The sequence below is a fragment of the Brevibacillus sp. M2.1A genome (assembly GCF_013284355.2).
In the GTDB taxonomy this organism is placed as follows: domain Bacteria; phylum Bacillota; class Bacilli; order Brevibacillales; family Brevibacillaceae; genus Brevibacillus.
Genome location: NZ_JABSUY020000001.1, coordinates 1,460,001 through 1,517,671, shown reverse-complemented (window position 1 = coordinate 1,517,671; position 57,671 = coordinate 1,460,001). Strand labels below are relative to the sequence as shown.

Below are 57,671 nucleotides of genomic sequence, written 5' to 3'. Positions count from 1 at the left end.
TCACTCTCGCCTCGCTGGGACTGGGTTGGGTCGGGGAACCGGCCATTGCCCATATGATTGTGGAGCCTTTGCTTGGATCCTCAGGATTGCCTGGATATGCGATCTCCGCGATTTCTTTTGGTGTAGCCTTTGCGATTATTACGTTCCTCCACATTGTCTTGGGTGAGTTGGCTCCGAAATCATTGGCCATTCAAAAAGCAGAAATCACCTCGTTGTGGGTTGCCGCGCCATTGATGTTTTTCTATAAATTGCTTTACCCTGCCATCTGGTTCTTGAACGGAACCGCCAACGCTCTCATGAGACGACTCGGACTCGAAGCCATCTCAGAACATGAAGCGGCACATACGGAAGAAGAAATTCGAATTTTGGTCAACCAAAGTCACCAAAGTGGCCATATCGACCAAACCGAATTGGCTCTTGTGGAACAAGTTTTTGACTTCTCCGAAACCGTCGCTCGGGAAACGATGATCCCGCGCATTGATATGGTTTGCTTATATACGACGAATACCTTTGAAGAAAACCTGGAGATTATCCGCTCGCAGCGCCACACGCGTTTTCCGGTTGCAGCTGAGGACAAGGACAACATCATTGGTTTTGTCCATGCGACAGACTTCTACCTTTCTGCCTTGCAAGACGGAAGCGTAGAGCTGGATACGTTGGTCCGCCCTGTCCTGACCGTACCGGAAACCATGGAAATCAGCACGGTATTGCGCCTGATGCAGAAAAACCGTTCACAGCTCGCGATTGTCATCGACGAGTACGGCGGAACAGCCGGTCTCGTAACGATGGAGGATATTTTGGAAGAAATCGTTGGGGATATCCAAGACGAGTTTGATGAGGAAAGACCAGAGATTGAAAAGCTGGACAATGGCCTCTCTGTATCCGGTATGCTCGTATTGGCTGACCTGAATGACCATCTTCCGTTCGAACTCGAATCCGAAGATGTAGACACGATTGGCGGTTGGTTGTACAGCCAGTTGGAAGAAGACATCGCTGTTGGTGCGACAGTAGAATGGGAAAACCACCTGTTCACCGTCAAGCAGATGGATCATCACCGTGTCACACGCGTTCTGATTACGCGTTTGGAAAAAGATGAATCGGAGCAACAAGAACTGTTGACCGTCTCCTAATCATCACACCCTTAACACAAACCCAAGCCCCACACCTGCTTACTTGCCTGGTGTGGGGCTTTTTCTATTTGTCTACGTGATTCCCTGGTCCGTTAGTTGCTTCCAGTTGTCCACGCCGTTGTCCTCCAAAATCCCCATTGTCACATCGCTAATATCCGGGTCAGTCAGCAAGCTGTCGCGAATGCGATATTTAATATCGTCCGCCACAGCAAGGCTCAGTCCCGTCCGCAGCTCGACGTAGCTCTCCACATGGTAAAAACGCCCTTCCTGTACAATCCGCAGCTTGTTGATGTCCGTCACATCCGGATCAGCAAAAATGACTTTGGCTACCCGATCCTCGATTTCTTTGGGGGCTGCAATACCAATTAAACCGACCATGTTGTCGTACCCTACCCTGAATGCCACGCCCACCATGAGAATCCCGATCAGAATGGTGGCAATCCCGTCCAGCAAGGCAAAAGAAGTAAACGTAGTGATGATAACGGCAATCAGCGCCAATAACGCACCGAGTGTAGCTACGATGTCTTCGTAAAAGACAAGTCGTGTCGGGGGAGCCGCACGTCCTACATTCCGAAAGGCTGCAGGGATGACAGCAAAGCCTTTCGCTTCCACCCGAGCTTCATGAACGATTTCGAACATCACTTTCACCAGCACGTATCCATCCACAATGACCGCCAGAGACAAAATGATGAAATTCAACCAAAAATGGCTGGATTCTGCTGGCTCGGAAATGAGATGCAAGCCTTTGATAATGGTTTCGTAGGCCATGATGGTTACGACGATCACAGCGACCATACAGAAAATATTAATGATACGACCAAAGCCTGTAGGGAACCTCGGTGTCGGTTTTTTCTCTGCGAGTACGCTGCCAAAGAAAACGAAGAACTGGTTGACCGCATCGGCTACAGAATGCATCGCCGACGCAAACATGGCTCCACTCCCGCTATAGACAGCCGCAAAGCCTTTTGCGATAGCAAGCCCTGTGTTCCCCAAAGCCGCTGTCGCCGAGGACGTATTTCCCTTTTTTAGCATTGCCCAGATAGAGCTCATGGTTTTGCCATTCCCTCCTTGAACGAGACGATTTCCTTTACTATTCCCTATTCGTAAGGAGTGTTCCTTATGAGAAATGGAACATATACACAAAGAAAAGGCAGACATCCGAAGGGGAATATCTGCCTTTTGCCTTTCCTTAATACCGCTACCTTATGCTACTAATTTCAATCCTGCTACTGCTATAATCACCACGGCGATACATAAGATCCGCAGCTTGTCTTTTGCTTCTCCATAGAACAACATCCCAACAAGAGCGCTACCTACCGTACCAATCCCTGTCCAAACCGCATAGGCCGTTCCCATAGGGATTTCTCTCATGGCAAAGGACAAGAGGAAGAAGCTGAGGGAAAAGCCACCGATCAGTACCGCAAAGGAGCGGAGCGAAGGCTTCTGGTTGACCTGTGTAATCCCCATCACGCCTACGACCTCAAACAACCCCGCAAAAATCAAGGATACCCATGTCATGCTACTTCACCCTCCCTCTTCGGCTTCTCTTCATGATCCGGTGTGACCAGCTTCAATCCAAGGATTCCCCCCAGAAGAAGCGCGATCAAGCCCACTTTTGCCCAGCTAAACGGTTCTCCAAACAGGACCATTTCGCTAATAACGGTACCGGCCGTACCCAAACCGACGAAGATCGCATAAACCGTACTCGTCGGCAGCTTTTTCCCTGAATAGACCAAAACACCAAAGCTGATAATAATCGCAATAATGGTTAACACCCATGACCAAAAGCTGTCGGCGTGCTTCAAGCCCGCTACCCACATGACTTCAAATACTGCTGCTACGACAACCATCAACCAATATTTCCCCATGTTCTGGCTCCCTCCTCTTTCTTTTACGCGCATAGCAACGGACGTATCCGTTTTTATCGTTCCCCAAAATACATACTCATCCAAGATGGCTCAGGCTTTCCGAATGCAAAAAAAGCCTCGGGTGAATACCATCACAGATATTCCTCCCGGGCTTTTATCCCTCCGTGTACACGACCGTGGTCGTGGGTTTTCTCTCGGTCCTGACCGGCCAGATGACTGACCGCGGAACCCTAGAAAACTCCGTACATATGCAGTTATTTTCTTGGGGTAACTCCCATCATCATATCAAAAAACGCCGCGATTGGCAATGAACGTAAGCGCTTCGCTAAAAAAGCAAAAATCCCAAGCTGATAATGGCGCCTGTCACAATCAGCATCATCAAGCAGTAACCCATGATATCCCTCGCACCCAATCCAGCAAGAGCTAGCACAGGTAATGCCCAGAATGGCTGAATCAAGTTCGTCCACGCATCCCCCCAAGCAATGGCCATCGCGACTTTTGCATGGGAAACGCCCAGCTCAGTGGCAACAGGCAGCATGATTGGTCCCTGTACTGCCCATTGCCCTCCACCAGAAGGAATGAATATGTTCAATAAGCCCGCACTCCAAAACGTGAACAGCGGGAAGGTAGTAGGCGTCGAGATGCTGATAAACCATTGAGAGATACTCGCCGCCAATCCTGAAGCCGTCATCATCCCAATGATCCCAGCATAAAACGGAAACTGCACGACGATCCCTGTCGTCGTTTTCACCGCTTCATTCATGGCATCCAAGAACTTGCGCGGTGTCCCATGAAGGAGTATACCCAGAAACAAGAAGCCCATGATGACGACATCCAGATTCAGCTTAAAGCCTTTATCAGCAAAATAGTAAATCAAATAAATAATTCCGAGTACTGAAACAAGAACCGAGATCAAACGGCTGTTTTCCATTTGAGAAGCAGGAGTATTGTCAATTGTAGTTTCAGTAGCAGCAGCCATTTCTTGTTGCGCTATCCCTTCTCCCTTGAATACAATCGTATCTTTTTCGGCAGGCATCATGAATCTGTTCACAATCGGGAGGACAATCATGATTGCGGCTACAATGGTCAGATTCATCGGTGAAAACATCGTTTCCGAAGTAGGAATGACACCGATGATGTTTTCCAGGCTATGCTTTTCCGTAGCGATCGTCAAAGGAACAGAGCCGGCAAGCCCTCCGTGCCAGACGACAAACCCGCCATATGCGCTGGCGACGAGCAATCGATAGTCTACCTTTTCCACTTGATTGGCAAGAACGCGTGCCAACAGTGCACTGATGACAAGGCCAAATCCCCAATTGATCCAGTTCGCCACACAGGAAACGACTGTGACGAGTACAATCGCTTGACCTGGCGTCTTTGCCAGCGATCCCAAGGCATTCAAGCCACGCTTACAAATATTCGTACTGGCTAGCGTATGACCCGTAATCAAGATCAAGACCATCTGCATCGTAAAGCTGAGCAGGCTCCAAAAGCCGCCCCCCCAGTAGTTGACCATTTCCATCGGCGTTTTGCCATTGACGACGATCCCGGCAACAAACACGAGGAAGGTCAAAATGATTGCAAATAAAAAGGCGTCTGGCAAATAGCGTTGCACCATGCGGACCGAAGCATTCGTTAACGCTTGAAACACATTTTCATCCCCTTTTCTAAAAGCATTCGTGTTCTTGTGCTTTTCGATATAGCAAGAGGGATGCCAATCTGTTTTTCAAGGAGAATGAATGCGCTTTCAAAACATTTGCTCTGCTATGCTGACTACTTTTTGCACAGTATGACACTTGTTTGCGCACATCGGGTGACTAGTCTCTTTCGTCCATTGCCGAATCCAATCCGTACATTTGGAGCTTGTAGAGCAGTGCCCTCCGTGATATGCCCAGCCTTTTCGCTGTCTGTAGCTTGTTGCCGCGTTCTTTGCGCAAGGCATGGGCAATTGCTTCCTGCTCAACCTGGGCAATGATTTCCCGCATGGTTCGTCCTTCATAGCTGATTTTGCCAAGGCATGGGGTTGGTTCGCTCATCTTGTTTTCCTGAAGAGGGGATAAAACATGCTCGTGACCGATAACTGCTCCTCTACTCAAAACAACAGCCCGTTCGATCGTATTCTCTAGCTGACGAACATTGCCTGGCCAGTGATAGGCGATTAGCGCTTCCGTGGCAGCAGCGGACAAGCAGAGGTCATGCTTCCCTGCCTCTTTTCCATATTTAGCGAGGAAGTGACGGATTAGCAAAGGAATGTCCTCTTTTCGCTCACGAAGCGGCGGCATGCGAATCGGAACGACATTGAGCCGGTAGTATAGATCTTCGCGGAAAAGCTCCTGGCGAATTCTTTCCTGCAAATCACGGTTGGTAGCAGCAATCACACGGACGTCAACCGATACGGTCTCGATGCCTCCTACCCGGATAAATACGCGATCCTGCAAAACCCGCAGCAGTTTTACCTGCAAAGAAAGGCTCAGTTCTCCTACTTCGTCCAGGAACAACGTACCTCCATTCGCAAGCTCCAATAGTCCTTGCTTGCGATGAACGGCACCTGTAAATGCCCCCCGTTCATATCCAAACAACTCGCTCTCCAGCAAATTTTCAGGAATCGCACCGCAATTGACAGGAATGAGTGGCTTGTCCGCCCGCGGGCTATTGGAATGGATCGCTCTTGCAATGAGCTCTTTGCCTGTTCCGCTCTCCCCTTCAATCAAAACAGTGGCTTTAGACATCGCTACTTTTCCCACCAGCTTGTACACGTTTTGCATAGCCAGACTCAGGCCAATCAAGCTGGTTCCGTTTGGATTCGCTTGCTCTTCCTGTAGGACTCTTCCGACTTCGCCTTGCTCAAGCAGCTCTCCCTGTGTAAGTGCGTGAGCAACGACTTGTTTGACCTGCCCCAAGTCGAATGGCTTTTGCACATAATCAAATGCTCCCAGCTTCATGGCCTCCATGACGTCACTAGCGGAACCATAGGCAGTCATCATCACGACTCTCGGAATTCTTCCCTTTCTCTCGTTCAGGCGGCGCAATGTATCCATACCGTCTACATGAGGCATACGCAGATCCAAAAGCATGACCTGCGGGCAAAAGCGTTCGACCTGTTCCAAAGCCTCTACTCCACTGCCAGCCTCCATGAGCTCGTATCCCATTTTGCGCAGCGTAGTTGACAATGCCTTTCTTACATTGGCCTCGTCGTCTACGATCAGCACTTTGCTCGTCATCACAATCCTCCTTTTGCCCGAATCGGCAGTACGACGGTGAAACAAACGCCTTCGGGGGTATTTTGAGCAACAATATGTCCGCCATACGCTTGCACAATCCGTTGGGAGATCGCCAGTCCCAGTCCCGTACCTGTTTGCTTTGTCGTGAAAAACGGTTCGAATATAGCCAGCAGATTTTCTTCCGCAATAGGCGGACCGTCATTCGTTACATGAACATGCACATCATTATTTATGTTGTTGATTTCAATCTGGATACGACCTTCCGTAGGCTTTGCTTGCAGTGCATTGTGCAATATATTCAAAAACACCTGCTTTAACAACTCTGGCGAAGACATCACGGCAGGAATATCCTCGTTACACACAAGCTCCACAATCACTCCGCTAAAGCCCTCGACATGTTCCATCAGCTTGAGCGTGTGCTGGATTACCTCTTGCACGCGCACAGGTACATTCGACTCTTCATTGGGACGAGAAAATAACAAGAGCTCGTCAGCAAAACGGTTCAAACGCTCGACTTCCTCCACAATAATCCCTGTATATTCCCGAGACTCATGATCTTTTGGCCATTCCTCCTCGATGATCTGGGCGAAGGCTTTGATGGCCGTTAACGGATTGCGTACCTCATGGGCAATGCTAGTCGCCCACTCACCTATGACTGCAAGCCGCTCAGCTTGAGCCAGCCTTGACTCCATCCTCCGCCATTGTGTGCGATCCTCCAGCACGACGATAGCCCCCAGTACTTCATCTATCTTATTTTTCCAAATGGAAGAGCTGACCTTTAGCCAGATCACGCCCCTGTCCCGATGCTGATGGCGCCACATAGCATCCCGGATAGCTTGACCGTTTTGCAGCGTATCCAACAGGATATGAAGGAGAGCCTCACTCTCTGTAAAAACTTCCGTGAAATGCATCCCCTTTGCTCGACTGGACGAGAAGCCAATCATATGTATCGCTGTCTCATTCCATGCAATCAGGTGCCCGCTCTGATCTAACGCGAGGACCCCACTGTCCATACTATTCATGATAGTCTCCGTACGGCTACGGCTAGTCTGCAAGTCACTCGCCAGATTGTTGATCGCACCTGTAATTTCTCCAGGCTCTCCGTCCATTCTCCTTAATCGAAAGGAAAGGTCTTGGCTAAGCCGCTTTAGCCCTGACTTGATCTCTGACAGAATCACTTCAAAGCGATGGACGAGCAAACCGCTGGCCGCTGCTGCGATCATACAGCCAATGCCCAAAATCGCATAAATGCTTTGTCGCATTCCCGCGAGTTGTATATCAATCGTAGACATGAGCTCATTCGCCCAAGCATAGCCGATCACTTGATCATTGCGAATGAGTGGAACCATGGCGTTCATGATGTTGCCACGTACTTGTTCGCCGATTACTACATCAATCTGCCGCGTCTGCATGACACTGCGACCCGGATGGGTTTCGCTAATTGATTGTCCTATGTACAAGCTCATTTCACTGCTGGGTCCATACGTCACGATGGAATCGAGAGCTGCGGAATAATAGCCGACGCCAATTCCCGGGTGGGCTAGAGCGATCCGATCTGTAAGCGCTTGCATTTCCTCGTTTAATGCTTGGAGCTTGTGCTCTTTTTCCGCCTTTTCTAAACCAGCTTCCACGACGATTGTGTCAAAATCTTTCGACAGCGCAAAATCCAGCTGCTGTGTGATGGCGATTAGCTTTTGTTTCTTTTCCTCCAGTAAAGCCTGCTCTGCCGATTTTACCAATACGATTCCGGTAACGATAATCGGTAAAATGGTGACAACAATGACAGCCACGACAAAACGTATGCGGTACAGATATGTTTTCATTGTAAATGGCCTCCTTATGGTATTCTAACATACAGAAGCATCACACACAGGAAGGGAGGAACGTACATATGACAACCGTTTTGTTCGTTTGTCTGGGCAATATTTGCCGCTCGCCCATGGCCGAAGCTGTATTTCGCCATCTCGTAGAGGCGGAGGGATTGGCAGGGGAAGTATCTATCGATTCAGCGGGAATTGGTGGCTGGCACGCAGGTGAACCCCCTCACAAAGGTACACAAAAGGTGTTGACCGAAAATGGGATTGCGCATGATACACTGCGTGCTCGCCAAATTGTCACACAGGACTTCTCGGAGTACGACTATATCGTCTGCATGGATGAGGAAAATTTGTCCGCACTCAAGCAGATGGCGCCGTCAGGGAAAAAGGTGTACCGCCTGCTTGACTTTGCCGATTCTGCCCAGGAACAAAACGTGGAGGACCCTTATTATACGGGGCGATTCACGTATGTGTATGACCTGGTGAATGCGGGTTGCCGCGGGCTCTTGAACGAAATCAAAGCCAATATCGCCAAAAAGGGATAGCCCGTCATCAGGGCCATCCCTTTTTCTTATACCGCGACCGTCTCCTTCTCAAGCAGTCGATTCAACCAGCTCTTCGTACTCCCAATCAAGCGTTTGTAGCTGTCCGCCGAGGAAAAGGTATGATCTCCCCCTACAACTACTTCTGTTTCGCAGCTCCCCCGTCTCCGCAAATGCAGCTCTCGCTCATAATGGAACATGGCATCCACTGCAATGACATCATCCCGATTGCCATGCAGGATTAACACATCTCCCTCAAACTGCTTGGCTTGACGCAGCGGAAGAGCGGTACCCAGCGACTGAAAAAAGCGCTTCTCCAATCCGTAGCCCAAATGATCCGTTTTACCGTAGGAAAGTGCTTCCTTGTATTCCTTTTCCCCCACGATCCGAACGATATCATCGAAGGGACGTGCAACCGGTGCCCATAGGATGAGCGAGTGTATTCGTCTATCCTGGCTCGCTGTCAATACACTGACTGCACCACCCAAACTATGCCCTAACAGGCACACACGCTCCTGATCTACCTGTTCCAGCGTAAAAACATGGTCGAGAACATCTCGTGTTTGCGCAAGCAGGACGTCCAAACCACCTGCCCCATAATCGCCGTCGCTTTCTCCGCAGCCTCCGTAATCGAAGCGCAGTACGCCAAAACCGTGTGAAGCTAATTCTCTGGCAGCTTTTACAAACAAGCGGTTCACACCAATCCGACTGCCGATAAAGCCATGGCAAATGACAACCAACGGGTACTTCACTCTGGTCTTGCCTGTTGTGCATGTAGGTTCATGCAAGGTAGCTGTCAACGAAATCGTGTCGCTAGGTATTTGTAAAATCCGTTCCAAAGAACTCACCTCTTTTATTTTTACTATTCCGAGTTGTTTACTTAGTTATTATGATTATTATCTTCATTTTCATGAACGCTGTCAAGATGAACCGGAAAACTCAATGAAAAATCATCGTGCACGGTTTATGATGGAAGGAAACGAGGCGCAACATAAGAAGGCTTGCTTTGCTAGAGCTGTTGCATCGAAGATAGAATTGTGAGGAGAAAACTATGTCCGATTTGCGGAAAGAAACCTTAGAAAAAATAAAAAACGGTGATTTTACCTGTTCCAAGGAGCTGACCTTGTCTATGTTCAGCGGAAAATGGAAAGTCGTGATCCTGTGGCATTTAGGGGTAGAAGGCCCGCATCGCTTTAGTGAGCTGCAACGGCTATTCCCAAAAATCACACATAAAATGCTGACGAATCAGTTAAAAGAGCTAATCGAAGACGGGATTGTTCACCGGGAAGTATACCCGGAGGTCCCTCCTCGCGTGGAGTATTCCATGACGGAGCTGGGGATGACTTTGTTGCCCATTGTGGAAATGATGTATGAGTGGGGCGAAATGCGGATGGGGCAGTTGAAGCTGGAATTGGGGGAGAACTCTGTTTAGCTGTTGTGGTGGGGAGGAAACAGGAGAAAACGCTCAGATTCTTGGAACACCTGCGCGGGAGCATGGGGTGCCCGGCTCCGTGAAAAATAGCGAAACCGCGTCCAAAGTCGACTGTTCAGGATGTGTCTCAGAGGTGGACGCTAAAGGCAGTTTCTCTTTTTTTCACTGCGCCTCGGTAGGTGTGTCCAAAGATCTTCGCTTATTTCTCCTGTTTCCTCTGCGAACTTTTGTGATTCCACCTTCTTTTTTAATAAAGGAATAAACCTCTTGAATGCTACTCTCAAGTTGTAAACACTAGCTACTTGGGAAGAAGCACATTTCCAGTCCTAGCGCCTCTGGAGCCCTACCAAGCGGGGAAATAAATGGCGGGGGTTTTCAGCTTCAACCTCTGCGAATACATCCTCGAAACTCTACTTTTGAAGCGCTCCCGCTATTTATTTCGGAGCGGACAGTCTAACCCCTTGCGGGGCGTAGGCCGAAGCGTAGACTGGAAATGGGCTTCTTCCCCTCCACTACAGCTACTATATAAACAAAAACAAAAAAGGATAGCCTCCAGAGGAAGCTATCCTTTTTATTACGGATTCACAGTATTTTTCGGTGGAGAGGCCAGATCACGCAGGATTGCTACCTCTACCCGTCTGTTTTTCGCTCTGCCTTCTGCCGTCGTATTCGGCGCTACCGGATGGTATTCTCCCAAGCCTGTTGCGCTGAACTTCGTCGGGTCGAGGTTTTTGTTTTCCAGAAGCACCTTCAAGAAGTTAACGGAACGTTTGGCACTGAGATCCCAGTTGGACGGGAACTCAGCACGGCGAATCGGCACATTGTCCGTATGACCAGTTACCGTCACTTTTTTCGGGTGGGGTACCAGCATCGCAGCCATTTCACTCGCAAGCTTTCTCGCTTCCGGTTTCAGATCGGCCTTACCGGAGTCAAACAACGCATTGTCCAAAATGGTGATCAGCAGTCCTTCTTCGGTCAGCTTGGTCTGGAGCTTGTCCTGCAGCTTGTTTTGCTGAATGTATCCGTCCAGCTTTGTCTGTAGCTTTTTCAAGTCCTCTGTCTCTTTGCGGACCGCTTCTTCCAGACGCTTTTCTTCTTCTGTCTTCTGTTTTTCTGCTTCCTGTGCGCCTTTGTGCAAGGTTTGCTGCTGAAGCTGCGGGTCTAGCGGTACCGGGCTTGGGTAGTTCATGACTCCCGTACCGCCGTTGATTGCAACGCTGAAGGACCGAACCATTTGGTCGAACTTCTTCGCATCCATCTCGCTAGAGGCGAACAACACGATAAACAAAGCGAGCAGAAGGGTGAGCAAGTCCGCGTATGGAATTAGCCAAGACTCGTCCATATGCTCTTCATGATGAGCATGTCTCTTTGGTCGCTTAGCCATTTACCGCAGCTCCTTCCTCCCTCTTCTCTTCCTTCATTTCTTCTTTCATTTCCGCACGCTCTTGGTATGGAATGTAAACCAGCAGCTTTTGCTCAATCGCAGTCGGGGATACACCTGCTTGAATGGAAAGCAATCCTTCGACCATGATTTTTTTGATTTCAATTTCTGCCTTTGATTTCCGTTTGAGCTTGGTTGCGAACGGGTGCCATAATACGTAACCCGTGAAAATACCGAGCAAGGTAGCTACGAACGCAGCCGCAATCGATATACCCAATGCATCGATGTCACTCAAGTTACCCAAGGCGGCAATCAGACCCACAACCGCACCCAATACCCCGAGTGTCGGAGCGTAGCTTCCCGCTTGGCTAAAGACGAGTGCCCCTGCCTGATGGCGTTCTTCAATGGCGTGAATTTCTTCATTCAGAACATCGCGAACAAAATCCGGTTCCCCACCATCAATAATCATCTTCATGCCGTTACGCAGAAATGGATCTTCAATCTCATCAGAAGTGTTTTCCAGTGCAAGCAATCCTTCGCGACGAGCGATGGAAGCCCAGTTCATAAACTGACCGATCAATTCTCTTTTTTCAGGGAGCTTTTCTTCTTTAAAAATTATCTTGAAAAGGGCAGGAATACGCTTGATTTCCGACATGGGAAATGCGTTGAAAAGGGCAGCAATCGTACCTACGATGATGATCATAAATGCTGCTGGATTCAGTAATGCCATCGGACTTGCATGCTTCAAGATCATCCCGACTACTACTGCGACAATACCTAAAACTATACCTATCAAGGTAGACTTTTCCATCGTGACACTCCCTACTTCCATAATCGAAATCTATCTATATATGGTTTCGGAATTTTTGCTCTCACTTGTGAGGCTTTTTGAAAAAAACCGCTCATCCAAACGACTGAACTAGTCCAATCATGACCAAAAGTCCCAGGATAAACGAAAAAGTCGCAGATCGAGCATGACCATCTCCATGGCTTTCGGGGATGAGCTCCTTGTAAACGATGAACAACATCGCGCCTGCGGCAAAGGAAAGCCCGTATGGCACCAGCCCGTGAACAACAGAGGTTAAATAATAGCCACAGATCCCAGAGACGATTTCAACTGCTCCGGTCATCGTTGCCAAAAGAAACGCCTTGAAGCGACTGACCTTTTGATTGATCAGAAAAAGTGCCACCAGAAAGCCTTCTGGTGCATTTTGCAGACCGATTGCAAAAGAAATCAGGCCACCCAAGCCAGACTGTTCACTCGAATAGCTCACGCCAACGGACAAGCCCTCTGGAATATTGTGCAAGGTAATCGCAGACAAGATCAGCAGCGATTGCGAATCCATCGAAATGTTGATTCTCGTATGCTCCAAATCGATATGCGGGACGATGCTTTCCAACACCGTAAGCAACAATGTTCCGGTAAGCACTCCCAAACAAACGATAATAAATGGCGCGCTCTGAAGTGCCTGTGGGATCAGACTGAATGTCGAGGCAGCCACCATAATTCCTGCCGTGAACGCCAGCAATATATCCCGCCATCGATGTGATACCGATTTGAAAAAAAGGATAGGCAAGGCGCCCACACCAGTAGCCATGGCAGAAAGAAAGCTACCTATCAGTAGTTGTTCCATGTATGTTCCTCCACGTAAAAATGCCGCTCTCTTCAGATATCCGGAACAAACGGCCTTCTACTATCATATTTCCCGTATGGAGACGGTACGCCTTTTTGTTAGGTCTTTTTTGTTAAGCGGATCACATCCAGCAAATCGACTTTTTGCCTTGTTTTTTCATGATACAGCCATTTTTCCTGAACATGATCCACAAATAAAATTCCGTCTAAATGATCGATTTCATGCTGCATACAAACGGCAAGGAATCCGTCTGCTGCAAGAATTATTTCCTCGCCTTGTCTGTTCAACGTCTTTACCTTTACATGCTCGGCTCTCTTAACATTGCCAAAGTAACCAGGAAAAGATAAGCAAGCTTCCATTCCGATTTGTTCGCCACTCTTTTCTATGATTTCTGGATTAATGAGCTCAATTAATCCATCTCCGCAATCCATGACAACCACCCTGCGAAGAATGCCTACTTGAGGTGCGGCAAGGCCAGCACGGCCGTCCGTGGCATATAAGGTTTCAGCCATTTCGTCCAGTAGCTTGAACGTTTTCGCATTCAGTTCATCCACTGGCTTGGCTACTTTACGCAAGATTGGGTCTCCAAAAGGCAAAATCTGTTTCACTGCCATATTTTTATGCTCCCTTCACTCTATTAGGCGGTGTATACGCCCACAAGTCATTTGGTGTACATTCCAGAGCAGTACAGAGTGCATCAAGTGTCTCGGCTTTCATTTGTTTGGGTTGACTGGTTAGTAAAGCACTGATGGAGGCTGGAGACAAACTGTAATTTGCTCTCTCTTTTAACAGCCTTGCTAAAGCGGCCCCCGTCCAAACTCCTCTTTCTGCCATTACTTTTCGCAACATCCAGACAAGCATCTTTTCACCCCGTATTTTTTGGTATTAACTAATTTTATTAGGCAACACCTAATATACCATATTTTTCATACTGAATACAAAAACGCCAAAAACTTGGCGTTTTTGACGTTCTACGTTTCCGATCGATATGTTTTTCCCAACTGATCACCTAGACCAAAATAATGACGGAAGTTGTAGATCAATGGATTCCATGCTTGAGGATTCACGTGATGAGCACTTTGTACAATTTGTTTGTCTGCATGAACCTGACGCACTTCTGTCTCCACGATCGCAAACATGTCGGCATATTCCGGAAAACGGATGGTGCGGACCACTGCTTCGAGTTGAAGCGGGCATTCTCCTACTCGCTTTGGACGAACGATATTAGAATCAACAGGAGTCAAATTGGCTGCCTGAAACTTATCCGCTTCATAGCGGAAGCCCAGCTCCTCTTTGTAGGCGGGTACGGGATTGCGGCCTGTTAGCGGAGCCAACGCTTCCACTTGCTGCCACATCGAGGCATCCGGCAAATTGATAACACACTCCGGCCGCTGACGCAAATTTTCCAATCCATGCGAGCCAAGTCCGAGTCCCAGAATGACAAAATTTCCTAACGCCCATGACGATGAGATGGGACTGATGTTTGTTGTTCCATCTTCATTTTCAGTCGTCAACAGGACAACGGGGGTTCCGTAATACAAAATCTTCGGTTGGATGGTCGTATGGCTTGGCATGAACATAGCCTCCTTTGACTAGAATCAATCTTGCTACGACTTATTCTAGTCGAGGATTATTTCCATCGCGCTCGAAGTATGAATGTATGCTTACCTCTGCAAATTAGCGTGCTCCAGCTTTTTGCAGGATTTGTACGATCTCGTGATAACCTCGTTCATTTGCACGATATAGGGGTGTTTTTCCTTCGCGATCCGGGATGTTCACATCAGCACCGTGGTCGATTAACAGTTGGACCATCTCTTGTTGTTTTTTTCCACCATCGTTCAATACGATTGCTTCCATCAGTGCTGTCCAGCCCGGATTGTTCACATGGTTGACGTCTACATCCGTCCGTGTAAGAATTTCCTTCGCTACTTCTACATATCCATGTTCTGCCGCTGGAATCAAAGGTGTTCCTCCGAAGCGGTTGTAGATCTTCGTATCTGGACCTGCATCGATAACCAGCTTCAATATCTCCAGGTATCCTTCTGCTCCCGCATACAAGAACGGATTATCTTGCCGGTCGTCCTGAATATTGATGTCAGCCCCTGCTTCAATGAGGACCTTCACTGTTTCCACATGGTTGCCGTGTGTAGCGGCCATCACTGCTGTTCTTCCACGATCATCCTGTGCGTTTATCTCAGCCCCTGCTGCCAAGCTAGCCTTGACTTCATCGGTTTTGCCCTCGGCTGCTGCAGAGAGCAGTTTTTTGTTCCGTTCTTTCACTTCTTCTTGAGATAGAGTTGGTTTTTTCCCTGGTTGAGACCGTTGTTGTGACGGCTGTGGTGTTGCTGGTTGTTGTTGCTGTACGGTCGTTACAGCCGGAGCTGTTACGGACGGTTCATCCACACAGCCAGTCAACAGCATTCCGAATGGGATTGCAGTGAAAATGAGTTTGTACATTTGGCACCTTCCTCCATGGTAAGTCATTGCGATATAGACCTAAGCCCGGTTGCGTACCGAGCTTAGATTGCCGTTAAACCTCAGAATCCATCGTAGTCTGTAGAGATAAACTCCTACTAAACCTGTCCTTAATGAACTATTTCCTAAAGATTAACTTTTTCTAAAAAAATGAGAATGAAAAGAAAAAAACGCCAATCATGTTGGCGTTTTGCGTTCGTTTGCACATTATAAGCCTACACCTTAAATCGACGAATCATGTGCTGCAATTCTTCTGCCATATTGGAAAGAGCTGTCGCTGACGAAGCGATTTCCTCCATAGAAGCGAGCTGCTCCTGTGTAGCAGCGGAAACGTTTTGCGTGCCATCAGCAGTCAAGTCGGAAACTTCTCTGACCAGCTCCATCGCTTGTACGACTTGTTCGGAATGGGCAGACACTTCCTGGGCAGATGCGGACACGTCGTGTATCTGGTCAGCTACTGTACCAATCGAGCTCTGAATTTGACCGAAAGTTTCCCCCGCACGATGAACGACGCGAATTCCTTCTTGTACTTCCCGCGTGCCTGACTCCATCGATTCAACCGCGACTTTTGTATCTGTCTGAATCGTACTGATCAACTGCGCAATTTTTTGGGCGGACTGAGCCGATTGCTCCGCCAGCTTTCGCACCTCATCTGCTACGACCGCGAATCCACGGCCATGCTCTCCTGCGCGTGCTGCTTCAATCGCTGCATTGAGGGCCAGCAGATTGGTCTGATCCGCAATGCCTGTTATGACCTCAATAATCTCTCCGATTGCTTGAGAATGATTGCCCAGACCATCTACCACGGATGCGAGCTCACGCATGGAGGTGTGGATCGCATTCATTTGTTGAACCGCTGCCTGAATCGACTGGTTCCCTTCTCCTGCCATGTTGGCGACTTCGCTCACCATATTGGATGTTTGTTGTGCGTTATTTGCGATTTGACGAATTCCTCGTGACATATCATCAATGGATTTCGCCCCATTCTCCACACTCGCTACCTGGCGATCGACACCTGCTGCCACTTCTTGAACAGTAACAGCAATTTGTTCAGTGGCCCTACTCGTCTGATCTGCACTTGCCGTCAATTGCTCAGCCGATGAGGCTACCTGCTCGGAAGTTCCGCCTACCTGACGAATGACTGTAGTTAAACTTCTAGTCATATTATTGAACGAATTCGCCAGATCCAAAATCTCGTCACGACTCTTGACAACCAATGGCTCCACACGCAAATCACCATCAGCCACTTTCTTCATCTCTTCCATCAAACGCAAGATCGGTCGACGGATGCTTGACGTCAGTACGACAGCTAGCGCTACACACGCAATGATAGAGATAACCAAGAGAATATTTAGGTCCCGCCTGACTGACTCATAAAGTTCCGCACTTTCTGCGCCAGCGCGTTGTGCTCCCTCACTGTTACTCGTCATCATGGCATCCAAATATTTCTTGCGTTCTACAAACAATTCACTGCCTTTTTTCTTGATGCGCTCCAGCTCGGCCATGTCTGCATCCGTAGCTGGTCTTCTGATGTCGACCTTTTTGGCGATTGCCACGTATTGCGGACTGAAATCCTCGTATTTTTGCAGCGCCTGCTTCAATCCTTCAAAATTGTTACGGTCCTCTTCACTAAAGATCGTTTTTTCATAGCTTGCCAATAAGCCGTCCATATAGGCAAATTGTTCATCAACTTGCTTTGCGTACTTGTTCTTGTCATCCATGTTCTCTGTCGTAAGCATGGTTTGCGTAACTCCATAAACGGTTTCCAGCGTCATGTTGATCTTCAAAATATCTTCCAGACCTGGGCGCCAGTTCGTATTCATTTCGACCATCTTCTGATTCATTTGTTCCATCTTGATAATGGTCGTGATCCCCATAAACAGCATAATGACCAGGATCAGCGCGTACGCACTACCCAATTTTTTTCCGATCGTCCATTTCATTTCGTAAACACCACTTTTCTTGACATATGATGATAGCGTAATCTCCTTTTCCCTCCCAACTGATGGAATAAACCTTATTGCGCACAAAAAAATGGATTTTTACACAAAAATTAAAATCCACAATTCAGAAAACTCCTGTAAGATAGATGAAACTAAAGCGGAATGGAGGACTGTTCATGCAAAACTACGACGTCATTATTGTGGGAGCAGGATCGATGGGAATGGCGGCTGGCTACTATCTGGCGAAACAGGGCGTGCGTACACTCATGATCGATGCCTTTGATCCCCCACACACAATGGGCAGCCATCATGGGGATACCCGTATCATTCGCCATGCGTACGGAGAAGGAAAACAGTACGTCCCGCTCGCATTGCGGGCACAACAGTTGTGGTCAGAACTCGAACAAGCATCTGGTATACCGATCTTCGCCAAAACGGGTGTTTTGAACGCTGGACCCTTGAATTGTACTTTCCTGAATGAAATTCGGGAGAGCGCCGAGCAGTACTCCCTTCCCCTGGAAGTACTCAGTGCCACTGAGGTCATGCAACGCTGGCCAGGAATCAATCTGCCTGCTGATTACTACGGTTGCTTGGAGCCTGCTTCAGGTGTGCTTTATTGTGAAAACGGCATTCGTGCCTATCGAGATCTCGCCCTCGCTTCAGGAGCTACACTGTTGACGAACACGCCAGTCACGCAGTTGGAACCAGCAGAAAATGGGTTCATCGTGCATACGGAATCTGCCAGCTACCACGGCGATAAAGTCCTGCTATCCGCCGGTGCTTGGAATGGTTCGCTCCTGGACTCATTGGGCTTGTCCATCCCGCTTAAGCCTACACGCAAAACGGTCGCCTGGTTTGGTGCAGATGAGGGCCAGTACAGTGCGGATGGCTTTCCCGCTTTCATCTTTCGCCTTGATGACTCCATGTTCTACGGATTTCCCAGTTTTGATGGCGCTGGTGTAAAAATCGGACGCCATGACGGAGGACACGCCATCGATCCCGATAAACTGGAACGTACCTTTGGCACCTATTTGTCGGACGAAGGCTGTGTTCGCTCTTTTTTGGAAACGTATATGCCTGGAGCAGCCGGACCATTGCGCCAAGGCAAGGTATGCATCTACACGATGACACCGGATGAGCATTTCGTCATTGACCGTCATCCTCAACATCCACAGCTTGTATTTGCAGCGGGCTTTTCCGGGCACGGTTTTAAATTCGCCAGTGCGATCGGGGAAGCGACCAGCCAACTGCTGGTAGAGGGAGCCTCTTCCCTTGACCTGTCTATGTTTTCTTGGAAGCGATTCTCCTGCCCCTAATAGAGATTGTTCAAAAAGCCTCTCGCCGCATTTCTGGCAGGAGGCTTTTGTTCGTTTTACCACTCCCAAGACAAAGAACCGATCTGCGCTGTAATTCGACTGCTTGCTTGTATGGGATGGCCGAAAGCTCGCATGGTAGAACGACCGTTGTCGTAGGGAAACAAGTAGGCGAAACCAGGCCGAGTCGCCTGATTGACCAGATAGGCTGACCTCATTGCGCCTTCTCTTCGTTGTTCATTCAAAAACGCTACCATCTCATTCGCTCGTTTGATCCCCGCACCATGCCCGTAATACAAGCCATTGCCGAGCACAACTGCATTTTCCCCTTGCCACTGCGGTGTCGCGCGATCGTAATCAGGATTCGCAAAATAAATTACATCACCAGGCAAGAAGGTATTTGTCCTGATTGTTTGCAAGTCCAGATCCTGATCGTACCGCCAGTCATACAGCAAGATGTCCGAAAACATTCTCTCAAAATCCGGTAAACGAATGGACTGTAGGACTGCATGATAAATAATAATGACCATCGCTGTAGCGCATTCCGTGGCGTATTTTTGGCCCTCAAGAAAAATATTGATAATCCCGTTGGATGGCAGTACTCCGGGTCGCAAGCGGAATCCGCCCTGGTCTGTTCGTATCCAGTAAACTGGATTGGCACGAGATTCTTCAAAAGTAGAAAAGGCCAGGCCGCTTTCGTGCAGTGCCAAGGCAGACCTCACCAGATGATCGCGCATGTTCAGTTCAAATTGCAGGAGCTCAGGAGTTGGATATTCAAATGTTTCATCACTACGTGCCATAATCGCTACTGTTTCACGCTGTACCGGATTTAATCCCCATTCCGCTGCCAACGAGGCGGGATTAGCTGGTCTCCCCGCTATGACGATCATATACAACCTCCCCTTCACACACTGTCCTTCTTATTTGTATGCGAAAGCCTATGTCCACGTGATCGACTAAGAATAGCCATCAGAGAAGCATGGAAGCTTCTTTTGGATTGAGTCAACATAGTGGTGAAGAAGAAAAAGCACAGTTCTCTTCGACTCTGACACGCCAGCAGGGGGGATTCACTGGACGTCTCCACTACAAAAAGGGGACCGTCGAGCCAAAGCCACCCTACGGGCGGAAGTTTCTCAAGGGAGCAGTGTTCGACAAGCGTGGTCTCCTTTTTGTAGTTCCGACTGGGCAGGCGTTGTCAAGGTCTGCGAGTCCTGTGCTTTTTCTTCTTACTAGCCTTGTGCGTTGATCGGTACCTTCTAAAACTTGCACGTTGTGCTCATTGAAAATAGAGTAATAGACTGGAATCCTTGATATGGCGGGAGTTCTTTCACGAAAAATCTTCAGTCTCACAGAATAAGATTTAGACTTGTACCCAAATTTAAAAAGCCGCTGACTAAGACTTGGAAAATAAAGTCTTAGACTGCGGCTGCTTATTTTGCGCTAACGTTCTCCGATAGTTGAAAAGTGCTGTTGATCATGACGATCTATATGTATTCCTAACCTTGGGGAATGTCTTAAAGAAGCTGCCATTATTTCGGCTTCTTAAGACATATGTTGAGGATCAATCACTTATTAATCAAGCATGAGATACCAATAAATTGCTATCTCATCACTATCTTTATCTAGACCTGTGTAGACGTAGGAATCGAAACCTCCGATGACAAAACCACAACTTTCGTTGAATTTACATGCGCGGACATTATTATTTTGTTTCTCCAGCATGATTCCCGTCATACCGCCATCCTTCATCCAGCGTTTAGCCTGATCGATTAGTTTTTTACCGACATGGTATCCTCTATATTGCTTATCAACTTTAATATCTTGACATAGGCATATTTGTTCCAATTTCTTTTCAAAACAATCCGACCCACAACTTGATTAATTTACGAGCGCTACATAAATGATTTGATGGGGATTGCCGATATAGTTGGAATCATCCTCAACAGTATCTTCTTCAAGCTGTTCATCATCTTAGCTTTTATTCCTAAGAGGTCTCTCCTTCACCAATTATCCGATTCGCTGTCCCACTAGTTGCAAGACAAGGGTAAAGTCCACGATAAAGCTGTACAATCATTGCTTAGCAGGTGCGACAGCTATTTCATCGTTAAACCCGTTAGCTTAGTGATGCCCACGACAGTCTAATACTTTATTTTCCGGTCTAACACTTAATTTTTCAGTCCACAGTGCTTCTTCCCTACCACAACTTATAACTCAACTTTTGCACCTGATTAGACGATGTGAAAGCAACGCAAGCACGGTGTAACCTCAATAGAAATAGTTCTCTTGACAGAATACCAAAAAATCAAAAAAACCTACGGGATGCGTTGGGGTATTGAAGTATTCTTTAAAACGGTAAAGTCTTTAATGCGTCTTCAGAAGGAATTTCAAGGTCGGTCCTTCGATCTATTAATTAGCCATACAACCATTGTATTTGTACGCTATATTGTACTCTCTTAGGAACACCGCTCTAGCAATGATACGAGGACGTTAGACGGACTATTTTCGAATTAGTGATGAAGTTAGCCAATTGGAATTGGTGATTGCTTTGCAGACACTGCTCGACTTCATAGAATATACAGTCAAGAAAGCCAACAAAAAAAATCACAAATTTAATCAAAGTACAACTACAACAATGGATGTCAGGATTTCCTAATTAAATCAAGGCCTACCTGTCTATTTCGTGCTGCGAAAGTTGAGTTATAAATCACTTTTTCGTAGAATTCACCTGTAAAATCTCTTTAGCGTAGGTTTTATGACATTTGGCTTAAAAAACCATTTTACATTAAAACTTTAATATTATATTATTAACATATATTTACATATTTTGGATAAAAAGGAGGCAAGCATACATTTTTAAATGTATGCAAATAATTATGAAACGTAAAAGTATCATTAGTTCTTTTCTAGTTATGGTATTACTTTTCTTAACCCCAGCTTATTCGCTCGCTTCTGGAATCGACAATTCTAACGTTGATACGGATCAGGTAATTACTAAAGACACCGTTAGGGAGTTCATTGATACCTTAACAGAATCAGATTACGAGCAAGATCCGTATTTAGAAAGGACTGTTAGTGAATTAGAGGAATTACTATCTAAAGACGATGAATTCCCTCTCCAAGAAGTAAATGAGATACTTGATAAGTATACCAACCAATCAAAAAGCGAAATGGATTTAGATGATTTTGAAACACTTCAAAATGAATTAGCGAGAATAGATGAATCAGCACAAGAATTTTATTCGGAAAACTATGATTTTTATGAACAAAATGGTTACTTCCCTGAGGAAGATGAATCTATGTCATTCACAGTAAGAAGTACTAACGCTATGGCCCTTAATCTTTTAAAGCAATATGGGGTTAGATGGACTGAAAGCCAGTTAGTTGCAAGATTAGCAACATTAGGAGCTATTGCTGCTATTGATGGTCCAGTGCCGGTAGGGGACTTTATTGCGCTAATTGGCGGTGCTCTTATTCTTAGTCCACACTTCGACAATTATGTTGACAATTTAAATGATATTAAAAATTTTCTTGAAAGTGTTTCGTTGAGAGATGCCGTTTCTAGAGTTACTGGAGCAGTTGAACTTACTTCTGAGGCGAAATATGAAATCAGAAGAAATAGAGTTAAACATTTTACAGCTAGATTAGCTTTTGATGGTTATGGTGGAGTTGAAGTACAAAATCCCATTTCGTTAGGTACTGCGCAATTACGCGCTCGCAATGGAAAAGACACATTTAGTGTTAGAAAAAGTCGTGCAGAACAAGTAGTTGATCAAGATGGGTATTCGTTTTATGATGAAGGTCCGCATTACGGTCTAGGACAACTTGCCAATCTCCCCCATTACCATTTGACAGAAGAGGGAAATTTAAATAATAAATTAAGGGGTCATCACTTTTTTCCATACGACCCATTTGATTAGGATGTCTACTTACTCTCCCGAGTGAATATTCTCATTTCGTAAAAACTGAAACCTCTCCGCTCACATAATTGTGAGGGTTGAGGTTTGTTTTTACTCTATTACTATCAATTTTTTCTGATACAATGACTTCATCCTATAAGAAAGGTTGGTATGGGTAGTAATGAAGAATGAAAGTCAACCTTACACGGATTTTGGAGAAATGTACCGAGATATCGATTTCGCAGCAGAAGCTTACTACAACGAGTTTTTTCATGCCTACAAGACGGATGGGCGATTCCCCGAAGTATATACGCTCGAGCAAACGAAAAGAGCTTCTAGTGCCATCCAACTTCTTCAACTCTTGGAATGGGAATGGAACCCGGTTCGTTTACTGGCATTACTATCGACAGTAGGTGCTGCCCTAGGAATCGGACGCCCTATACCTGTTTTGGATTTTTGTACAATGATTGAAGGTATGAATCTAATAACTTCTCCATATGCAGACTACTATATTGAAAAGAAAGACATTCTTATAGCTACGTTGGAGATGTTTGCAAATGAGGAACCATAGAAGTTAAAAAGCACGTTATACCGTTAAACCCCGCCTCGACTCTGATAGAGCTTTTGGCGGGGTTTGGCAATTTGCAGAGTGCCTAATTTGCACTCTGGTAAATTTATTTTTTATAAATGCCTATTTACCAAAAAATCCCCCGCCTGTTTGAGCAGACGAGGGATTTCCGTTTTAGCCTTGTGCTTGTTTGACTGAATGTGCTGTCGGAGTCGTGACATGCTTTAAGCGTGAGAACATATAGCAGCCGACAATGACGATTACACTGCCGAGCACTTGGATGATGGTCATACGCTCCCCGAGCAAAAGAAATGCGAGGATGGCCGTAAAAACAGGATTGAAATTGAGGAACATACCTGCTGAGGTTGCGCCAACCTTTTGTACACCGATATTCCACAATACCATGCTGACGACAGTCGCCATTACACCAACGTAGAACAGCGACAGCCAGAACGTCCAGTCTGTGTTGCTTATCGTAAATGTAGTGACATTAAAGGGCAGCATCAGCGCAACACCGAAAATCCCCGAGTACAGCGTGGACATCATCGGCGAGACGGTCTTCATCGCCCACCGCGCGCATACGGAGTAAATCCCCCACATGGCGACAGCGGCGAGCATCCACAAATCGCCCGTGTTGAAATGCAACTGGGACAAGTGTGCGAAGTCTCCTTTGGTCATCACCACAAGCACGCCTGTAAACGAAATCAGCATCGCGACAATCTGCAACGGTCGAATTTTATCGCCCATCAGCAAAAAGGAAAAAATCGCAATTGAAACTGGATTCAGCGTGGACAATAGCCCGACATTGGTCGCGTCTGTCCGCTCAAGGGCCCAGAACATGAATAAATTAAAAAGTGCTACGCCGGTTACACCCATCACGATCAAAGGAAGGAGTGCTTCTCGCGTTGGAAAAATCCGCTTTTCGCGTATCCAAACAACGGGCAACAAACAAACAACAGCAATGAGCCAGCGCAAATTGGTCAACGTCAAGGAAGACGCGTGCCCGACAAGAAATTTACCGACAACAAAATTTCCTCCCCAAAGGAAGCTGGTACAGAGTAATAGGACGATAAATAGCGGTCTCATGTTGCCTCCTGCCAAGATGAAAGAGTTATGAAGCTTTTATTTGTCCTCTATCATACACCTTTCGCCAGCATTTGGGCGGTCATGATACACTTCCATTTTTATCCTTTACCAGAAGCAATCCACTTCTCCATGAAAATTAGTTCGTCACGCTCATACCCAAGCTGATTGTAAAAAGCTTGTACACCATGATTGGTCGGCTCGATCAACAGGTTAATCTTTTCACACCCGATATTCGCCAGCCGCTTTTCCAGCTCATCCATCAGCCTGCTCCCTATGTCTTGTCCTTGGAAATCCGGATCGACTGCCAGATGATTCACCCATCCTCGCCGTCCGTCATAGCTGCCCATTACAGCTGCTATCATCCTTTCCTCCTCATTCATTGCCACCAAGAAAAGCTCTGCGTCTCGCTCCAGCTTTTTACGCAATCCCTCACGTGTATCCGAGCAAGAAAGCTGTAATCCGGCTCGTTGCCATAGCTGAATGACGTCCTCGTATTGTTGCAAAGAGAATGATTCAATTCTCATGTTTGATCACCACTATCTTGTGTATTTTTATTCACTTGATTCTATTTTTATACGATTATTGTAATACAAAAAGGGGCTATCTAACAGCCCCTTCCTTCACACAGCCAGCCACGACATAATCACGGGCAGCAAGGCAAACGCCCACACTACTGTAATCATCGCTCCGGCGATCACAGCCAAAGTCGCACTGCTTCCTTCTGTTTCCCCACGCTCAAACGCTTTTACCATCCCCAACGCATGTGCACCCATTCCGTACATCAAGCCAATGGAAACAGGATGACGGAGCCTCATTCTCTTGATGATCTTGGGAGCAAGAAAAACGCCTGCGAAGCTGGTCAGCATGCCAAATACCGCTGTCATCGTAGGCATTCCGCCAATCGCCTCGGTTACGCTCACCGCAATAGGCAGAGTAATCGAGCGAGGAATGACGCTAATCGCCGCTTCTTTTCCCAATCCGACGAGCATCGTCGTAGATACTCCTGCAATGATGGCAATCAGGGAACCCGTAGCGAGACTCGTCAAAATCATCCGGCGATGCGCCATTAACACCGACCAATTTCGGTACAGCGGAATCGCAAACGCCACTGTGACTACGCTCATCATCTCACTAATGAGCGAGGTTGCTTCACTATACACCTGATAAGGAATGCCTGCGAAAAGCAAAAACAGAATCAATCCAATCGGCGCCAAAACAGCCGGAGAAAACAGCAAAGACGGTCTTTTCTTATTGAAACGTTTGGCCCCATAGAAGAAAAAGAGTGTCAGAATCACGCTAGATGTTTTCCACAGGATCATGCTGTTTCACCTCTCCACGATTGAACATGCGCTCAGCAACAACACCTGTCGAAATCATCACAAGCGCACAACCGCTCACGACGACCACAAGCACCAGCAATCCTTTTATACCTAATAACCATGGATACTGCATCATCCCGACCAGCGATGGTACGAAAAACAGGATCATCTGCGAGAATAACAGAGTCGCTCCTGCTTCCACCCATTGTAGACGAATCAAGCCGGTATATAAACAAATGAACAAAAGCGCGAGTCCGATCAGACTGCCGGGAACTGGAAGGTGAAAAAACAAGCTCACCCATTTCCCAAGCCAGGTGAAGCCGAACAAAAGCAAAACTTGTGCGATGATGGAGAACCATCTTTTCATCGAGACCACCCCAGTTGCTCTACAAAGGTTGTTCAAAAAGTTACTGTTTGAACGAGTTACCTTCATTCTAAGCCGTCCCGATTCCATTCGTACAATACATAAAAATCATCATTTCTATTCCATTTGGTTATGACTGTACATTTTCTCTACAAACGATATAAAAGCCTTAGTCGCATGCGATAAATACCCTTCTTTTCGATAAATCAAGGCATACTGCCAGTCAATCACCGGGTACGAAATGTTGACAGTGTGCAATTGTCCGTTATTCAAGCGTCTCACGATGGATCGTGGAATGAGTGAGATCCCCAGCTGGGTAGCCACCATCTCTCCGACAAAATCCCATAAAGAGCTCATGTAAGCGACTTTCGGTTCAAAGCCGGACAGCTTGCACGCTTGGCGCACCACATCATGCATCGCGTACTCTTCAGTAAACAAAATGAAAGCCTCGTCCTTGAGCTGTTCCAAGCTCACCTCATCGACTCCCGCGAGCCAATGCTCCCGATGCACGATCGCGACGAGGTCCTCTGCGAGCAAGGGAACATCCACAAATTTTTCCTGATCCGTTGGAAGAACGGTTAATGCTACATCGATGCTGCCTTGCTCCATTTGGATTTCAAGCAGCTTGGCGCTGTATTCCTTCATCTCGATATCGATGCCTGGATACTGCTTTTTAAACAAGGCGATCACATTCGGCAAGAGAAAAGAACCCACTGTCGGCATCATACCCAGTTTGACCCGACCACGCTCGACATTTCGCAATTCTGCAATCGCCGACGACATGCCTTCCATAAGCTGCAACACTTTGGTTGCATAGCTGTAGACCATTTCCCCAGCGTCTGTCAGATCCATTTTCCGCTCCGTCCGATCCAGCAGAACTACCTCTAGCTCTTCTTCCAATGCCTTGATCATTTTGCTGATAGAAGGCTGGGAGACGTGGAGGGATTGCGCGGCCTTCGTAAAGTTTTTATGTTTAACTACTTCCACAAAGTATTGCAGCTGTCGAATATCCATGATGCCCTCCGTCTTCGTCCAATCAAAAGCGTTAGCTACAGATTACCACAGGCTAGAGTATGCGAAAAAGCCAGGTACGCAGTCGCGCCCTGGCTTTTCCTCCAGCGTGAGTTACTTCACGGTTACTTGTATTTTTACAACTTTTCCATTATACGTCGCCGCAATCGTTGCACGACCTGCTTTTACAGCCGTGATCTTGCCATCCGCTACAGTCACAACGGAGCTGTTCGTAGAGATCCAGTCTGCATCGGTTGTGACGTCAACCTTGGTTTTGTCGGTATAGATAACAGATACCTTCAAGTCTTTTGATTCGCCGACTTTGAGATCGGCCTTTTTCATGTCAAATTCCAATTTGGAGATGACAGCAGACTCTACAGGGATCGAGATCGTCTTACCACCGTAAGTTGCTTTGATTCTCGTTTTGCCTGAGCCTACAGTTGTCACGACTCCGTTTTCAACTGTGGCGACTTTTGCATCGTCGGATGTCCACTTGGCTTTGCTTGTTACATCGACTTTTTCTTTGGTAGACAGGGTAGCCAGCAGCGTAATCGACTGGGTAGTGTCTGGACGCAGGTACAGCTTTTTCTTATCACTGTCCAGCTTGGAGACGACATCCACCTCTACTGGAATGGATACGCTTTTTCCACCGTACTTCACTTTGAGCTTCGCTGTGCCCGAGCCTACTGCCGTAACCAATCCATTCGCTACCGTTACGATCTCTGTATCATTGCTTTCCCACTCTGCCTGAGCCGTTACATCAGCAGTAGACTTGTCAGAGAAGGTCGCAGTTGCGTTTACCTGTTTCGTGCCTCCCACGCCGAGAGCCAGTTTCTTCTGGTCAGCTGTGAGCTTGGAAATCACATCGATCTCAACAGGGACATTCACACTTTTGCCCCCAAAGCTTGCTTTCACTCTTGTTTTCCCGGAACTAACTGCTGTAACCAAGCCCTTGTCAACGCTTGCGATGTCACTGTCAGAGGAAGTCCACTCCGCTTGCTGTGTGACGTCTTCCGTTGTTTTATCTGTGTATTGAACGCGGACGTTCAACTGCTGTGTCCCCGCTTTTTTCAACTTTACTGTCTTTGTATCAACCACAAGCTTGGAAATCTTCTTCTGCGTACTTGTCGTCGAAGAATTTGCCAACGCCGGTACTTGACCGACACCGGAAAAGATTAGCCCAACGGTAACAGCCGTAGCGAGCATCCCTTTTTGCCAGTTTTTCATACTCACATCCCTCTCCTTTTCCTCTCTACTTTTCCACCATTTCCTATATCGGCTAAACAGCCGTACTTGTTGAATACAAAATGGCCAAGCAAGTCATGATTCTTCTGCCCATCTCCCTGCCAAGGGTGCAAAGTGTTGCATCGCCAATGCTCCTGCTCCCATCACGATCGCCTCCCCCTTCAATTCAGAAGGGATGACACGGAATTTCCCCTTGAATGGCTCCCAGATCACTTGATCGCTATGCTCCTCGACCAAGTCAATGATTTCGCGATAATTCTCTACCAAATCACCGCTTACAATCACGGTATCTGGATTGTACATGCACACAATATTGTTAATCGTGATTCCGAGGTACAACGCAGTACGTGAGACAATTTCCTTCGCCCAGCGCTCTTCGTTTCTCGCCGCTGCGAAAACCTGTCGGACATCACTGACATCCTTCACCCGACGCGCTTCTATGATCAAAGAATTTTCGTCTATGTAGGTTTGCAGGCATCCTCGTTTTCCGCATTCGCACAGATTCCCATTCGGATCGAGCGTCGTATGCCCCAGCTCTCCTGCGCTATTGGAGCCCCCGCGAAACACTTCGCCATTGATAATCAACGCAGAACCGATACCCGTGCCAATGCCGATCAGGGCTGTCTTGTTCGAGCCTTTGGCAGATCCGTACAAGTACTCCGAGAGAATTTTCACCTTCAAATCGTTGTCGATAACGGTTTTGATTTTCAGCCTTTTTTCAATCAGGCTGGCGAACGCTACGTCCTTCCAGTCCAGCGTAGTGGATAGCTGAACAATCCCTCGCTCATAATTGATCACCCCAGGCATTCCAATCCCGATCCCGACCACTTTTTCTAGCGGAATACCGGTCTGGTTGAGCATCCCTTCGATCTCGTTACAAATCAGTTCAGCCGTTTCTTCCGGTGTAGAATCCTGTGTTTTATGATCCATCCGGTGCTGTGCAATAATCGCTTCGCTAAAGTCCATGATCCCAAAGCTGATGCGTTTTTTTGCCATATCCACGCCAATTGTATAAATGCCTCCCGGCTCGATGTCGAGCATGATTGCCTTCCTGCCCACACCTGATGAGGTAAGCTCTGTCTCTCGAATCAGTCCTTCTTCGCACAGCTCGCTGACAAATCTGCCAATCGAGGTGGCACTCATCCGCGTAATTTTGGCGATTTCCGCACGCGATATCGGTCTCTGCTTTTTGATAATGTCGAGGATCATTTGCTTGTTATGCTGCTTGGTGACGTCCTGATCTTGTTTCATGATTTTTTTCATCATACAAAACTCCCATCTTGCTTGAATTCCCGGTAGTATTCCTGCGCGATTATTCTCACACTACCTGTCGCCATTTATTACGTCAACCGGGCCAAACAAAAACCATCCGAATCACCTCGGATGGCTGCTACGTTGCTATCGCTTGTTGTTGTTCAAATCATACGGTGTCTCTTGGTAAACATAATAGTTTAACCAGTTGGAAAACATCAAATTCGCATGTGCGCGCCAAGTGACGATGGGCTCGCGGCTTGGATCGTCCTTTGGATAGTAATTACGCGGAACAGCTATATCCAAGCCTTTGTTCACATCCCGCTGGTACTCATCTTGCAGGGTCGTCGGATCGTACTCGGAATGTCCTGTCACGAAAATTTGTCTGCCATCCCTCGTCGCTACGATGTAAACCCCTGCTTCATCAGACTCGGACAAAATCTCCAGTTCAGGCACTTGCTCGATGTCTTCCCTGCGATTTTCGGTATGCCTGGAATGCGGGATGTGGAAGTAGTTGTCAAATCCGCGGAACAGCTTCACATTTTGCTTATTGAGTGTATGAGGGAAGATTCCGAACATTTTTTCTGGCAAAGGATGCTTCGGAACGCCAAAGTGGTGGTAAAGACCCGCTTGTGCTCCCCAACAAATATGCAGGGTCGACGTGACGTTCTCCATTTTCCAATCGAGAATTTCTGTTAGCTCCTGCCAATACGTGACGTCTGTGAACTCGAGCTGTTCGACTGGCGCTCCGGTGATGATCATGCCATCAAATCGCTGGTCACGGATCTCCTCAAACGTTTTATAAAACATCGATAAATGTTCTTCCGACGTATTTTTGGATGTATGACTGGACATGTGCAATAGCACGATTTCCACCTGTAGCGGTGTATTCCCCAGGAGACGGAGCAACTGTGTTTCCGTTGTTTCCTTCACGGGCATGAGGTTGAGAATGACGATCCTGAGCGGTCGTATGTCCTGCGTGAAAGCACGACTATCCTTCATCACAAAAATATTTTCTTGGGCGAGTATTTCCGTTGCAGGCAATTCGTCGGGCAATTTGATTGGCATAAAGATCCCCCTTTCCATCCTTTGAACACAGGTAGAAAAACAATAATCCGACAAATTCGACAAAAATACTTGCCTTCCTGCTAATCCCGCAGGGGAAAATGAAAAAATCCCCTTGCAAGCAAGTTGCAAGAGGTCTCTTCCCTTAAATCCAGCCGCGCGCTTCCATCGCCTCCGTAATTCGCAAAAGCGAGATCATATAAGCTCCCGTGCGCAAGTCCACCTTGTATTGATCTGAGAGCTCTTTCACGGCCCGATAAGCGTTAATCATGGTCGTTTGCAGCTTTTCGTTTACCTCAACCTCGGACCAGTAGTAATTCATCAGGTTTTGCACCCATTCAAAATAAGAAACGGTTACGCCACCTGCATTGGCGAGAATATCCGGGATCACGGTAATCCCTTTTTCCCGCAAAATGGCATCTGCATCGGGTGTAGTAGGTCCGTTAGCCGCTTCTGCAATCCACTTGGCCTGAATGCTGTGGGCATTCGCTGCTGTGATGACATTTTCCAACGCGGCCGGGATCAGAATATCCACTTCGAGCTCCAACAGCTGTTCATTGGAGATGACCGTACCACCTGCATACTCCAATATAGTGGTGTTGTCCTTTAACTGGCCTACCTTTTCAATGTCCAAGCCGGCAGCATCATAAACTCCTCCGCGTGAGTCACTGACCGCCACGATTTTGAAGCCCAGCTCTGTTAAAAGCCTCGCTGCTATTCTTCCCGCATTGCCAAAGCCTTGAATCGCGACTGTTGTTTGTTCCGGCTTGCGCCCAGAATCTTTTAACGCCTCCAATATTGTAAAGACACATCCACGGGCAGTCGCTTCGTTTCTTCCCTTGGAGCCGCCGACCGAGAGCGGTTTTCCCGTGATCACTCCCGGAGAATAGCTGCCTTTTAATCGACTGTACGTATCCATCATCCAGCCCATGATTTGTGGGGTCGTATACACATCAGGTGCAGGTATGTCTGTCTCAGGTCCGACAATATCAGCGATAGCTTCCATGAAGCCGCGGCTGACTCGCTCCAGCTCATTTTTGCTGAACTCGTGAGGATCACATATGACACCGCCTTTTCCGCCGCCATAAGGAAGACCAACCACGCCACATTTGAATGACATCCACATGGAGAGCGCCTTGACTTCATCCATCGTCACATCAAGATGAAAGCGAATCCCGCCTTTGGTCGGTCCTACCGCATCATTATGCTGTGATCGGTAGCCTTCAAAGACACGCACGCTGCCATCGTCCATCTTGACAGGAAAGCTGACGGCCAATACGCGTTTGGGTCGCTTTAAAATTTCTACAGCATCGCTACGCAAACCCAACAATGCCGCTGCAGCATCAATCTGTTTTTGCACAATTTCGTATGGATTCAGGTTTTCTTTCTCTACAGTATTTAGCATCTCTCTTCCTCCCCAATACTTTTCGCATGCATTTTCTACATCACCTTGGCGCAGAGCTAAAGGATGAATGGAGTAATTATATACGATGAAAGTAAATTCAGACAATTTATTTTCTTTGTTTTCACATTATTGTGTTATTTTTGGCAAACAAATAAAAAACGCCCGATGCATCCTCACGACACATCAGACGTTTTTCCCTATTTTTTCAAATACGCCTTCATCAGTTTTGTTTTCGTCTCCCACATCTCTTCGCTGATGTGCAGGCGGTAATGCTCCGGATTCAGCATGCGCAAGTATTCAGGCCAGAACAGCTTGAGTTGCTCACGATGGTAGTTGCGAATCTCTTGGAGGGTCGGCAGTTCATAAACCAGTTCCCCATCCATAAATATCGGAATGAGCAGCGACTCTGCCTGGTAGTTCTCCAAATTCTTGCTCAAATACGTATGGCTCGGATGGAACAAATGGAGAGGGGCTCCATCATCGACCGTTGTTTCATGTGGGAAGCACATGTAGTCAGCAATCGCTTTCCCTGTTTCCGGATCAATCAATCGGTACATATCTTTGATGCCCGGCGTTGTGACTTTTTCCGGATTCCCGGAGATTTTGATGGTCGGCTGATATTTTCCGTCAGCGCCTTCGCGCGCCACCAGCTTGTATACGCCTCCGAGTGTCGGCTGATCCGCTGCCGTGATGAGCTGCGTTCCTACTCCCCAGCTATTGACGCGTGCTCCTTGTACCTTCAGATTCATAATCGTGTGCTCATCGAGATCGTTGGAAGCGACAATTTGCACATCGGTCATGCCCGCCTTATCAAGCATTTCACGCGTCTTGCAGGACAAATACGTCAAGTCGCCACTGTCAAGGCGCACCGCCGTCAGCTTTTTGCCTTGTTTCTCCAGGCGTTTTCCGACCTTAATTGCATTCGGAACGCCGCTTTTGAGCGTATCGTAAGTGTCGACCAGCAAGGTTACCTGTCCTGGTAGAGCTGCTGCGAAGCGCTCAAATGCTTCTTCCTCACTCTCAAAGCTCTGTACCCATGAGTGAGCGTGCGTCCCTTTTGTCGGAATGCCAAACATTTTCCCTGCAAGCATGTTCGAGGTCGCGTCGAAGCCAGCCAAGTACGCTGCCCGCGTCCCCCACAGCGCGGCATCTGCCTCCTGCGCCCTTCTTGTTCCGAACTCCATAAGAACATCATTGCCCGCCACGTTTTTAATCCGCGAGGCTTTGGTCGCAATCAGCGTCTGGTAGTTCATGTAGTTCAACAGGGCCGTCTCAACCAGCTGTGCCTCCATGACACGCCCCTCTACGCGAATCAACGGCTCATTCGGGAAAACCACGGTTCCCTCCTTCACGGAGTAGAGCGAGCCGTTAAAACGAAGCTGACGCAGCTCTTCCAAAAACTTCGGATCGTAGTTCTCCTCCTGCTCACTCAAATATTTGAGATCGCTTTCTTCAAATCGCAAATTTTTAATATAGGAAACAATTCGTTCCAATCCGGCAGATACAGCGTACCCGTTTCCAAAAGGCAGCTTGCGGAAAAATGCTTCGAAAACGACCTTCTGATTGTGTGTTCCGTTTACCCAATGGGCGTACATCATGTTGATTTGATATTTATCTGTGTGTAGTGCCACACCAAATGATTGCATGTCACTGAGGCCTCCTGTGTATTCCTTTCTATCATCATACCAGAAGCGTCCGCTGGTGCCCATCCGCTGTGGAGGATATTAGGGAATGTGGTATAGTATGGGGATAAAAAGAGAAGCAATCGTACAGGCTGGGAGTGAGCATTAGTTGAGCAGAAAAATCGTTACAATTAGTAAAGGATTACCTAAAAGTAATATGTACAACGGCAAGGAATATCTCTCCGGAATTTGGAAGGAAGAAGCAGACGAGCTCGTTGTCCGTTCCGAGAAAATTGCTGACGACGATATCGCGAATCCAGAGTACCACGGTGGGCCAGACCGCGTCGTCTGTGCGTATCCTTTTGAACATTATGCCCATTGGGAGAAGTTATTCGGCCAGCCTCTGACCATTGCGGCATTCGGAGAAAATCTCACGCTCGCTGGCATGACAGAGGAGCAGGTCTGTATCGGGGATGTGTACCAATTCGGTGATACCATCCTGCAAGTGACCCAGGGCAGATTTCCTTGCGCGACGATCAACAAGCGCAACAACAATAACCAGTTGCTCAAAGCGGTGGTGGAAATGGGCTATACGGGCTATTTCTTCCGCGTCTTGCAGGAAGGGACGATCAAGCCAGATTCAGAGATTACCCTAATCTCTGCTCATCCGAAGCAAGTCAGTGTGGCTTCCATCCATCACTTATACTTCCACGACAAGTCACCTTCCCAAGAGACGATACAGCGTATGCTTGAGGTGGAGGAATTGGCCCTTCCTTGGCGGAATAAACTACTTGAAAAACTGGAAAAGCAGCAGCAATAGCGAAAGGAACGTCTCATGCGAATTAATAAGTTCATCAGTGAAACCGGCATTTGCTCGCGAAGAGAAGCCGATAAATTAATCGAGGCCAAGCGCGTGACGATCAATGGCCAACTCGCGGAACTGGGAAGTACGGTTGCGTCAGGAGATGACGTGCGCATCGATGGGCAACCGCTCGGTGTCAAAAAGAAAGATGTCTACATCGCCCTGAACAAGCCTGTTGGAATTACGTGTACCACTGAACTGCACGTCAAAGGCAATATCATCGATTTCGTGAATCACCCGGAGAGGATTTTTCCTATCGGGCGTCTGGATAAGGATTCGCAAGGCCTCATCCTGTTAACCAATGACGGGGATATCGTAAACAAAATTTTGCGTGCCGAGAACAATCATGACAAAGAGTACATCGTCACCGTAGACAAGCCCATCACAGCGAATTTCTTGCACGCAATGGCAAACGGCGTACGTATTCTCGGAACGACTACAAAGCCTTGCAAAGTAACCAAAGTCAGCGACCGCGTCTTCAATATTGTGCTGACACAAGGACTGAATCGACAAATCAGACGGATGTGCCAGGCTTTTGGTTATCAGGTAAGAAAGCTTGAGCGGGTACGCATCATGAACATTGCCCTGGGGAATTTGAAATTGGGGCAATGGCGCAATCTGACGGCCAAGGAATTGACTGATCTGAATAAAAGCTTATGAAATCAGGACGGGTTGGAGTTAGTATAGTGGCTCATCTATATTTTCTTTCATAAATATACGCGAATAATTTGCTATCCTTTCAATATCCTGTTATGCTAATAGAGAATTATTTTTGTTCGAAGCAACGGATAGCGTAGATAGCAAATTTCGTCTAGATGATCCTGAGAGCAAGGATAGTAATATATGTGTGTTACACACTAGGAGGCAATAACAATGGAACAAGGTACAGTAAAATGGTTTAACGCAGAAAAAGGTTTTGGTTTTATTGAGCGCGAAGGTAAAGAAGACGTATTCGTTCACTTCTCCGCTATCCAAGGCGACGGTTTCAAATCCCTGGACGAAGGTCAAAAAGTTACTTTTGACGTAGAACAAGGCCAACGCGGACCACAAGCTACTAACGTTCAAAAAGTTTAATTTAACCAAACACAAAAAACAGACTCCTGTAAGGGTGTCTGTTTTTTTGTTGTCTGAGACACAAATAAAAAACCCTACTCACGTAAATCGAGTAGGGAATGCTACAGAACAGTAAATGGTAGACTCAGTATAACACAGTACATGTCGCTTCCTAAAATTTTTATATTTTCAAATAGGGATTATTCGACTATAGGCAGTCTAAAACGTTGAATATCCGTAATTTGTCCCCGCCCAACACGCAGTAGCCCTTCTTTTTCCATTTTCTTTAGTGTCCGGCTAATCACTTCACGAGCAGTCCCCAGCTCAATTGCCAACTGATCATGGGTAATGGCGAGCGAATCATTCTCCGCACTCGTATGCTCGATCAAATATTCGCAAATCCGCACTCGAATAGACTTAAAGTTAATGTCGTCAATCAAGTTCGACATGATGATCAATCGCCGCGCAAAAGATTGAAAAATATACTGGCGAAAGCCTTGATGCTTCTCGATCCATTTCTTATAAATCTTCGTCGGGACGTTCAGGACCATACTCGGCTTCTCCACACAAGCCGAGGCTTCATACACTGTTTCTCCCAATATGCTAGACGCGATAAGTGGGCAGCATTCGCCAGCCGATAGCCTGTACAAGGTAACCTCTCTCCCATCGCTGCTCAGTTTAAAAATACGAACCAACCCATCCAAGATTAATGGCGCATTCTCCAAAAACTCGCCTTCATCAATGGTAAAGTTGGCTGGAACCGTAGTGATGGAGATTCCCTCCTCTTGCCATTCTTCTGGAGTAAGTCCCGCCAGACTTGGAAAACGTGCAAGGACTTCCGCAATCTGCTCCTTTTGCATATGGACGAAGAACCTCCTTGTGAAAAAAATAACTTGGTGACAAAGTCACAGATTACCGATACAGATTTTTATTATTATTGCACTCAAGAGGCACGAACACAAGAACACGCTGGTTAAGCAGAAATCGCTTCGTTAACACTAACGAACGATCATCATGAAACGAAGGAGATGTATGTATATGAGTACGTATGTATTGGTTCATGGAGCATGCCAAGGTGAATGGGTATGGGAAAAAGTAAAACCTGAGCTGGAAGCATTGGGACACAAGGTCGCGACATTGGACTTACCTGGAAGTGGACAAGACATGACACCTCCAGAGCAAGTGACACTGGATCTCTACGTAGAGAAAGTATCCGACCTGATCAAGCAACAAAACGAAAAAGTAATCCTTGTCGGACACAGCATGGGTGGCGTAGTCATTACGCAAACCGCTGAAAAAGCACATGACCAAATTGATAAGCTCGTCTACCTTTGCGCATTCTTGCCGAAAAACGGGGAAAGTCTCATAAGCAAGTCAGAAGGAGAAAAAGGCCCGGAATTCGAATTGAATGAAGCCGACATGACACTGGCTCCAAAGCTCGAGACTGTAGAAGAAACATTTTTCAACGCGGTTGAGGATGAGACACTGCGGCTGGCTTCGATGAAGCGTTGCCGTCCCCAAGCGCTCGCGCCGTTTACACAACCAGTACAAATTACGGAAGAGAAATTCGGAAGTGTCGATCGCATCTATATTGAAACAACATTAGACAACGCAATTCCAATCGATTTCCAACGAAGAATGAATACAGAAACACCTTGCAGCAAGGTGTTTACAATGGAAGCCGATCATGCGCCTTTCTTGTCGAAGCCAGAAGAGCTGGTAAATCATCTCGATCTAGTCAGCAAATTATAAAATCACCAAAAACAAGGCTGTCGACCATCAATGTCGGCAGCCTTGCTTCATTCCTATTCCTCTATATTCAACTGACGAACCGTACTGACGAGTCTTTGCATTCCATCCCGCAACTGTTGTTCATTCAAATAGGAATAACTGATGCGTATCCAAGAGCTTAACTCCCGCAGCGGATCACAGATCGCACCGGGCACAAACGTAATCGATTGTTCTATGCATTTCGCCAAAAGACTATCCATCGGGACTGAATCAGGCAGCTTCACCCATAAATTAAAGCCTCCTGGTGGACTGGACCACTCCCAGTCGGTCACAGACAGCTCTTCCTCCATAATATCCCGGCGAATGGCCAATGCAATCCGCAGCTTCGCCAAATGCTGCTGCATCCGTTCGGAGAAGAAATAATGCAAAAAAATCTTTTGATTCAGCAGGGGCGCCCCACTGTCGGATAGTGATTTTGCCTGAATCAAATAATTCATAATAGATGGACGGCATGCCACAGTCGCAATACTCAACCCCGGCCCGATGTACTTGCTAAAGCTGCGCAGATAGATGACATAGCCTGCCGTGTCGTAAGAAAAAAACGGCAGTGGAGGCTCGTCACCGAAGTAAATATCGCGGCACGGATCATCCTCTACGATCAGACACTGATACTTCGCAGCCAGCTCCACCAGTCTCTTCCGTTGTTCAGCGGGAACCGTATACCCTGTCGGATTATGAAAGGTCGGATTGAGATAAAACAGGCGTGGTTTTTCTTTTTGCATCAACAGTTCAACCTGCTCCAAATCATAGCCATCCGGCGAAATCTCGATGGAAATCATGTTGGCGCCCTGTCTTCCGAATACATCGATGGCCGGACTGTACGTAGGTCTCTCAATCAACACGACATCACGCGGCTTTACAAGGACTCTGGCAACCAAATCAATCGCTTCCTGCGAACCAGATGTAATCATCAGCTCATCGGGGGTCAGGTGAAAATGATTACGGCTAACATAATAGCTGCACAGTGCTTCCCGCAGCTCCTGATCTCCCTGTGTGGTTGAGTAGGTACCCAGCACTTTTGGATACAGATCAAACACTTTCTTCACGTACTCGGAAAAGTAATGATTCGGCAATAAATTAGGTTCGATCAATGCTTTGGAAAATTGATAGGTCGCCTGCACCTGATGAATTTCCGAAAGATAACTCTTGTGCACATAGGCAGAAACGATTGGATCATTCATCGACTCCACTGGCAACAGGCTGCTCGGTTGTACATAATACCCCGACTTATCCTTCACGTACACATGGCGGTTTTGCTTTAATAATTGAAATGCTTTAAAAACCGTCAGGCGATGCACATTCAATTCCAACGCCAACGTTCGAACAGATGGGAGCTTTTCATGTGCCCTCCACTCATCGCGTCTGATTCGGTCCAGAAGATAGTCATACACTTGTTCGAACAGCTTATCAGAATGACTGTTTGAAAGAGCCTTCCTTTTCATGCCGCTCCCCCCTTCCCCCATGATAATGGATGGATCTCTGTATCTGTTCTATTCTATTTCATCTGTTCTATTCCCTTCCCCTTATGATGAGGAAAAGGGAGGAATCATAATGGTACTGCTTAATTATGTGGTCATGTGCTTGATATTCGGAACGACTTTTCTGGCAATCAAAGTCGGGATCGATGCTGGAGCTCCGCCGTTTTTCTCAGGAGGACTTCGGTTCTTTCTGGCAGGTGTCATTTTATTTTCATTCATGCTCTGGAAAAAACAGGCGCGTCTCTCGCTGCTGTTTCATAAAGAAATGCTCCTTACCGGTATCGGCTTGACGTTCGGGACATTTGCCCCCTTGTATTGGGCAGAGCAGCATGTAAGTTCAGGAATTGCAGCGATATTATCTGCAACAGGCCCTCTCATGGTGATGCTGCTTCAGACCGGTATTACTCGGCAAAAGCCCCCCGGTATTGCGTTGGCGGGTTGCTTGGTTGCCTTTGTCGGTGTCTTTTTGCTGATTTTACCCGGTGTGACCATCTCATTCAGTCTCCTTTGGCTTGCAGGGTGCATGGCAGTCATATTCGGGGAAATCTTTTATTCTGCTGGTGCAGTATACTCCCGGAGCGTCATCCAACGGTTTCAAGATACCTCACCCATCGCTTTGAATGCGGCACAGATGATGTATGGAGGAGCCATGCTGCTTGTTTTATCGTTATTTACAGAGCAAGTGCATATCGAATCGATGCTCACGGCTAATGCGATCCTCTCGCTCCTGTACTTGGTCTTCGTTGGTTCCATGATGGGGCACACCATTTTCTATTGGCTTGTTGCCAAAACCAACCCTGTGTTTCCATCCACGTGGCTCTATATCTCTCCGTTGATTGCCTTAAGCTTGGGCGTCATCCTGTACAATGAACCGCTTTATCTCCTGTCGTTAGCAGGGGGAATCACGATTATTGTCGGGATTATCCTGATTAATATGGATGGCTTGAAACAGTTGATGGGCAAAAAGGCAAACAAGCTACGTGATGTAAGCAATTAGCGAAAGAAAAGGAGTACCACAAGCCAAACTGTGCTTTGTGGTACTCCTCTTTTAGGAATATGGTTATTTCGTATCGTTGATCTGCTCGGTGTTTTGATCAACTCGTCTTTGGATGCCACTTTCTCTGAAGGAATTTCTCATTATTTTGCTTGATTGATTTGTTCCGCCATTTTCAGCAGCTCTACTTTCGTACTTACACTCATCTTGGCTCTCAAGCTATAGTTAATCTTTGTCCCATTTTTCACCCAATCCAAAGAGTGAACGGTGTCCCCATTTTCAGGTACGAAAGTGGAGTACACGGCTTCATTGTCGTCAATCATGACTTTCTCCAAATTCTCCGCAAGTGTACCTCCACTTTTATTGTTGTCACCCAGGATGGAAACTTCTAAGAAAGCACTTCCTTTTTGGCCCTTGTACTCAATCTCTGCATCACGAAGCTTGTCTGATAATGGAATTGGTTGTACCACGTATTCTTTTTTCGTTCTTTCTTGTTCCTCTTTCATCGCTTTCTCATCATACTTGTCACTTGGAAGATAGATCGCTTCACCTGCTACAAACTTGAAATCCGTCCCCAGCTCTGCCGGTACCTTGAACAGATGGCCAACCTTTTGTTCCATGTTCTCCCATGTTGTATAGGTAAAAGGCTTGGATCGAACATCTACGAACGGAGTACTGTTTGGATTTGATTCCAACTGAAGTTTTGTCAGCGGCCAATAAATGGCAACCACTTCGCCAGGTTTTAATCCATTGACGATTTGTTCCCCCGTATCCAACTGTTTAAAAATCTCTGCATTTCGATTCTTGATCTGATCCTTTATGTCAGGGGGGAGCTGTTGTATCTTTTGTTGCTGTTCTTGCATACTCAATTGTTTAAGCTTTAGAACTACTTCGCCCTTCTCATTTTTCAATTGAATCATTTCTACTCCCGCCCATACGGAAGACGCTCCAACGAGCATACCTACAGTGACCAGTAAACCTATTTTCTTTTTCACGACATTCTCCTCCTTGTTTTCCTTGGCGCGAATTGCTGCCATGACTTTATGTTTGACATCGACTTTCGGGACTGGCTTCGCTCTCAGCATGTCTTGCATGCGATTAAACGGATTTTTGTCCATTAGCGGCCACCCCTTCCATCGTTGGCAAATAACGTTTGCACTTTTTCAAAACGCGTTCGAATTGCTTGCGCAGAGCCGCAGGATTTTTGTCCATCAGCTCCGATATTTCCTCGTACTCTCTTTCCTCTAGCACACGCAGGAAAATGAGTGTTCGTTCTTCAGCGGACAGCCGTTTCCAAATACGCTCGATCGGCTCTCCGAGATAATTGCTGTCGATGCTCTCCTCGACATAATTGCGTCCATCCTGATCACGGTTGTACAAAAAGGGCAACACGCGACTTAATTTCCTGCGCTTTAGTACATTCGCACAATGGTTGTAAGCGATCCGGTACAGCCATGCAGAAAATGACAGCGAGTACGTATACTGGTCAAGATGCTCGTAGGCACGAAACAGAACTTCCTGGACAGCGTCTTCCGCATCTTGGCGATGACCGAGCATGTGATAGCAGTATGTAAAGATCGGTTGTTGATAGTGATCGATGATGAGTTCGTATTGCTCAAGAGAACCCGCTTTTATTTCGATCAGCAGGCGCTCTATCTCTGTTTTTTCCACGGTTTGCCCTCCTCTCACTATGAATAACAACTGGCATCTTTTGTTTGTGACACCTATTTTAGAAATTTTTGGTTCTGCTAATAAAATGAAAAGGGTGTTCCACCCGTCTCGTACGAAGAACCTCGTACTACAGGAAGGAACACCCTTATTCCATGCTTGCATTCATTTATTTGTCTATACTTTTGTCGAATGTCTTGATTCTTTCCCGGGAAATCGACAGCACCTGTCGGCTGCTCTTTAGAAATGCTCTCCGTTGGCGTAATAGCTTTCTTTTTGATAAGCGACAAATGCCATTTCCACTTCTGGGATGCCAAGAGATAAGACATGCTTCGTTACAATTTGGGCAAACTGGTCACGAATTTCTTGTCCCCGCTCAAACCAGGCTACTTCGATAAAAGGAAACGACTCCACGATCTTCCCGCCAAAAACGCCTGTTGTATGCAAGCATTCGATTGTGAAATTGTCTGTACCGCATTGGCAGAGTGCAGCAAGCTCCACTGCAAGCGGTTCGCTAATCGTAGCCATTTGTTCAGCTTGAATGCCTCGAACGATAAGATGTGGCATGATGATCCCTCCTGAAAAGTCCATACTTCTATGCTCTATCTTACCGTTCAAGAAGCAAAAAGAGTAGATAAAAACTAGGTAAGAGCTGCAGCGCTCCCGTGCTTACCTACTGCCTCTTGCACCCGCACTTCTTTGTTCCCTTGCTGCAATTGATACATCTGATAGTACCTGCCTTGCTTCTCCATCAAGTCTTCATGCTTTCCTCGCTCTACAATTCTGCCTCGATCCAGTACGAGAATTTGATCTGCATTTTTGATCGTAGACAGGCGATGAGCAATGATGAAGGTCGTTCTCCCTTTTTTCAACACTTCAAGTGCATTTTGAATAATGCCCTCTGTTTCCGTGTCAATGCTGGCAGTCGCTTCATCCAGAATGAGGATAGCCGGGTCAAATGCGAGAGCACGCGCAAACGAAATCAACTGACGCTGTCCGAGTGAAAGCGTGCTACCCTTCTCGATAACAGGTTCATCGAATCCTTGCGGAAGACTGCGGAACAGTTGGTCTGCCCCTACATCACACAAGGCCTTCTCCACTTTTTCCGGAGAAATCGACGGATCATCCAGACTCACATTGGAACGAATTGTTCCTGTAAACAAAAACGGGTCCTGCAAAACAATAGCCATATGCTGGCGAAGCTGCTGTTTGGAAAACGACTTGACATTGCGCCCATCAATCATAATCGCTCCTCTGTTTACATCATAGAAGCGGAGTAACAGATTGATAATCGAGCTTTTTCCCGAGCCTGTGTGACCAACCAGTGCCACTGTCTCTCCTGGCCAAGCTTCGAATGAAATGTTTTTCAACACATATTGGTCGTCTTTGTAGGCAAAAGAAACATCGTCAAAACGGACATTCCCCTGATAGCACGGAACCTTTACAGGATCAACGTCAACGCCTTCTTCATCCAGCAGTTCAAAAACACGTGATGCCGCAACGAGAGATTGCTCCAGGTTCGCCAGTTGGTTGACGATTTGTGTCATCGGCTGGAACAAGCGGTTGAGATAATCGACGAATGCGTAGAGGACACCAAGCGAGAGCAGTGTACCTATACCGAGGGACGCTCCGCCGAAATACCAGATGAACAACACAAACGCGATATTGCGGATGAACTGAACCAGATTAAACGAAGCGGTCGCATTGAGCCGTAGCATTTTATTTTGATAGGTGAACAGTTCTTCGTTTAGTTCGCCGAATTCCCGCATCGTTTCCTTTTCTCTGCGAAATGCCTGAATGATCGGCATCCCTTGGATCGACTCGTTGATCATTCCGTTGATGTCACTGATGCGTGCCCGAATGACATGGTTGAATGCAGAGGCGTACTTGCGGTACAAGTAAATCCACACGACCATGATTGGCAAAATGACTAGACAAACGAGCGCGAGCCGTACATCAAGCAAGAACAGCGCTGCGAAAATACCGACTAAATAAATCCCGCTCGTAATAAAGTTGCCGAGCACATTCGTAAACAGCTCCCGGATTGCCTCCGTATCGTTTGTAACACGAGCAACCACCTTCCCGGCAGGGAGATGATCGAAATATTGAATCGGTAATCGTTGAATATGCGCGAACACGTCAATACGCAGTCTCTCGATGACCTGATTCGCTGATTTTTGCCATAAAAATTTTTGCCCATAATGGAAAAGTGAGGCAACTACCAATAGTCCGAAATAGAGAGCAGCCAGTGTGAGCAGGCCGCTTGTCTCTGGCCGGAAAAATTCGAATATCTCCTGATTGCTTAAGAGAATGGCCTGATACTCCGCTCGATCCGCACCTTTGACAATGACGAGCTTCCCATCCTCAATGGAGCGCTGCCCATCATACGAAATCGCCTGATTCAAGAAATAATAGTCGCGACCCACTTGTAAAACACGAACTTCCCCACCTGTGCTCTCCCCTGCTGCCAAGTGGTCCTGTCTCGTGTAGTACTTCCCTTTGTATAACACGGAATCCTCACGCTGTGCCGTCTCATACCACGGGAATTCAATGCCCATGATGTGCGTATCGATCATTTTTTTTGCCAAAAACGGTCCCGTCAGTTCTGCCCCAACCGAGATGGACAGCATCAATATCGCCAGAAGGATCGTCTTTTTAAAAATGGATGCATAATGGACTAGCCTTTTCCCTGTCGTCATTCATTCACCCGCTTTCTGTCAGCGTCGCTTCAATCTGCTGTTTCTCGAATTGTTCTTTATACCAACCACCCAGCTCCACTAGCTGTGCATGTGTACCTTCCTCGACGATTCGCCCTTCGTCCATGACGAGAATCCAATCTGCATGCTGGACGGCCGATAAGCGATGTGTGGTGATCAGCGTTGTTTTACCTGCACGCTCCCGGCGAATATTGGCGATCATCTCCGCTTCGGTTTTTCCATCCACCGCTGACATGGCATCATCGAGAATCAAGATCTCCGGATTGACCAAAAGAGCACGGGCAATCGAGACCCGCTGTTTTTGCCCGCCAGAAAGGGCTACGCCTTTTTCACCAACGAGCGTTTGCAAGCCTTCAGGCAGTAGTTGCACATCCCTAGCAAACGCTGCCTGCTTCAATACTTCCTGTAATTGTTCTTCTGTTGCCTCGTTGTTCCCGAACAGGATGTTTTCGCGGACTGTCTTCGAGAACAGAATCTGCTCCTGCGGTACATAGCCAATCCAGCTCTTGATGTTATCCAGGCTGATCTGTTCTAGCGCCTCTCCCGAAACACTGATGGCTCCCCGTCCTACCGGAAATTCGCGAAGCAATTGTCGCACCAGCGTGGATTTCCCGCTTCCCGTACGCCCGACGATTCCTAGCGTTTGCCCCCGGCCAAGAGTAAAGGAGACATCCACTAGTTGGTCAACCTGCGCAGATGGATAGCGGAATGTCACGGAATCGAACCGAATGACTTCTGGTACTGCCACATGAACCGGTCTGTCGTGATCCGTCACATCGGCTTCGTAAGCCAAGGTTTCATTGACCCGATCCAGCGAGGCACTTCCTCTCTGCATTACATTGATCAATTCGCCAATCGCAAACATCGGCCAAATGAGCATCCCTAGATAGACGTTAAACGAGACCAGCTCTCCCAAGGTCAGTTCTCTTTGAAACACAAGATAGCCACCGTAGATCAAGCCGATCATATAACTGATCCCAACCAATATTTTGACGGTCGGCTCAATCAACGAATCGATTCTCGCTACATCGATATTTTTTTGATACACTTCATGTGTTTTTTGACGAAAGCGCTCCTGATCCGCCATTTCCTGTACGTAAGCTCGAATCACACGAACACCAGAGACAGATTCCAGTACGCGATCGTTTAGCTCGCCAAACGAGGATTGTGCGGTTGAAAATCGCTCGTGAATTTTTTTCCCATACTGCTTGATGATATAGGCCATGAACGGCAATGGAAGGATCGCCGCTAAGGTCAGCTTCCAACTGATCAAAAAGCCCATTGTCAGCACGATTGCCCCTGTAAAAGATAGCGAATCCACCATCGTCAAAATCCCGAAGCCTGTCGTCATTGAGACAGCCTTGAGGTCATTTGTCGCTCGCGCCATCAGATCACCGGTACGATTGCGCTGATAAAACGTTGGCGTCATCCGCAAAAAATGCGTCATAAGCTTCGAACGCAACGTCCGTTCCGCCAGAAACGCTCCCCCGAACAGCTGGCGAATCCAGATAAAATTGACCCAATAAATCGCGACAGACAATACGCCGAAAAACAGCAAAATGGATACCAGCCGCTCTCCAGTTAGCGTCCCCAGGTGAATCTCATCAATAGCCACCCCGATGATTTTTGGAGGGATAATCTCCAGTAGGCCGCCTAGAATCAATAGCAGAATAGCGACCGTATAACGTTTCCAATGCTCCTTGAAAAACCAATCAAGCTTTGCCAAAACCGAGAACATCTTTTGTTTCTCCCCTCTCTTTAGCTGGCTGGGTGCCTTTTTTAGGGACAAAAAAGACACATCGCCCGTGAGCAACATGCCTTTTCCTCAACAAAAATAGAAAAGGCGCAGGCTACAAAAGGTAACCTACGCCATGTTAACGAGATCAAAAAAACGATACTACGCTCGTATCAATGGTGGGGTTACGTCATGTATGCCCTTGTATGGATGACCCATGCGTACAATTCTTTTCATGACTAGCCCACCTTTCCATTAATATTTTGAATTTCCAATAAATACTTCTGAACTTTACCATTATTGCGGATACATTGTCAACTGATCTTTTCCGTGCTTTTGCTTCCCTTCATTTATTTGGTATGATAATCCTCATGAAGCTTATTCAGGAGGCCATTTATTTTGTTATCATCCAATCAAAAGCGTCGATTGACATCTGTTCAAATCATCGTGTTCGCCTACGTTGGGCTCATTCTGATCTCAGCGTTTCTTCTGTCATTGCCGTTTTTTCATTTGCCGGGAGCCTCTCTTTCTTTTATTGACTCTTTGTTTACCGCGGCGAGTGCCATCAGCGTTACCGGGCTGACTGTCATTACGATTCATGAGGTTTTCAACCAGTGGGGGATTCTCTTTCTTACGTTGCTCTTCCAGGTTGGTGGGGTCGGAATCATGACACTGGGAACGTTCATCTGGATCCTCATGGGCCAAAAAATCGGTCTGGAACAGCGCATCTGGATCGCGACGGACCACAACCGCTCCACATTGTCCGGTCTGGTCGACCTGATGCGCAATATTCTCGTGATTGCACTCTTGATCGAGCTAGTGGGAACCATCCTGTTAGGCAGTCATTTTATTTACGCCGGCTACTACGACGACTGGTACACCGCGTTCTACCACGGTTACTTTGCCTCTGTCAGTGCTTTTACGAATGCCGGGTTTGACCTGCACGGAAACTCCATGCTCGACTTTACCCACGATTATGTGTTTCAGACTATCGTGATGATCTTGATTATTTGTGGAGCGATCGGGTTTCCCGTCCTCGTGGAACTGAGAACGTACTTTTCCTATCGCCGTGCAAAAGTGCGTTTCACCTTTTCGCTCTTCACCAAGATTACGACACTGACGTTCTTTTCCTTGATCGCCATTGGTGCCCTGCTCATTTTCGTTTTTGAACGAAATCAATTTTTGGCCGATAAGACCTGGCATGAAATGTTGTTCTATTCGTTGTTTCACTCCGTCTCTTCGCGAAGCGGCGGCTTGGCTACGATGGATATCAGCCTCTTGTCGACCACAACACTCATCATGCTCTCCGGGATGATGTTCATTGGCGCCTCGCCGAGCAGCGTGGGCGGTGGGATACGCACCACGACGTTCTTCGTCCTGATTGCCTCGGTTTTTGCCAACATGCGTGGCTACAAGGAAGTAAAGGTGTTCGGAAGAGAACTCGTTGATGAGGACATTCAGCGCTCCTTCACTGTCTTTTTCATCGCGATCATCCTGGTGTTCACAGCGGTCATGCTACTCGTCTGGCTGGAGGATTTACCTTTCCAGCACGTCTTGTTCGAGGTCTGCTCTGCATTCGGTACGACCGGATTGTCTACCGGGATAACGGCTCAGATGGGCATAGGCGGCAAGCTCATTCTGATTATTACGATGATGATCGGACGTATCGGGATTATCAATTTGCTCCTCTTCTTGAAGCGCAATGACCGAATCGTACGCTACCATTATCCGAAAGAACGCATTATCATTGGTCAATAGAGAAAAGGAAATCCCCCAAAGCTAGTAGCCGTTGGGGGATTTTTTTCTAGCATCAGAAAGCTGGCAGAGGACAAGTCTTTCTTGTCATCGAATGTCGGATTAATACGGGCCCCAGTTAATCAGGACCCCGATCACGATAAATACGATGGAGAGGACTGTCCATACCGCTGTGAGTGGAAGCATGAACTTCAGCCACTTGCCGTAAGAAATGCCACTCATCGCCAATATACTCATCAGAACACCTGAGGTCGGGTTAATACAGTTGACCACACCTTCTCCGAGCATCAGTGCCTCGACTGCTACCTGGCGCGTAATGCCCATCAGGTCAGCCAATGGTGCCAACAACGGCATCAACATAACGGCTTCACCTGAACCGGACGAAATCAAGAAGTGCAGCCCGGCGCTTCCGAGGAACATCCCAATTGCCCCAGCCATCGGGGAAAGCGGCTCCAGAACGGTAGCAAGCCCGTACACGATGGTATCGAGGAACTTCCCATCTTCCAAAATGACCGTGACCGCACGTGCCATACCGACAATCAAAGCCCCATAAATCAGTCCCTGACAGCCTTTTAAGAACGTTTTGGCGATATCGTTGCCACTCATCTTGTTGAGCAAGCCTACCCCGATCGCAATAAAAATAAAGATTCCGGACATCTCGTTTACGTCCCATTTGAACAAGATCGTGCAGACGATAAAACCAATCAGAACGATCCCCGTAAACGCAAGGATCAATTTGTGACGCGTAGTAAAATCAACATTTTTCGTGTCTACTTCCATCGTGGTTGAACCACTATCAGAAGGAAAGAGCTCACCCTCCAAGATACTGTTGTTTTGACGAACCTTACGCGCGTAACGCCCGATGTACAGGATGGTAACGATCACAAACGTAACATAAATGATGGTGCGGTATCCGATACCCGAAAACAGCGGCAGCTCCGCAATTTCTTGAGACAAGCCCAGTGTTCCCGGAAAAGCGATTGTCGTATTAAATCCGGCATACACCCCCAGATAAATCAGAGCCACACCGAAGATCGCATCCATTTTCATCGCTCTCGCAATCATGATGCCGAGTGGAACGAAGGCAATGACGGAGTTGACGATCACACCCAACGTACCCAGTACGGAAAAGACGGAAGTGATCAAAATAACCAGCAGCCACTCTCTATGTCCCAGTTTTCGGACCATAGTCAAAATCGCTGCGTTGAGTGCACCTGTCTTATCCAAAACAGCTAAAGCCCCTCCTGTAAACAAAACGAGGAAGATGATCGGCGCGCCTTTGACCATCCCTGTCTGTATCGCGGTAAAAAACTCGATAAAACCTGTAGGATTCGGCTCCACCGCATGATAGCTGCCCGGGACAACTGTCGTCACGTTGCCGTTTTTTACACGCTCAAATTCTCCTGTCGGGACCACATAGGTAGCCAATGCACATACAAGTAAAATGCAAAACAAAAGGACGTAGGCGTCTAGCCGAAGTAAGCTTTTCTTTTTTAGTTGCTTGCTCTCTGTCATAAGGTAACCCCCTGCGTGTGTAGCGCTTCTCTAAGAATGTTGGGCTGCTTCATAAATCGCAGCTGTCATGATTTTTGCCCCATAAATCAAGGCATCTGTCTGAAAAGTCATCTGTGGATGATGCAGAACAGGTGTGAGACCACACCCCAGACCAATCATCGTGGTAGCCAGCTCAGGGCGGTGGATCGCGTAAAAATGGAAGTCCTCTCCGCCTGGCGTTACACATATATCGGCAATTTTATCCTCACCCAGCACTTGCCCAATTGCCTTTTGCGCTACTTGGATCATGCTCGCATTGGCGACCGCAGCGGGTGTGACTCCCGACCATTCCCACTCGACATCCATGCCCATCAAAGCCCCTGTCTGACTCATGGCATGCTCGGTTTTTCTTCGCAATTCGGCCATGCCTTCATTGGACTGTGCACGTACATCGAGGCTAAAGGTCGCTCGATCAGGGATGACATTCACCGTTTCTCCCCCTGCTTGCAATTGAGTCATCTTCACGGAAAAAGAGCATCCGTCTTCCAAACGAATGTTTTGCAACGCCTGAACCAAAAACGAAGCGGCTTCGATGACATTTTTTCCGAGCGCCGGACGTGCTCCGTGAGCTTGTAGACCTGTAATCGTCCCCCTGATGGAGCTAGACGATCCATGCAAAATCGCTGGAGCAGCGCTGCCATACGGGACTTCCATTTCCGGGCGCAGATGGACGCCGATCAGCTTTGTCACGCCTTCGAGGGCACCATCCTTCATCATCTGCAAGGCTCCGCCCATCTTCTCCTCAGCAGGCTGGAATAGAAAGCGCATCGTTTTCGGCGGCACCACCCCGCTTGCTTGAATAGCCAGGGCACTGTAGAGAGCAAGTGTCGAGTGAGCATCGTGTCCGCATGAGTGATTCGGTCTCACCACGCCGTCCACTTCCTGCACAAGTGCATCCATATCCGCGCGCAATGCCACGATTTCAGCACTCTCTCCAGGAATCTCCGCATAAAAGCCGTGGTGCCCCTCGAAGCCTGTGACGGCAATACCGGCCGCCCCCATGCGTTCCCGCAAATATCTCGCCGTTTTCTCCTCGTGCCAGCTCGGCTCCGCCAATTGATGCAAATCTTTGTATGTTCGCACTATTTCGTCGCGATGCTCGTCCATGTATAAGAACGGATTCATCCGATTCATCATCCTCCCTGATGTCTATCTCTAGTATCTGGTTTGCTCTACCGAATGTATAGCAAGATTTGTGCCAAAACCATATTGTTATAAAAGTTAAGCATTTCTGAACAATTAAGGATTTTTAGGTTATAATATAGGTTGTTTTTACGGATATCTGATCCAATATTTTCACCCAAATCTAAAAGCTTTTCGGCAGATATAAAGGAGTCGCATCATGATAAAACAGAAACCATGCATCTTGTTGATGACCAGGCTGGAGACGATCAGCTTGCTGTTTGCAAACACGCTCACGTCTTTTTTCGGAAACCGCTTGGCCATCATTCGAAACCACATGCAAGAACGGCTTCACCCGAGTGTGTACGATGAAGTTGATCTCATCCTTGTTTCTGATACCAGTCTTTTGCAAGATCAGCCAGTTCCTCAACCAGACATCCCCGTGCTGCTAGCAAGGCGTACGATTGACATTAACAAATTGGATCAACTCATGGACTTGCCGCCAGGAACGCGCTGTCTATTTGTTTCCAACTCTATCGAAATGGTAGAAGGCGCGATCGAGCTACTGTTTCATCTCGGATTCTCTCATCTGACATTTGTACCCTACGTACCCGATACCGAGACTCCGCTCCCTGAAAAAGACCAAATAGATGTCGCTGTCTGTCATGGGCTCAGGGAGCTGATTCCTGCTCATTTCGAAAACGTCATTGAGTTGGGGCACCGCCCTTTGGATTTGACGACGATCTTTGATATTTCGCGCCTGCTTGATCTGTCTCCAGATAAGGCAAACCTGTACACGGCTGACTTCATCAGTGATTTCGTCCATATCGGGCGCAAGCTGACCAACTCGGTACACAATGAACGGAAGCTGAATGAAAAGCTGAGCTCCATTTTAAATGCCGTTCATGAAGGCATTATTGGTACAGATGCCGCAGGGAATATCACTGTGCTGAACAAGGAAGCCGAGAAAATTTTGCATATGACTGAAGCAACTTGCATCGGGCGAAATGTAGCAGAAGTCATTCCTGAATTTCTTATTCTGGAAGTAGTCGAGTCACACACGGAAGTAACGAAGCAAGTATTGGAATACCGCGATTTGTACCTCTTGGTTACCAAGATTCCCACGTTCTTGGATGATCAGTTTCTTGGCGCTGTCATTACCTTTCAGGACGTGACGAAGGTACAGCAGATCGAACAGGAAATACGGACGAAGAGTGCCAATCTCGGACTAATGACCAAGTACTCGTTTGACAATATCATCGGCAAAAGCCCGTCTATTCAGGCCAACAAGCGAGTCGCGACCAAGCTTGCCGAAAGTGACTTTACGATTCTCATTACAGGGGAAAACGGAACCGGGAAAGAAGTTTTTGCCCAAGCCATCCATCAACACTCGACGCGCCGTGACGGTCCGTTCGTCCCCGTCAATTTTGCAGGGCTGACCGAGAGCTTGGTAGAGAGCGAATTGTTCGGGTACGAGGAGGGTTCTTTTACAGGGGCACGAAAAGGCGGAAAGATGGGGCTATTCGAGCTGGCTCACAACGGAACCATTTTTCTGGACGAGATTGGGGATGCCCCGCTTAGCATTCAGGCGTCATTGCTTCGCGTTCTCCAGGAAAAGCAGGTCATGCGCGTAGGGGGCTATCGCGTCATTCCAGTCAATGTCCGCGTCATCGCGGCTACGAATTGCAACTTGATGGAAATGGTCAAAAAAGGGACATTTCGCGAGGATTTGTATTACAGACTGAACGTTCTGCCTCTGCACATCCAGCCCCTGCGTGATCGTCCCGATGATATTTTGGTGCTGATCGATTATTTCTTGCAGAAAAAAAAGCAGCGTCTGTCCTTCTCACGAGAAGTGACGGAACAGCTACTCCGTTACGATTGGCCAGGCAATATTCGCGAGCTGGAAAATTTCATTCACTATGCAGTCGTCATCGCAGAGGGGAATCAGGTGGAGCTGTCTCATTTGCCAGAGCGTTTTTTTGCGGGGCATGTCTCTACTCAGCCACTTCTCTCTCACCGGGATGATAAGTTGGAAGATACAATCCGGTATTTATCCAGGCAAGGCGCCTTGGTAGACTACGCGGCGATCCTGCAAGTACTGTCCGATTGCTATCAACGTCAGGAACGGATTGGACGCAGTGCCCTGCTCGCGAGAATGGAGGGTCCCTCCATGACTGAAGCCCAAATCAGACACAAGCTGACCGTGCTGGACCGCTCTGGATGCGTCTCGATTGGGGTTAAGAAGCAAGGGACGCAGATTACTGCGTTTGGGCAGCAGGTGTTAGCTACTTTGCTGATTGCTACGAAGCGGTAATTATTGTTGTCTTCCTACGATTGTGGAGACCGAAGCCACGTAGGAAGAAGTGCATTTCCAGTCCAAGCGCCTCTGGAGCCCTACCCAGCGTAGAAATGAATAGAGGGGAATTTCAGCTTCACTTATGAGATACTTCCTCGAAACTTCAACGTTTGAAGCGCTCCCGCTATTCATTTCGGAGCGGCCAGTCAACCCCCTTTGCGGGGCGTAGGCCGAAGCGCAGACTGGAAATGCACTTCTTCCCTCCACTACGGCATCGATACAGCATATGAAAAACAAAAAAGCGGCAAGTTTTTAGCTCCTCCGCTTTTTTCATGAATCCATCTAAGTAGTCACAATGGACGTCTCTATTTTTTCTGGTTGAATCATAGGCAAAATAGGCAGCTCCATCAAATTCCGATGCTTGCCCGGCCCGTAGTAATCCTGCTCAGCATGAGCCAGACGGAAGCCATAGGCAGACAGCGCACGAATAGAGGATGCATTCGTTTCACTCACCGTAACCTGCACGGTACGAAGTGTTGGAAACTGGCGCAGGGCTTGCAGTCTGGCTTCGATTAGCCGCTTGCCGATGCCTTGCCCTTGGAACTCCTTGCTCACATTGCTGAACAGAAGCCAGCCAGTCGTCTGATACATATCAATTCCGGCACAGCTAAAACCGATGAGCTGGCCGTTGTATGTCGCCTTAAAAATCAGCTCAGGAAACAGCTCCATATACTTTTTCAGCTCATGCAAGTTCATTCGATCGGGTAATGTCATATCCGCCAACGTAATCATTTCCGCAAAATCATCTCTTACGACGCGCTCAATCCGCACTTCCACCCTACCCGCCTCCTGTACATTCGCTCTTACATTTACACTATAGCAAACAGGTATAAAGCTGGAATGGATGGCGTGTGAAGGTCATGTAAAATTCGCGAGCCAGTGGCTATTTTAGTGGAATATAGATGCTCATCTTTATCGCATCTGGGAAACGAGAGCCCCACACATCTGTCACTTCGAAATCGGGTCCCTCGCCTCTCTCGTAATTCGAATTCGGCAACCACGTCCCGTAAATGTACCTGCGTGTGTTTTGCACAAGATCGATCTCCCCGTTCACCTTGAACTCCGCATATCTCCCCGAAGGCAGCGCAAGTGAAATGAAGCCCTCAGGCAGTTCTTCTGGAAAGCCATGCACAGCCTCTCCTACAACAAAGGAAAAGCTACCGTCATCCTCAAATTCGCAGGAGATTCCGTACGACATGTCTGCCGCCGCTTTATTGGGAATCCGCAAAAAATCTTGATTGCTGCCAAACGCTTGATAGAAGCCCGGGATGTCCGTGAAATACTTTTCCTCCTGCAAACTCGTTCGGTATCTGCGCCCAATGATTAAAATTTCATCCAATGTCGTGATCGTCGGTTTGTTCATCGTGATCTCTCCTTTGATCGTTTGGCGAAAGGCCAAGAAGTCCATCTTGGCTAGATAAGGCAGCGAATGATTTTCTTTGCGATATCTTCCAGGTGTAATCCCGAACTGCTTTTCGAAAGCGCGAGTCAATGCTTCCTGCGACTGGTATTGATAGGCCACAGCAATTTCGAGCACATTGTCACTTGTCTGTTTTAGCGCAAGTGCAGCTTCCGACAACCTGCGCTTGCGAATGTACTCCTGTACGCCGAAGCCTGAGATTGCCTGAAACAGCCGCTGAAAATGAAACGCAGAGAAATGCGCCCGTGAAGCAATATCTGTGATGTTCATTTCTTCCTGAAGATGCTCTTCTACAAAATCAATCGCGTCCTGAATCCGCTTGTACGTGTCCATCTTTGACTTCCTTCACCTATTTTTTCTTTATTATGCGGGAGATCCCGAGCGTTTTTTTGATCAACTGTGCTATCTTTCTAGCTTTACGTCGTCAGCCGCTCTACCAATTCGGGCGACAGTTCCTTCTCTTCCTTTTTCCCATCCAACTGCTGTGTCCAAATCCGCTCATGGAGCATCTCAAATGCGTATGTTCCCATCAACATACTGGAGCTGGATACGGTGGTGATCTCTAGTAATTCTCCGATTGGCTGATCATCGCAACCGACTACGGCTAAGTCTTCCGGTACGCGAATCCCCCATCTGCTGGCTTCTTTGATGATCCCTGCCGCTATATGATTGCACGATACGATCATTGCTGTCGGCCGCTCTTTTGATTGCAGCAATTTCCTCACGACATCCTTGCCGTCCTGGATCGTTAAACACTCTTCAAATGACCACTCAGGAGAGGGTGTCACGTCAATCGAATGTAGCTTTTCGTAATAGGCACGTTTGCGATGCTGACTGTTAAAGCTGTTCTTTCTGCCGATGCAATACCCGATCCGGCGATGCCCCTTCTTCATCAGATACTCCATCCCGATCAGAAACGTTTGATAGTGGTCGATATGAACACTCGAAACAGATGTGGTATCATTTGCTTCACACGTGATGATAGGTCCGTATCCTGCGTATTCATTGAGCGTTTCGCAAGAGCTGGATCTGGAACACATGATGAGCCCGTCGATTTTTTTATTTTTGAGCAAGTGTAAAACGCTGCGTTCTTGCTCGGGATTGTTATTCGTTTGGCACACCATCAGCTTGTAATGATGCTGGGCTGCTTCTGCTGCTATCCCTTCAATAATGGAGCTGTAGTATTGGTTATTGACGAGAGGCAATGTCACACCGATGACCATCGTTTTTCCGGTAGAAAGGTGCACCGCATTACTGTTTTGAACATAATTTTGTTCTTCAATAATCTTGAGAATCTCCGCGCGTTTTTTCTCATTCACGTACGGATGGTTGTTTAGCACACGGGAAACGGTTGAAACGGATACACCTGCCAATTTTGCGATTTCTCTTATGTTAGCCACTCAGATTACTCCTCGAAGTCGGATCAGTACTAATTACATACATCAAAACACATTCCGCTTGCTCTGAAAAGCGTTCCACATCTTATGCTCTCCTTATGTAGAATGAAAGGAGTCGTGTTTTGTGATTCGCTTAAAATTTGAATATCTCTTGTTTATCGTAGGCTTATTGATTTTGGCGCTCGGGATCAACATGATGACGACCATTACATCCTTTGGTCTTAGCCCGTATGATTCTCTGTTTATTGCCCTGTATCAAAACTTCGGGATATCGATTGGCTTCTGGATGTTTGCCATTAACCTGACCTTTGTCATCATCGTCCTTTTCATGGATCGCAGTTATATTTCTGTCGGTGCCATTTTGGTCATGGTGCTGATCTCCGTCTTTGTCGATTTGATTGGGTCCATCGATGGGCTCATGGCTGCTATCCGTTCATTGCCGCCGCTTCTGACCATGGCACTCGGAAACATTTGCATCGGCAGCGGTATCGGGTTGTATGTGTGTACACAAGTGTGCACTGCTCCCCAAGAGGCATTTGTACTGGTTATGTCGAAAAGATTAAAGTGGACATTCAGACGGACAGAAATTTTGCTGGCGTGCATGTTTCTTAGCGCAAGCTTCCTGTTAGATGGCCCGATTTATTACGGAACAGTCGTGCTGTCGTTTACGACTGGCTACATTATTCAAGCAGCAATCAACGTCGGGAATAAAATGCTTCGTCTCGTCAATCAAACGAAGGGGGCGGAGGCGTAATAGGAGGAAAGCCTTGAGAAATTTTCGACCAAAAGCTGTGTGTTCGCTTGCAGTGAGCCTGTTTCTATTGCTTGGCGGTTGCTCCTCTTCCACTGGTCTCGTAAAAGCTGGCGGAGATGTTTTTGCCCAGAGCGAAATTCACAGACTGACCCAAGATCCTGAAAACGTGAAGCATTACCAGCCGATGAGTATTCAGGAAATAACACCGCTATTGCCTTCGTCTCTCCAAAGCCGCATCAAGCAATTGGATAAAACGAAGCTGCCTTTTCCTGTCGAAAAAGAGTTGGCCTATCTCGTCTCATTCTCCTCAGGCTCCGAAAAAGAAATACGACACCAGCTACAGCTGACATACGCGCAGGATAACGAAGTACCACTTTCGCAAGACTTCTTCATCGTACGTATGACGGAGACAGATGAAAACCCCTTGGCCCATGTGAAGCCATCTGCTTCTGGACTGGATTCGTTTGGGAACGTCATGCGCGTCGAGCCATTGACCGACGATATCACTTTCTATCATCATATCATTACGACAAACAGCTCTTATGTGTATAACTTTTACAAATATGATGATAAAAATCACGCAGTAAATCTGATCGTCACAAACGCCCATGAGATGGAGTTCTATGATGATGGAATTCTGTATCATCTCGCTTACCACGCCGGAAGCAATCTACTGGACCCTACCCTTCATGATCAGATGGTAGCGCTGGCGAAAGATTTAATTTCTGTCCGTTCCTAAATGAAAAAGAAGGATTCCCCTGTCGCTCATAAGACTTGCAGGCGGAATCCTTTTTTCTATCTCTTGACCTTCACGTGGCGTGAGGCTTTACCATATTTTCCAGTACGATCAAGTAACTGGAGGATGAACGATGCCAAACCACGAACAAATTTACAAAACTCAAGCGGAACAGTACAATTTGATGATTTCCAGACAACCTAGTCTGCTCGCTGTCATCGAAGAAATCACCCCTATCAAAGGACAGGACGTGATCGATCTGGGAGCTGGCTCAGGTAGACTTACGTCTGTGCTTGCCCCTCATGCCAATTCCATTCTGGCTCTGGATGCTTCCGCTTCCATGCTAGAAGTGAATACACAACAGCTGACGCAAGCCGGTCTTTCCAATTGGAAAACCAGCGTAGCGGATCATCGAAATATTCCCGCGGACGATAACAGCGCGGATGTCATCGTAGCAGGGTGGACGGTCTGTTACCTCACCAGTTCTGAAGTTCCCAACAACGAGCTCAATCTTGAAAAGATCATTCTGGAGATGAAGCGCGTGCTTCGTCCTGGTGGCACGATCGTCATCATGGAGACGATGGGGACTGGATATGAAACACCTCATCCACCCGAATTTCTTACGCAGTATTATTCCTTGTTAGAAAGCAAATACGTTTTCTCTCACAAATGGATTCGCTTGGACTAT

General features: G+C 47.3%; 55 protein-coding genes, 1 pseudogene and 1 riboswitch (2 of these 57 cut by a window edge). Of the genes and pseudogenes, 17 read left to right on the top strand and 39 right to left on the bottom strand.

The features are described 5' to 3' along the window. Positions 1-1,130, top strand: the 3' portion of a protein-coding gene (locus HP567_RS07360) for a hemolysin family protein (RefSeq protein ID WP_173611264.1). Its footprint begins 208 nt before the window's first position; 1,130 of the gene's 1,338 nt are visible here — the last part of the coding sequence; its start codon lies beyond the left edge, outside the window; the stop codon is at positions 1,128-1,130. Positions 1,131-1,202: 72 nt separating this feature from the next. Here the strand turns inward: HP567_RS07360 and HP567_RS07355 are convergent, their stop codons facing one another. The 6 genes from HP567_RS07355 to atoS form a co-directional block, all read right to left on the bottom strand. After that, on the bottom strand, positions 1,203-2,180 hold the full coding sequence (locus HP567_RS07355; protein WP_173611263.1) for a cation diffusion facilitator family transporter: 978 nt from the start codon (positions 2,178-2,180) through the stop codon (positions 1,203-1,205). 153 nt (positions 2,181-2,333) lie between these two features. Beyond that, on the bottom strand, positions 2,334-2,648 hold the full coding sequence (locus HP567_RS07350) for a DMT family transporter (protein ID WP_173611262.1): 315 nt from the start codon (positions 2,646-2,648) through the stop codon (positions 2,334-2,336). After that, complete coding sequence (locus HP567_RS07345; RefSeq protein ID WP_173611261.1) at positions 2,645-2,998, bottom strand: DMT family transporter; 354 nt, start codon at positions 2,996-2,998, stop codon at positions 2,645-2,647. The genes HP567_RS07350 and HP567_RS07345 overlap by 4 nt, the downstream gene beginning before the upstream one ends. A gap of 141 nt (positions 2,999-3,139) precedes the next feature. Then, positions 3,140-3,243: riboswitch (guanidine-I (ykkC/yxkD leader) on the bottom strand. A gap of 80 nt (positions 3,244-3,323) precedes the next feature. Then, positions 3,324-4,649, bottom strand: coding sequence for a short-chain fatty acid transporter (locus tag HP567_RS07340; protein WP_173611260.1), 1,326 nt, complete (start codon positions 4,647-4,649; stop codon positions 3,324-3,326). Positions 4,650-4,815: 166 nt separating this feature from the next. Continuing rightward, entirely contained in the window at positions 4,816-6,219 is a 1,404-nt protein-coding gene (locus HP567_RS07335; RefSeq protein ID WP_173611259.1) for a sigma-54-dependent transcriptional regulator, read from the bottom strand. After that, positions 6,219-8,042, bottom strand: a complete 1,824-nt coding sequence (gene atoS, locus HP567_RS07330) for a two-component system sensor histidine kinase AtoS (protein ID WP_173611258.1) — start codon at positions 8,040-8,042, stop codon at positions 6,219-6,221. Before atoS ends, HP567_RS07335 begins: the two co-directional genes overlap by 1 nt. 68 nt (positions 8,043-8,110) lie before the next feature. Here atoS and HP567_RS07325 point away from each other — a divergent pair, with 68 nt between their 5' ends. Then, positions 8,111-8,581, top strand: coding sequence for a low molecular weight protein-tyrosine-phosphatase (locus tag HP567_RS07325; RefSeq protein ID WP_173611257.1), 471 nt, complete (start codon positions 8,111-8,113; stop codon positions 8,579-8,581). Between the two features lie 26 nt (positions 8,582-8,607). On the opposite strand, the gene HP567_RS07320 is transcribed toward HP567_RS07325, so the two are convergent. Beyond that, a complete protein-coding gene (locus HP567_RS07320) occupies positions 8,608-9,426 on the bottom strand; it encodes an alpha/beta hydrolase family protein (RefSeq protein ID WP_173611256.1) in 819 nt (272 codons plus the stop codon). 203 nt (positions 9,427-9,629) lie between these two features. Here HP567_RS07320 and HP567_RS07315 point away from each other — a divergent pair, with 203 nt between their 5' ends. Further along, on the top strand, positions 9,630-10,010 hold the full coding sequence (locus tag HP567_RS07315; RefSeq protein ID WP_012684609.1) for a winged helix-turn-helix transcriptional regulator: 381 nt from the start codon (positions 9,630-9,632) through the stop codon (positions 10,008-10,010). 574 nt (positions 10,011-10,584) lie between these two features. On the opposite strand, the gene motB is transcribed toward HP567_RS07315, so the two are convergent. The 8 genes from motB to HP567_RS07275 all read right to left on the bottom strand — a co-directional run bounded on the left by motB (position 10,585) and on the right by HP567_RS07275 (position 17,443). Continuing rightward, positions 10,585-11,394, bottom strand: coding sequence for a flagellar motor protein MotB (gene motB, locus HP567_RS07310; RefSeq protein WP_173611255.1), 810 nt, complete (start codon positions 11,392-11,394; stop codon positions 10,585-10,587). Continuing rightward, positions 11,387-12,202, bottom strand: coding sequence for a flagellar motor stator protein MotA (motA, locus tag HP567_RS07305; RefSeq protein ID WP_173611254.1), 816 nt, complete (start codon positions 12,200-12,202; stop codon positions 11,387-11,389). Before motA ends, motB begins: the two co-directional genes overlap by 8 nt. Positions 12,203-12,293: 91 nt before the next feature. After that, positions 12,294-13,025 carry a ZIP family metal transporter gene (locus tag HP567_RS07300; protein ID WP_047073459.1) on the bottom strand — a complete coding sequence of 244 codons (732 nt, stop codon included), beginning with the start codon at positions 13,023-13,025 and terminating at the stop codon, positions 12,294-12,296. A gap of 98 nt (positions 13,026-13,123) precedes the next feature. Then, a complete protein-coding gene (def, locus tag HP567_RS07295) occupies positions 13,124-13,639 on the bottom strand; it encodes a peptide deformylase (RefSeq protein WP_173611253.1) in 516 nt (171 codons plus the stop codon). A 4-nt stretch (positions 13,640-13,643) separates the two neighbouring features. Next, positions 13,644-13,886 carry a helix-turn-helix domain-containing protein gene (locus HP567_RS07290; protein ID WP_173611252.1) on the bottom strand — a complete coding sequence of 81 codons (243 nt, stop codon included), beginning with the start codon at positions 13,884-13,886 and terminating at the stop codon, positions 13,644-13,646. 110 nt (positions 13,887-13,996) lie between these two features. Further along, complete coding sequence (locus HP567_RS07285; protein WP_173611251.1) at positions 13,997-14,599, bottom strand: flavin reductase family protein; 603 nt, start codon at positions 14,597-14,599, stop codon at positions 13,997-13,999. 103 nt (positions 14,600-14,702) lie between these two features. Continuing rightward, positions 14,703-15,482 (bottom strand): ankyrin repeat domain-containing protein, encoded by a 780-nt coding sequence (locus tag HP567_RS07280; protein ID WP_173611250.1) that lies wholly within the window; start codon positions 15,480-15,482, stop codon positions 14,703-14,705. A gap of 233 nt (positions 15,483-15,715) precedes the next feature. After that, positions 15,716-17,443: a methyl-accepting chemotaxis protein gene (locus tag HP567_RS07275; protein WP_173611249.1), complete on the bottom strand. Its 1,728-nt coding sequence runs from the start codon at positions 17,441-17,443 to the stop codon at positions 15,716-15,718. Between the two features lie 176 nt (positions 17,444-17,619). Here HP567_RS07275 and solA point away from each other — a divergent pair, with 176 nt between their 5' ends. Beyond that, positions 17,620-18,759 carry an N-methyl-L-tryptophan oxidase gene (gene solA, locus HP567_RS07270; RefSeq protein ID WP_173611248.1) on the top strand — a complete coding sequence of 380 codons (1,140 nt, stop codon included), beginning with the start codon at positions 17,620-17,622 and terminating at the stop codon, positions 18,757-18,759. Between the two features lie 56 nt (positions 18,760-18,815). On the opposite strand, the gene HP567_RS07265 is transcribed toward solA, so the two are convergent. Both HP567_RS07265 and HP567_RS29960 read right to left on the bottom strand, forming a co-directional pair. Beyond that, complete coding sequence (locus HP567_RS07265; protein ID WP_173611247.1) at positions 18,816-19,646, bottom strand: protein-glutamine gamma-glutamyltransferase; 831 nt, start codon at positions 19,644-19,646, stop codon at positions 18,816-18,818. Between the two features lie 682 nt (positions 19,647-20,328). Further along, complete coding sequence (locus HP567_RS29960; protein WP_330873239.1) at positions 20,329-20,601, bottom strand: GNAT family N-acetyltransferase; 273 nt, start codon at positions 20,599-20,601, stop codon at positions 20,329-20,331. A gap of 450 nt (positions 20,602-21,051) precedes the next feature. On the opposite strand from HP567_RS29960, the pseudogene HP567_RS30105 reads away from it, so the two are divergent. The 3 genes and pseudogenes from HP567_RS30105 to HP567_RS07250 form a co-directional block, all read left to right on the top strand. Then, positions 21,052-21,413, top strand: a pseudogene (locus HP567_RS30105) (IS4 family transposase); the annotation flags it as partial. A gap of 216 nt (positions 21,414-21,629) precedes the next feature. Beyond that, positions 21,630-22,673: a hypothetical protein gene (locus tag HP567_RS07255; RefSeq protein WP_173611246.1), complete on the top strand. Its 1,044-nt coding sequence runs from the start codon at positions 21,630-21,632 to the stop codon at positions 22,671-22,673. A gap of 160 nt (positions 22,674-22,833) precedes the next feature. After that, a complete protein-coding gene (locus HP567_RS07250; RefSeq protein ID WP_106785582.1) occupies positions 22,834-23,223 on the top strand; it encodes a hypothetical protein in 390 nt (129 codons plus the stop codon). A gap of 171 nt (positions 23,224-23,394) precedes the next feature. Here HP567_RS07250 and HP567_RS07245 read toward each other — a convergent pair whose 3' ends face one another. From HP567_RS07245 to HP567_RS07200, 10 genes are all read right to left on the bottom strand, one after another. Then, positions 23,395-24,306, bottom strand: coding sequence for a DMT family transporter (locus HP567_RS07245; protein WP_173611245.1), 912 nt, complete (start codon positions 24,304-24,306; stop codon positions 23,395-23,397). Between the two features lie 98 nt (positions 24,307-24,404). Continuing rightward, on the bottom strand, positions 24,405-24,830 hold the full coding sequence (locus tag HP567_RS07240) for a GNAT family acetyltransferase (RefSeq protein WP_173611244.1): 426 nt from the start codon (positions 24,828-24,830) through the stop codon (positions 24,405-24,407). A gap of 96 nt (positions 24,831-24,926) precedes the next feature. After that, positions 24,927-25,625: an LrgB family protein gene (locus HP567_RS07235; protein ID WP_173611243.1), complete on the bottom strand. Its 699-nt coding sequence runs from the start codon at positions 25,623-25,625 to the stop codon at positions 24,927-24,929. Then, complete coding sequence (locus HP567_RS07230) at positions 25,603-25,992, bottom strand: CidA/LrgA family protein (RefSeq protein WP_173611242.1); 390 nt, start codon at positions 25,990-25,992, stop codon at positions 25,603-25,605. Before HP567_RS07230 ends, HP567_RS07235 begins: the two co-directional genes overlap by 23 nt. Positions 25,993-26,106: 114 nt before the next feature. Beyond that, entirely contained in the window at positions 26,107-27,003 is an 897-nt protein-coding gene (locus tag HP567_RS07225; protein WP_173611241.1) for a LysR family transcriptional regulator, read from the bottom strand. A gap of 111 nt (positions 27,004-27,114) precedes the next feature. Further along, positions 27,115-28,227: an Ig-like domain-containing protein gene (locus tag HP567_RS07220; protein ID WP_173611240.1), complete on the bottom strand. Its 1,113-nt coding sequence runs from the start codon at positions 28,225-28,227 to the stop codon at positions 27,115-27,117. 93 nt (positions 28,228-28,320) lie between these two features. Next, positions 28,321-29,511 carry an ROK family transcriptional regulator gene (locus HP567_RS07215; RefSeq protein WP_229087956.1) on the bottom strand — a complete coding sequence of 397 codons (1,191 nt, stop codon included), beginning with the start codon at positions 29,509-29,511 and terminating at the stop codon, positions 28,321-28,323. Positions 29,512-29,643: 132 nt separating this feature from the next. After that, positions 29,644-30,564, bottom strand: a complete 921-nt coding sequence (gene metA, locus HP567_RS07210) for a homoserine O-acetyltransferase MetA (protein WP_106785588.1) — start codon at positions 30,562-30,564, stop codon at positions 29,644-29,646. 142 nt (positions 30,565-30,706) lie between these two features. Then, positions 30,707-31,966, bottom strand: a complete 1,260-nt coding sequence (locus tag HP567_RS07205; protein WP_173611239.1) for a Glu/Leu/Phe/Val family dehydrogenase — start codon at positions 31,964-31,966, stop codon at positions 30,707-30,709. A 197-nt stretch (positions 31,967-32,163) separates the two neighbouring features. Beyond that, entirely contained in the window at positions 32,164-33,612 is a 1,449-nt protein-coding gene (locus HP567_RS07200; protein WP_173611238.1) for a nicotinate phosphoribosyltransferase, read from the bottom strand. Positions 33,613-33,757: 145 nt separating this feature from the next. Between HP567_RS07200 and HP567_RS07195 the strand changes: the two genes are divergently transcribed. From HP567_RS07195 to HP567_RS07185, 3 genes are all read left to right on the top strand, one after another. Next, positions 33,758-34,408, top strand: a complete 651-nt coding sequence (locus tag HP567_RS07195; RefSeq protein ID WP_173611237.1) for an MOSC domain-containing protein — start codon at positions 33,758-33,760, stop codon at positions 34,406-34,408. A 15-nt stretch (positions 34,409-34,423) separates the two neighbouring features. Further along, entirely contained in the window at positions 34,424-35,110 is a 687-nt protein-coding gene (gene rluF, locus HP567_RS07190) for a 23S rRNA pseudouridine(2604) synthase RluF (RefSeq protein WP_173611236.1), read from the top strand. A 213-nt stretch (positions 35,111-35,323) separates the two neighbouring features. After that, a complete protein-coding gene (locus tag HP567_RS07185) occupies positions 35,324-35,524 on the top strand; it encodes a cold-shock protein (protein WP_007721941.1) in 201 nt (66 codons plus the stop codon). A gap of 179 nt (positions 35,525-35,703) precedes the next feature. Here the strand turns inward: HP567_RS07185 and HP567_RS07180 are convergent, their stop codons facing one another. Next, positions 35,704-36,363 (bottom strand): Crp/Fnr family transcriptional regulator, encoded by a 660-nt coding sequence (locus HP567_RS07180; RefSeq protein ID WP_173611235.1) that lies wholly within the window; start codon positions 36,361-36,363, stop codon positions 35,704-35,706. Positions 36,364-36,541: 178 nt separating this feature from the next. Between HP567_RS07180 and HP567_RS07175 the strand changes: the two genes are divergently transcribed. Then, positions 36,542-37,255 (top strand): alpha/beta fold hydrolase, encoded by a 714-nt coding sequence (locus HP567_RS07175; protein ID WP_173611234.1) that lies wholly within the window; start codon positions 36,542-36,544, stop codon positions 37,253-37,255. 53 nt (positions 37,256-37,308) lie between these two features. Here HP567_RS07175 and HP567_RS07170 read toward each other — a convergent pair whose 3' ends face one another. Then, positions 37,309-38,736 (bottom strand): aminotransferase-like domain-containing protein, encoded by a 1,428-nt coding sequence (locus HP567_RS07170; protein ID WP_173611233.1) that lies wholly within the window; start codon positions 38,734-38,736, stop codon positions 37,309-37,311. A 109-nt stretch (positions 38,737-38,845) separates the two neighbouring features. On the opposite strand from HP567_RS07170, the gene HP567_RS07165 reads away from it, so the two are divergent. Further along, entirely contained in the window at positions 38,846-39,769 is a 924-nt protein-coding gene (locus tag HP567_RS07165; protein WP_173611232.1) for a DMT family transporter, read from the top strand. 140 nt (positions 39,770-39,909) lie between these two features. On the opposite strand, the gene HP567_RS07160 is transcribed toward HP567_RS07165, so the two are convergent. The 5 genes from HP567_RS07160 to HP567_RS07140 form a co-directional block, all read right to left on the bottom strand. Continuing rightward, on the bottom strand, positions 39,910-40,884 hold the full coding sequence (locus HP567_RS07160; protein ID WP_173611231.1) for a hypothetical protein: 975 nt from the start codon (positions 40,882-40,884) through the stop codon (positions 39,910-39,912). After that, positions 40,865-41,437, bottom strand: a complete 573-nt coding sequence (locus HP567_RS07155; RefSeq protein WP_173611230.1) for an RNA polymerase sigma factor — start codon at positions 41,435-41,437, stop codon at positions 40,865-40,867. The genes HP567_RS07160 and HP567_RS07155 overlap by 20 nt, the downstream gene beginning before the upstream one ends. A gap of 237 nt (positions 41,438-41,674) precedes the next feature. Further along, positions 41,675-42,001 (bottom strand): DUF1904 family protein, encoded by a 327-nt coding sequence (locus HP567_RS07150; protein WP_173611229.1) that lies wholly within the window; start codon positions 41,999-42,001, stop codon positions 41,675-41,677. A 74-nt stretch (positions 42,002-42,075) separates the two neighbouring features. Beyond that, complete coding sequence (locus tag HP567_RS07145; RefSeq protein WP_173611228.1) at positions 42,076-44,133, bottom strand: ABC transporter ATP-binding protein; 2,058 nt, start codon at positions 44,131-44,133, stop codon at positions 42,076-42,078. A gap of 4 nt (positions 44,134-44,137) precedes the next feature. Next, the gene (locus tag HP567_RS07140; RefSeq protein WP_173611227.1) at positions 44,138-45,889 is read right to left on the bottom strand and encodes an ABC transporter ATP-binding protein; all 1,752 of its coding nucleotides are present in this window, start codon (positions 45,887-45,889) and stop codon (positions 44,138-44,140) included. 396 nt (positions 45,890-46,285) lie between these two features. Between HP567_RS07140 and HP567_RS07135 the strand changes: the two genes are divergently transcribed. After that, positions 46,286-47,644 (top strand): TrkH family potassium uptake protein, encoded by a 1,359-nt coding sequence (locus tag HP567_RS07135; RefSeq protein ID WP_173611226.1) that lies wholly within the window; start codon positions 46,286-46,288, stop codon positions 47,642-47,644. A 99-nt stretch (positions 47,645-47,743) separates the two neighbouring features. On the opposite strand, the gene HP567_RS07130 is transcribed toward HP567_RS07135, so the two are convergent. Together HP567_RS07130 and HP567_RS07125 are read right to left on the bottom strand one after the other, a co-directional pair. Beyond that, the gene (locus tag HP567_RS07130) at positions 47,744-49,156 is read right to left on the bottom strand and encodes a YfcC family protein (RefSeq protein WP_173611225.1); all 1,413 of its coding nucleotides are present in this window, start codon (positions 49,154-49,156) and stop codon (positions 47,744-47,746) included. Positions 49,157-49,186: 30 nt separating this feature from the next. Then, positions 49,187-50,320, bottom strand: a complete 1,134-nt coding sequence (locus tag HP567_RS07125; RefSeq protein WP_173611224.1) for a M20 peptidase aminoacylase family protein — start codon at positions 50,318-50,320, stop codon at positions 49,187-49,189. A 217-nt stretch (positions 50,321-50,537) separates the two neighbouring features. Here HP567_RS07125 and HP567_RS07120 point away from each other — a divergent pair, with 217 nt between their 5' ends. Beyond that, positions 50,538-52,634 carry a sigma-54 interaction domain-containing protein gene (locus tag HP567_RS07120; protein ID WP_173611223.1) on the top strand — a complete coding sequence of 699 codons (2,097 nt, stop codon included), beginning with the start codon at positions 50,538-50,540 and terminating at the stop codon, positions 52,632-52,634. 324 nt (positions 52,635-52,958) lie between these two features. On the opposite strand, the gene HP567_RS07115 is transcribed toward HP567_RS07120, so the two are convergent. From HP567_RS07115 to HP567_RS07105, 3 genes are all read right to left on the bottom strand, one after another. Then, positions 52,959-53,453 carry a GNAT family N-acetyltransferase gene (locus HP567_RS07115; RefSeq protein WP_173611222.1) on the bottom strand — a complete coding sequence of 165 codons (495 nt, stop codon included), beginning with the start codon at positions 53,451-53,453 and terminating at the stop codon, positions 52,959-52,961. A gap of 106 nt (positions 53,454-53,559) precedes the next feature. After that, positions 53,560-54,429, bottom strand: a complete 870-nt coding sequence (locus HP567_RS07110) for an AraC family transcriptional regulator (RefSeq protein WP_173611221.1) — start codon at positions 54,427-54,429, stop codon at positions 53,560-53,562. 83 nt (positions 54,430-54,512) lie between these two features. After that, positions 54,513-55,496 (bottom strand): LacI family DNA-binding transcriptional regulator, encoded by a 984-nt coding sequence (locus HP567_RS07105; protein ID WP_173611220.1) that lies wholly within the window; start codon positions 55,494-55,496, stop codon positions 54,513-54,515. A 121-nt stretch (positions 55,497-55,617) separates the two neighbouring features. Here HP567_RS07105 and HP567_RS07100 point away from each other — a divergent pair, with 121 nt between their 5' ends. The 3 genes from HP567_RS07100 to HP567_RS07090 form a co-directional block, all read left to right on the top strand. Next, positions 55,618-56,247, top strand: coding sequence for a YczE/YyaS/YitT family protein (locus HP567_RS07100; RefSeq protein ID WP_173611219.1), 630 nt, complete (start codon positions 55,618-55,620; stop codon positions 56,245-56,247). A 13-nt stretch (positions 56,248-56,260) separates the two neighbouring features. Beyond that, positions 56,261-56,986, top strand: coding sequence for a hypothetical protein (locus HP567_RS07095; RefSeq protein WP_173611218.1), 726 nt, complete (start codon positions 56,261-56,263; stop codon positions 56,984-56,986). Positions 56,987-57,116: 130 nt separating this feature from the next. Then, positions 57,117-57,671, top strand: the 5' portion of a protein-coding gene (locus HP567_RS07090) for a class I SAM-dependent methyltransferase (RefSeq protein ID WP_173611217.1). Its footprint extends 132 nt past the window's final position; the window shows 555 of its 687 coding nt (coding positions 1-555); its start codon is at positions 57,117-57,119; the stop codon falls past the right edge of the window.

Excerpts from the sequence above, each read along its gene's own strand:
- motB (WP_173611255.1), bottom strand. The coding sequence starts at position 11,394 with ATGGCTAAGCGACCAAAGAGACATGCTCATCATGAAGAGCATATGGAC.
- HP567_RS07255 (WP_173611246.1), top strand. The coding sequence starts at position 21,630 with ATGAAACGTAAAAGTATCATTAGTTCTTTTCTAGTTATGGTATTACTT.
- HP567_RS07245 (WP_173611245.1), bottom strand. The coding sequence starts at position 24,306 with ATGAGACCGCTATTTATCGTCCTATTACTCTGTACCAGCTTCCTTTGG.
- HP567_RS07300 (WP_047073459.1), bottom strand. The coding sequence starts at position 13,025 with ATGGAACAACTACTGATAGGTAGCTTTCTTTCTGCCATGGCTACTGGT.
- HP567_RS07140 (WP_173611227.1), bottom strand. The coding sequence starts at position 45,889 with ATGTTCTCGGTTTTGGCAAAGCTTGATTGGTTTTTCAAGGAGCATTGG.
- HP567_RS07240 (WP_173611244.1), bottom strand. The coding sequence starts at position 24,830 with ATGAGAATTGAATCATTCTCTTTGCAACAATACGAGGACGTCATTCAG.
- HP567_RS07165 (WP_173611232.1), top strand. The coding sequence starts at position 38,846 with ATGGTACTGCTTAATTATGTGGTCATGTGCTTGATATTCGGAACGACT.
- HP567_RS07130 (WP_173611225.1), bottom strand. The coding sequence starts at position 49,156 with ATGACAGAGAGCAAGCAACTAAAAAAGAAAAGCTTACTTCGGCTAGAC.
- HP567_RS07150 (WP_173611229.1), bottom strand. The coding sequence starts at position 42,001 with ATGCCACATCTTATCGTTCGAGGCATTCAAGCTGAACAAATGGCTACG.
- HP567_RS07275 (WP_173611249.1), bottom strand. The coding sequence starts at position 17,443 with ATGAAATGGACGATCGGAAAAAAATTGGGTAGTGCGTACGCGCTGATC.
- HP567_RS07250 (WP_106785582.1), top strand. The coding sequence starts at position 22,834 with ATGAAGAATGAAAGTCAACCTTACACGGATTTTGGAGAAATGTACCGA.
- HP567_RS07265 (WP_173611247.1), bottom strand. The coding sequence starts at position 19,646 with ATGATCGTCATAGCGGGGAGACCAGCTAATCCCGCCTCGTTGGCAGCG.
- atoS (WP_173611258.1), bottom strand. The coding sequence starts at position 8,042 with ATGAAAACATATCTGTACCGCATACGTTTTGTCGTGGCTGTCATTGTT.
- HP567_RS07170 (WP_173611233.1), bottom strand. The coding sequence starts at position 38,736 with ATGAAAAGGAAGGCTCTTTCAAACAGTCATTCTGATAAGCTGTTCGAA.
- HP567_RS07110 (WP_173611221.1), bottom strand. The coding sequence starts at position 54,429 with ATGGACACGTACAAGCGGATTCAGGACGCGATTGATTTTGTAGAAGAG.
- HP567_RS07225 (WP_173611241.1), bottom strand. The coding sequence starts at position 27,003 with ATGGATATTCGACAGCTGCAATACTTTGTGGAAGTAGTTAAACATAAA.
- HP567_RS07220 (WP_173611240.1), bottom strand. The coding sequence starts at position 28,227 with ATGAAAAACTGGCAAAAAGGGATGCTCGCTACGGCTGTTACCGTTGGG.
- motA (WP_173611254.1), bottom strand. The coding sequence starts at position 12,202 with ATGGAAAAGTCTACCTTGATAGGTATAGTTTTAGGTATTGTCGCAGTA.
- metA (WP_106785588.1), bottom strand. The coding sequence starts at position 30,564 with ATGCCAATCAAATTGCCCGACGAATTGCCTGCAACGGAAATACTCGCC.
- HP567_RS07280 (WP_173611250.1), bottom strand. The coding sequence starts at position 15,482 with ATGTACAAACTCATTTTCACTGCAATCCCATTCGGAATGCTGTTGACT.
- HP567_RS07160 (WP_173611231.1), bottom strand. The coding sequence starts at position 40,884 with ATGGACAAAAATCCGTTTAATCGCATGCAAGACATGCTGAGAGCGAAG.
- solA (WP_173611248.1), top strand. The coding sequence starts at position 17,620 with ATGCAAAACTACGACGTCATTATTGTGGGAGCAGGATCGATGGGAATG.
- def (WP_173611253.1), bottom strand. The coding sequence starts at position 13,639 with ATGGCAGTGAAACAGATTTTGCCTTTTGGAGACCCAATCTTGCGTAAA.
- HP567_RS07205 (WP_173611239.1), bottom strand. The coding sequence starts at position 31,966 with ATGCTAAATACTGTAGAGAAAGAAAACCTGAATCCATACGAAATTGTG.
- HP567_RS07355 (WP_173611263.1), bottom strand. The coding sequence starts at position 2,180 with ATGAGCTCTATCTGGGCAATGCTAAAAAAGGGAAATACGTCCTCGGCG.
- HP567_RS07315 (WP_012684609.1), top strand. The coding sequence starts at position 9,630 with ATGTCCGATTTGCGGAAAGAAACCTTAGAAAAAATAAAAAACGGTGAT.
- HP567_RS07235 (WP_173611243.1), bottom strand. The coding sequence starts at position 25,625 with ATGATCCTGTGGAAAACATCTAGCGTGATTCTGACACTCTTTTTCTTC.
- HP567_RS07350 (WP_173611262.1), bottom strand. The coding sequence starts at position 2,648 with ATGACATGGGTATCCTTGATTTTTGCGGGGTTGTTTGAGGTCGTAGGC.
- HP567_RS07345 (WP_173611261.1), bottom strand. The coding sequence starts at position 2,998 with ATGGGGAAATATTGGTTGATGGTTGTCGTAGCAGCAGTATTTGAAGTC.
- HP567_RS07215 (WP_229087956.1), bottom strand. The coding sequence starts at position 29,511 with ATGATGAAAAAAATCATGAAACAAGATCAGGACGTCACCAAGCAGCAT.
- HP567_RS07175 (WP_173611234.1), top strand. The coding sequence starts at position 36,542 with ATGAGTACGTATGTATTGGTTCATGGAGCATGCCAAGGTGAATGGGTA.
- HP567_RS07125 (WP_173611224.1), bottom strand. The coding sequence starts at position 50,320 with ATGAATCCGTTCTTATACATGGACGAGCATCGCGACGAAATAGTGCGA.
- HP567_RS07335 (WP_173611259.1), bottom strand. The coding sequence starts at position 6,219 with ATGACGAGCAAAGTGCTGATCGTAGACGACGAGGCCAATGTAAGAAAG.
- HP567_RS07145 (WP_173611228.1), bottom strand. The coding sequence starts at position 44,133 with ATGACGACAGGGAAAAGGCTAGTCCATTATGCATCCATTTTTAAAAAG.
- HP567_RS07180 (WP_173611235.1), bottom strand. The coding sequence starts at position 36,363 with ATGCAAAAGGAGCAGATTGCGGAAGTCCTTGCACGTTTTCCAAGTCTG.
- HP567_RS07120 (WP_173611223.1), top strand. The coding sequence starts at position 50,538 with ATGATAAAACAGAAACCATGCATCTTGTTGATGACCAGGCTGGAGACG.
- HP567_RS07185 (WP_007721941.1), top strand. The coding sequence starts at position 35,324 with ATGGAACAAGGTACAGTAAAATGGTTTAACGCAGAAAAAGGTTTTGGT.
- HP567_RS07230 (WP_173611242.1), bottom strand. The coding sequence starts at position 25,992 with ATGAAAAGATGGTTCTCCATCATCGCACAAGTTTTGCTTTTGTTCGGC.
- HP567_RS07290 (WP_173611252.1), bottom strand. The coding sequence starts at position 13,886 with ATGCTTGTCTGGATGTTGCGAAAAGTAATGGCAGAAAGAGGAGTTTGG.
- rluF (WP_173611236.1), top strand. The coding sequence starts at position 34,424 with ATGCGAATTAATAAGTTCATCAGTGAAACCGGCATTTGCTCGCGAAGA.
- HP567_RS07325 (WP_173611257.1), top strand. The coding sequence starts at position 8,111 with ATGACAACCGTTTTGTTCGTTTGTCTGGGCAATATTTGCCGCTCGCCC.
- HP567_RS07200 (WP_173611238.1), bottom strand. The coding sequence starts at position 33,612 with ATGCAATCATTTGGTGTGGCACTACACACAGATAAATATCAAATCAAC.
- HP567_RS07285 (WP_173611251.1), bottom strand. The coding sequence starts at position 14,599 with ATGCCAAGCCATACGACCATCCAACCGAAGATTTTGTATTACGGAACC.